This window comes from Paenibacillus selenitireducens (assembly GCF_002021565.1).
Taxonomy (GTDB): domain Bacteria; phylum Bacillota; class Bacilli; order Paenibacillales; family Paenibacillaceae; genus Paenibacillus_K; species Paenibacillus_K selenitireducens.
The window spans coordinates 115,343-173,013 of sequence record NZ_MSZX01000010.1 but is presented as its reverse complement, the minus strand read 5'-3'; the positions used below and the strand labels follow the sequence as shown (position 1 = coordinate 173,013).

Here is a 57,671-nt window from a genome sequence, read left to right as displayed (position 1 = left end):
ACGATGCTCGCGATTGTAATCGCTGAATGGGTAGGACTACCAGCTCCGCTGTCAGCGGGGCTTTTGGCTATTTTGGGCGTGGACGTCACCAGGAAACGAAGTATACGGGTCGTGAGCGAACGCTTCTGTGCCTCCATTGTTGCGTTGGTGCTCGGTTGCGTTATTTTTGAAATTCTAGGGTTCAAAATCTTTGCGCTTGCCGTGTACATTCTGATTGCGTTCCCACTATTATCGCGCTTTCATATGAAGGATGGAATTATTCCAAGTACGGTCGCGGTCTTCCACATTTTTGGGGGCGCATCCCTAGCATTTCATGCGATTACGAATGAACTGTTCTCTGTGGGTATCGGATTAGGATCGGCTACGCTTGTGAATCTTCTGTATATGCCGAATCTGGAGAAAGAACTGAATGGGATGCGTGAAAAAGTAGATCAGTTGTTCTCGGATATTTTCAAGGAAATTGAGAAGAGCTTGCGGGATATCAATTATGTGTGGAGTGGGAAAGAGCTGTTGGAAGCTCAGCAGGCCGTGAACGAGGGCATTAAGATCGCGAGAAGAGGGCTTGATAATCAACTGCTGAAGACGGATGAAGGTTGGTACATCTATTTCTATATGCGGGAACAGCAGCTTAACTCGATCGAACGCATGTTGGATTTACTCAGTCATGTATATCAGAATTTACCGCAAGGAGAGCAGGCTGCGGATCTGTTCCACATCTTAAGCGAAGATGTTAAAGTGAGTTATTTTACAGGGCATTCCGAAGAAAAGTTACATCAATTCATTGAAGCGGCGAAGGAAATGCAGCTGCCTGTAACGCGTATCGAATTCGAAGTCCGCTCCGCAATACTTCAGTTATGCAGGGAGTTGGAGCAGTTTTTGGCTGTCGCGAGAAAAGATAAACAACGTCTAGCGAAATAGCAGCCGACAATGCTTAATCTAAAAAATAGCAGCCATCCGTGCTGTAATCCAGAAATAAGACCAAGAACCGTTGGGATCTCCAGCGGTTCTTTATTTTTACATAAGAGGCTTTTTGTTATCTTCAATGTCTTCAATCGGATATTCGTTGGGATGCTGGAGTTTGGATTTAACGATGATGTACGATTGTGCCAGTGACTTGTCCTATGTGATCCATTTCGAAGCTTGTTAATCTCATGTTGCGAAGGATTCGCTCTCCCGCTTTTACACGAATTTTACAAGAGAGGCTTTGCTGATATCCCATCCTTCTGGCTGATAACCAATAGACGATATCGGGTTTGATGAAAAAGAGGAGAAATTGTCCGTCCCCATTGGTAGAGGTAGTTGCATATATCCGGTGTGGAGCTCGACACATATGAAGGGTAACGCTGCAGTTGGCAAGCGGAAGATTAGTGCCACTGTCGAATACTCTTCCGTACACGACTCCAAATGAGTTGAGATGATCCGTATGCAGTTGAAAACTTACTCGCGTTGTAAAAGAGGACTCAACAGCGATACATTTCAATTTTGACGCTTCGTACCCCTCTGCGGATGCCCCAATATAGTAACGTCCTGGTTGGACTAGCGATTCAAAGATGAAACGGCCTTTTCGGTTGGTTTTCACCTGAAATAATTTGGCATGCTGATCGGAGTAAATGGATACAAGCGCATTTTTGATATAATTGCCGCACGCATGGGATACGGTGCCCTGGATGCGCGTGCATGGTGGCTGTGGTGCTTCATTTAGTGTTAAGTCAATGTTCACTTCTTCCGATAGATGAAGGTAGAAAGGATTGCTGCTGGCCAGCGTATACTTGTCTCGAATCGGCATGAGGAATCAGACCTTAACTATTCGTTTGAACGGTTGCTTTGACGCGATAGTTCCCGGTTGGAACTTCGCCGAATAAATAAACGCCTAGGGCATTGGTTCGTGTCATGTTAATGATTTTTTCCGTTTGTCCCGTAATTGCGTACAAAGCGACGATTGCATTAGCGATGGGCTGACCCGTGCTATGACTTTTCACGATTCCGCTTACCGTTCCAGAATTGAATTCCGGGTCTGGAGCAATGGTTAAGTTTGTGCCAAAAAATCCAGGCGGAGTCAGGGTTCCAACCCAGTTTTCTACGGGCAAATATCCGAATTTACCTGCGACGATAATGAAGGTCGCACCATCGAGGTCAGTAAATAAATATTGACCTTGCGAGTTCGTCGATACTGTACCTAATGAAACTCGATCTGAACCCGTTTGTTCGAATAATTCTACGGTCGCTCCTTCAATGGGTTTGCCCGTTATATCGCTGATAATCCCGTAAATGGTTAGTTTCTCGACATTCGTATCCGTCTGCATGGTGATATTGACCGTGGATTCCTGATTGGGTATGACGCCTACAGGAATATTGTTCGGTATAAGATATCCTTGTTTTGAAGACGTAATATTGTAATTGCCAGAAGGAATCTGATCTATTAGATATACGCCTTGTGCATTAGTGACCGTATGTTCGAACGGAATATTGTTGGCTGTAAACAATTTGACAACAGCATTTTCGAGGGGACCTCCATTTGTGTCTCGAACCGTACCCGTCACAGATCCGTATTGAGGTGAATCATAGAGCTCTAAACCTTGGTCTGCTTCTTGGCGGCCATTCATATTAAACGAATCACTTGGCTGCAAAATAAATTGATCTCGAATTGCCATTTGTAATCATCCCTTTCTTTTCTGTTTTTTTACGATCACTATTATGTTTATGAGAATTTGGCAGAAAGCGTGTCCCATACCGGTCTAGCGCTTGAATAAATAGGTAGTAGAGAACGATGTGTGTAAAGATAACCCAATAGGAGTTATAATTGTCATTTCCATTTGATGGAATATTCATATAATTATTACTTATCGAAGGTAAAGGGGGTTCTCTTGCTATGAGTGATAAGAATAAGGATCGATCCGTGTTATTGATTGCACTGCAATTGTTTCTTGGAGTTGGAGCGATATTTGGAGGCGGCGCGTTAACACTAGATCCAAGTGGCGATTTGCTGGGGATGCCGTTGTCGATGTTAGAAGGCTCTATTTTTTCTAGCTTTCTTGTTCCTGGGATCATCCTGCTCGTCGTTCTTGGCGTGATTCCGGTCATCATCGCCATAGGATTAACATGCAAGTGGACATGTGCCATTGCTGAGAAGTTAAACGTATTCAGGGATAAACATTGGTCTTGGACATTCTCGCTTTATTCGGGTTTCTGTTTGATTATTTGGATTACGGTGCAAATTTATATCATACATGGGGTATCCGTAGTACATATCATTTATATGGGTCTGGGTCTCCTTATTCAGGCAACCTCTTTATTGCCAAGTGTTCAGAAGAAATATGAACGAACCCCTTAACAAGTCTATATAATCTTTTTAAGAGATGTTGGGTTATTTTCAAAAGTTTTATAAAAGAAAGAATATGGTGCTAAGCATGGAATCTAATTTGCTATGAATACGTTTGACGGTAAGAAAAAAATATGATGTAAAACGAGCAAGAATCACGGTTTGGATTTCACCTATATAATGAAGTAAAAAAAGATCCTGCAATTTTTGAAGGATCTTTTTTTATCGTTTCATGTTCGATTGAGGAGCATATTTTGCTCATATTTCATATTCTTGTGTATTGGCTCATAGTATGAATTAAGCGTAAAAAACCGCTGGAAATCAAAGAAAATAAGAATCATTTAAATTTATGCATGTCCATACTATCAACATTCGCCCACGTCCTGCATACACTTTAAATGAATGATTGTATGGAGGAGGTAAAAAGGATGGCATTAGCAGATAAACACCAATGCAGAGAGATCATTACGAAAGCAGTCTGCGGCAAGGGTCGTAAGTTCTCTACCGTAACACATACCGTGACTCCGCCTCATAATCCAACCAGCATCCTGGGGGCATGGGTTATCAACCATCAGTACGAAGCGGTTCGTGCAGGCGACGGCATTGAAGTTATTGGTACTTACGATATCAACATTTGGTATTCATACGACAAAAACTCGCAAACGGATGTAGCCAAAGAAACCGTATCTTATGTAGAACACGTTCCATTGTCGTATCTGGATCCGAAACATAGAGCTTCGACACAAGAGGTCTCGGCGGAGGCAACGCAGGAACCGAATTGTGTGGAAGCGAGCGTTTCTTCGAACAAATCCAGTGTTTCGATTCGTGTGGAACGCGAGTTTGCCGTTGAAATGACCGCCGAGACCAAAGTCTGCGTCAAAATTTGCCCGAACGGATGCGGGGACGATGATGACAAAGATTATGATTTCTCTGGAGACGACGGAGATTATGATGATTTGGATCCAGATTTACTGGATGATGAGTTGTAATGCTTCGTTAGTCTACTATATGCAGCAAGATCTACAGCGACGAGGGCATGAGCCCTCCTTTTTTTTGAAAATTTATTTAAGGTCATGGGCACTGTTCTTTAGAATGGTAAGCCATGGGGTTGAAGCGAGGTGGAGGCGATGGATTCATTCGTATGGACAGACGGCTGCGGGATTGTATTGGAATATACGGACAAATCACGGCCTCTCCCGTTGATTCACGCACTTCAGGAGCAATGTGGGAAGCGAGGAATGTTTCTTCGCAGACAAGGAACAGAACCATCGCTATCCCACATCGATAAAGATGGAACAGGAGTCCTGTGGGTACGTTGGGGTCATGCCCCAGAATCGTCTGAAAGAGGGAGTCGGCAACCAAGCCCCTCACATCAGCAAATCTACGTCGTTAACGCGTACGCAGACCTGTTTCTTCGTTTAGGGGAATCTGGTGTAAACAAAGTATTGCACCGTAACGGCATACATACGTCACCTCTTCAAAAGTCAGGAACCAGGCGTTATAAAATTCATGTATTTCACTTGCGCGCGGTTGCAGTGTTTCAATTCAAGCCGATTTTACCTGGGGGTCTGATAGCTGATCAATTTGTAGGATTGGATTCAACAGATGCAGTACTCCGCAGATTAAGCAGATTAGCTGTTCGTGCTTGTTATAGTGTCGGCTTGGATGTCGGGGAAGTGCATATTCAGGCGTATGACGATGAACGTGCCGTTGTAGAGAGTGTTCATGGCCATCCTCAACTCAGCGCACTTAACATGGCCGATTGGTATGCGCAAGCCATCCTAGAAGATGTGAAGAAGTGGAAAGCTGAAATAAACCGAACAACTCCGGCGATGCTTGGCATGGATCCGGAGTTTATTCTTTATGACCCGGCTCGGGAAAAAGTGGTATCGGCTTCGAAATTTTTGCCAAGAGATGGTATTGTCGGCTGCGATGCCGTTTGGATTCGCGGGGAACGGTCTGAATTAGATGCCCACTCTGTCACGACGGCGATCCAGCCGATTTATCCCTTGGTTGAACTTCGACCTGATCCGAGAACCGAGCCGCGGGAATTAATGATTCAATTGATGCGAGCCATGCATATCGCTGCACGTAGAATACCGGACCCTACCTTGAAATGGCTTGCCGGTGGAATGCCGTACCCGGGTCTTGCCATCGGAGGCCATATTCATTTCAGCGGCATGTGGTTAAATGCTGAGTTCTTGCGTGTTCTTGACAACTATTTGGCCTTGCCGCTTGCCATTATTGAAGCCAGAAGTTCTGTCAAACGAAGACCAAAGTACGGTATACTCGGTGATTTCCGCGTTCAACCGCATACGGGATTTGAGTATCGAACACTGCCGAGCTGGCTTGTATCCCCCACGATAACGAAAGGTGTCATAGCGCTAGCCCAATTGTTAGCGATGAACTATCGTCAATTATCTGGGCGATTTACGCTGGATGAACAGATTCAACAAGCTTTTTATCAGGGGGATATCGAGCAACTTTCTGAAGCCTTTATGGAGCTGGATGAAAATATGACTCGGCTTCCTACTTATGAGGACTTGGCGAATTACATCGAACCTTTATTGCATCGGATTCGACACCAAACCGCTTGGGATGAGCAAGTGGATATTCGAAGTGTGTGGAAAATCCCGCCCTTTTCATGACCTGTTTCAGCATTTCTGGTATAATGGTACGGTAATGAAAGAGGTGGAGGTTCGGACATGGCCAAGTATACGCCAATGATTGAGCAATATTTATCGATCAAAGCAGAAGCGCAGGATGCGTTTTTATTTTTTCGTTTAGGAGATTTTTATGAAATGTTCTTCGAGGATGCAATATTAGCTTCGAAGGAATTGGAGATTACACTTACCGGGCGTGAAGGCGGTGCTGAAGAGCGTATTCCCATGTGCGGGATACCTTATCATTCCGCTGAAAATTATATTCATAGATTAATTGAAAAAGGTTACAAGGTAGCCATATGTGAGCAAGTGGAAGATCCTTCAGTGGCAAAGGGGATTGTTCGTCGCGAAATCATTCGGGTCATTACACCTGGAACAGCCATGGACAGCAAGACTTTAGGCGAGCCGCTGAATAACTACATGGTATGTCTCACGATCCTTAACGGGATGTTGGGATTTGCCGCTAGTGATATATCCACGGGAGAGTTATACGTAACTTCTTTTCCGTATTCCCAAGAGCGTCTGTTAGACGAAATGAATATCTATGCTCCTTCTGAAGTCATCGGGGATGCAGAATTAATGGATATCGTGCAACAGGAGTACATGCAGTGGGGCAAACCCGTACTACGGACGCCTTGGACGAAGATCGATGATGCCCTTGTTGTACGTCAATTTGGTGACGCGGCTTGGTCACGGCTTGAGGATGTGAGACGTCGTGCCGTATCGCGTATCGTTGCTTATTTTAGTGAAACGCAGAAACGCTCACTAGGTCAACTCACGCAGATTCGAAGCTATGAACCGGAACATTATTTGATTCTTGATCCTTTCACGCGCCGTAATTTGGAACTCGTGGAGACCGTCCGCGAGCGTGCGAAGAAAGGTACGCTGTTATGGCTGTTAGATGAGACAGAGACATCTATGGGGGCACGATTATTGCGCCGTTGGATTGACAAGCCGCTCATGCAGCGTACGGCCATTGAGTCGCGGTTAGAAGCTGTGGACAAGCTGTTTCATCAATTTATCGTCCGGGAAGAAATCCGTACGCAATTGAAAGAGATTTACGATTTGGAGCGTCTCGTTAGCCGTGTTGCCTTCGGCAATGCGAATGGGCGGGACATGATCGCGCTTCGGACATCCTTGCAGCAGATCCCTGCACTGCAAACCTTGTGTGTGGAATCGCCCTCGGTAACGCTGCGAGACTTAGCTTCGGATTTGGATGCTTGTTCAGATGTTCTAGCTTGGATTGATCAAGCTGTCATGGATGAACCGCCCATCTCCCTACGGGATGGAGGACTCATTAAATCAGGTTATGACGCCCACCTGGATCAATTGCGTGAAGCGAATGTGAACGGAAAGCGTTGGATCGCTGATCTGGAACGCCGGGAGCGGGAGTCTACGGGGATTAAAACGCTGAAAATCGGATTTAATAAAGTGTTTGGTTATTATATTGAAGTTACGAAATCTCACATCGGCTCCCTGCCCGAAGGCCGTTATGAACGGAAGCAGACGCTTGCGAATGCCGAACGTTACATTACACCGGAACTCAAGGAAAAGGAATCCCTTATCTTAGAAGCAGAAGAAAAGATGGTAGATTTAGAATACAGTCTCTTCGTGCAGCTGCGGGACCGTATTGCGGAGCAGATCACTAGGTTGCAGAAGCTGGCTGAGAAAGTCGCGGAAATAGACGTATATCAATCGTTAGCAACCGTAAGTGCGAAGCATCGATTCGTGAAGCCCGTCTTAACGGACGGAGATGATCTCGTTGTAAAATCAGGTCGCCATCCTGTGGTCGAAGCCGTGATGAATGGCGGTTCGTTCATCGCAAATGATACGAAGCTCCGGCGGGACGAAGAACAGATTCTATTGATTACTGGACCTAACATGGCAGGTAAAAGTACCTATATGCGTCAAGTTGCGCTGATCTGCATCATGGCGCAAATCGGATGTTTCGTCCCTGCAGAGCAAGCTGAAATTCCAATGATTGACCGCATATTTACGCGAATCGGCGCGGCTGATGATTTGATCGGCGGCCAAAGTACATTCATGGTCGAAATGATGGACATTCAAGTGATGACGGAAAAAGCGACGCCTCGGAGTCTTGTCATTATTGATGAACTGGGAAGAGGAACGTCAACCAGTGAAGGCATGTCTATCGCCCAAGCGGTTATTGAATTTGTTCACGATCGAATCGGTTGCAAGGCCCTTGTATCCACTCATTTTCATGAGCTGGCGCATTTAGAGGAAAGCTTACAAGGTCTGCGGAACTACTGCATGGCAGTACAAGAGAATGGAAATGACGTGACCTTCTTGCGTAAGCTCATTCCTGGTGCTGCAAGCACAAGTTACGGCATCTATTGTGCACGATTAGCTGGGCTGCCGGACCTAATTATTGATCGGGCGTATACGCTGCTTCAAGGTTTTGAGTATACTGAGAGCAATCACCAGATGGTCGTTCGTGAGGCTGCGGTGGGACAAGCGACAGAAGATGTTACTGGAGATGTTGGGCAGACGGCTTCCGTTCCAGACGCAACAACTCAGAAGGCGGTCGAAGAGCCGAAGGGTGTCGTTCAACTATCGATTTTTGATGAGGAAGAGGTGCCGCTTTCCAAGCCTATCAAAAAGCAGGATGCAAAGGCTGAACGTGTCATTGCGAATTTGCAAGCAGCGGATATCATGAATATGACTCCATTACAGGCGATTCAGTTGCTTAATGAGCTGAAGCAGCAGCTCAAAGGTTAATAACCAATGGATCCAAACGTTATAATGGCTTTCGCGATGGAGAAAAGGGGGAAAGAGCATGTCGAAAATTCATATCCTAGACGAGCATATTGCCAACCAAATTGCTGCCGGTGAAGTGGTTGAGAGGCCAGCATCCGTTATTAAAGAGCTTGTCGAGAATGCAATCGACGCTGGCAGCACCCGAATCGATGTCGCAGTGGAAGAAGGCGGTCTACAATTGATTCGTGTCACGGATAATGGGGCAGGGATTGATGGAGACGATTGTGAGACGGCTTTCTACCGGCATGCTACGAGTAAAATTGCGAATGGACGAGATTTGTTCCAAATTCGTAGTCTCGGGTTTCGCGGCGAGGCCTTGCCAAGTATCGCGGCGGTATCCAAGGTGGAATGTATCTCATCTGCTGAGGATACGGGGTTGGGTCGGCGTATCGTCATCGAAGGCGGAAGCTTGAAGACGAACGCAGACACGAATACCTCTCGCGGTACGGATTTCACCGTAAGGGAATTATTCTACAATACCCCGGCAAGACTCAAATATATGAAGACCATTCAGACGGAGCTGGGGCATATTTCGGATACGATGCATCGAATGGCACTTGCACATCCGCAAATTGCTTTTACACTTCGACATAATGGTAATACGTTATTGCAGACCCTTGGCAATGGTGACCTGCTGCAGGTGATAGCTGCCATTTACGGCACATCGATTGCTAAATCCATGATCCCGATTGAAGGGGAGCAATTGGATTACAGCGTCAAAGGATATGTATGTAAACCTGAGCAGACACGATCGAACCGAAATGCCATCTCTACGGTCGTGAATGGGCGGTTTATTCGCAACTATGCATTGAATCAAGCCGTTCAGCAGGCATACCATACATTGCTGCCGATTAACCGGTTCCCGCTCGTGGTGCTGCATCTGGAAATGCATCCTTCGCTTGTCGATGTGAACGTGCATCCTGCGAAGCTGGAGGTGCGCTTTAGTAAGGAATTAGAGCTGTGTCAATTTGTTCAGCATACCATTGCAGAGGTTCTGCAAGATCAAGTACTTATCCCTGCCGCGGCAAAGCCGAAGAGCGGAGAGAAAAATGGGTACATTCAAGAACAATTACAATTCAATCGCGCAGCCGCTTCGGCTCCTGTGGATGGCAGTCCCGTGCCGGATCAGATTTCTGGGCGCAGCCCAGAGCGGTATACGTGGAATCCGCCAACGTTGCATGAAGGCAGAACGTCAGCATTTACACCGTTAGAACAGCAAAAATCCAATGAGGTGTATGCGGATCGCCGGGCTGGTGCTGGCTTCGAGGCTTCAACGGTTCGTGAGCGAGAACGGGTGGATTATGCAGCAGGCTCCAGACCGAATGGGAATCAACAGGTACCCTATCGACCGACGGCTCCGATGTCCCCAGATACGATCCAACATATCTATCAGGCACCTGAGGAGCGAGTCGATTTGCCTGCATTTCCCGAGCTTTCAATGATTGGTCAAATGCATGGGACCTACCTCATCGCGCAGAATGATACGGGACTATACCTTATTGATCAACATGCTGCGCATGAACGTATCAATTATGAATTTTATTATGAGAAATTCGGGAATCCTGCGGATGCCTCGCAAGAACTGCTGCTCCCGATAACATTAGAATTTACGCCGACAGAGACGGAAGTCATGAAAACGAAGCTCCCTCTGTTTGAACAAGCAGGTGTCATTTTGGAACATTTTGGAGGGCAATCCTTCATTATTCGCGCCTATCCGCATTGGTTCCCGGAAGGGGATGAGACGGCGCTCGTTCAAGAGATGGCCGAATGGATCCTTCAAGAAAAGTCTGTAGATATCGCGAAATTAAGAGAAAAATCAGCGATTATGTGCTCTTGCAAGGCATCTATCAAAGCAAATCAAAAGCTAACGACGCTGGAGGCGGAAGTCTTGATTGAGCGCCTAGCTGCTTGCAAACAGCCGTATACCTGCCCTCATGGGCGGCCGATTGTTGTTAGTTTTTCAACCTATGAATTGGAAAAAATGTTCAAACGAGTCATGTAAATTTGAGATATGACCGTTGTTAGACTTATAATAAGGGTGAGGTTATGATCATTACCACAGCGGACTCGTCTTCTGAGCAGTCCGTAGAGCGGGCCAAGAAACTAGCGGAAGAGCTGCAATGCCGCTACGTTGTGAGGGAGAGAAGATCGGTTGCCAAATTGTTTCGCATTTATAAGGATCCTGATTTGATTATCGTAACCGATCAAGAAATTCGCTATGTCCATCCGGAAAAAGAAGCCATGCACTTTCACCCGAGTATGTCGTTCGTACGTGTGAAAAGGTTACTACGCGGAGATTCTGATCCCATGTTGGAAGTCGCTAGGGTACAAGCAGGGGATACCGTACTGGATTGCACAGCTGGATTAGCGTCAGATTCCATTGTGTTCTCCCAAGGGGTAGGGGCCACAGGACAAGTTATTGCACTTGAAAGTGAAGTCTGTCTGTACGCACTCGTCAAAGAAGGGTTACAGACGTATCAGACGGATGTGCCCGCGATGAATGAAGACATGCGAAGAATTCAAATGAAGAATGTAAATCATGCAACGTATTTAAAGACGCTGCCGGATCGAAGCGTAGATATTGTTTTTTTCGATCCGATGTTTCGTGAGCCATTAATGGAATCCAGTTCACTTAGCCCATTGCGGGGGCTCGCTAATCATCATGCGCTTGATTTCAACAGCATTGAGGAAGCGAAGCGAGTCGCACGCAAAACCGTTGTGCTCAAAGAACAGCGGGACAGTTCGGAGTTTGAGCGGTTAGGTTTCTCTTGTGTTCACCGCAACCCCTCGAAAATTGCTTACGGAGTGATACACATTGACAACAACGAATCATAAACCGCGCATGCTCGTATTGATTGGTCCTACAGCAGTAGGAAAAACGGCTTTAAGCCTGGAACTTGCGGAACTATTCAACTGTGAGATTATTTCTGGCGACTCGATGCAAGTCTATCGTCACATGGATATTGGGACAGCGAAGCTGCCGCTGCATGAGCAGAAAGGCATTGTCCATCATATGATTGATATTCATGACCCTGATGAAGCGTTCTCCGTGGCCGAATTTCAAGACAGATGCAAAGCATTGGCCATGGAAATAGAGGGGCGAGGGAAGCTTCCTTTTATTGTCGGAGGCACCGGGCTTTACGTGGAATCGGTATGCTATGGATTTGAGTTTTCTGAGACTGGCGCAGATGAAGTATTTCGGCAAGAACAGGTCTTGTTCGCAGAGAAACACGGCGCCATTGCGCTCCATGACAAGTTAAAAGCAGTGGATCCGGTAACCGCGGACCGATTGCATCCAAATGATCAACGTCGGATTATCCGAGCGTTAGAGGTCTATCATTTGACGGGAGCTCCGCTATCCGAACAGCTTGCAGGCCAGACCAAAACCTCACCGTATGATCTCTGCATCATTGGTCTTACGATGGAACGTGCCCTACTCTATCAACGTATAGAGCAGCGCATAGACGAAATGCTGGAAGAGGGTCTTGTTCTGGAAGTAGACAGGCTGCTGAAGAAGGGCTTTACGAGAGAGCTCGTATCGATGCAAGGACTCGGTTATAAAGAGATTGCCGCTTATTTGGAAGGCGAATGTTCGCTGGATGAAGCAGTCACTTTACTGAAGCGCGATACGCGAAGATTTGCCAAAAGACAGTTGTCATGGTTCCGTCATATGAAAGAGATCCACTGGGTTGATGTGACGCAGCCCGAAAATTTTGTGAAGAATAAGCAGGCAATTCGTGATATAATAGCAGGAAAGTTTCACATCGATCTTGAATATATTTCAAAACAATCTAATTGATATGTGGGGGTACGGCTAATGAATAAGTCCATTAATATCCAGGATACGTTCTTGAACCAATTACGGAAAGACAATATTCCGGTTACGGTATATTTAACAAATGGCTTTCAAATTCGTGGTGTGATCAAAGCATTTGATAACTTCACGATTGTTATTGACAGTGAAGGCCGTCAGCAAATGGTGTATAAACATGCCATTTCTACGTTTACGCCGCAGCGTAACGTTTCCTTAGTACAAGATAATCAGAATGACTAAATAAAGGTTTTTGAAACCTTTTGTTGATGAGATTCGTTTAATGGAATAGCCTATGATGGATGAGCAACCCGTTATATGGGTTGTTCTTTTCATTCCTAGGCAAGTTATAGGAACTAGAGCTTATAGAGAGAATATTACCGAAAGGGAGTCGGTAGAGGTGCCAAATCAACAAGGAAGTAATAGAAATCAAGCGCCGCGTTCGCAACGTCGAACCAAACCGAAGAGCAAGGGCAAGAAGAAGTTTACAATGAAAAAAGGGCTGCTGCTCTTGTTCTTTACGATTGCCATTGCGGCGTTTTGTGCGATTGCAGGTTATTTATGGATAATCTTGAATGGCGAGCGCATTTTGAAGGAGAATGGTGACAAATACGAAGTCATGGATGAAGCCTCCATTGTCTACGATATCAATAAAAATGAGTACGCCAAATTATACGTTGAGAATCGTGAACCTGTAACGATTGATGAAATACCGGAAAAAGTCCGCGAAGCCTTTATTGCGACGGAAGACCGCCGTTTTAATGAGCATCAGGGTGTCGACTTATGGTCTATTGGTCGTGCTGCGGTGAAGGACGTCATTGCACGCAGTAAGGTTGAGGGTGGTAGTACGATCACGCAGCAGCTGGCGAAGAACTTGTTCTTGTCCCATGATAAGACATTCTTCCGGAAAGCAACGGAAGTATCCATCGCATTAGCGCTCGAGAACCATAAGACCAAAGATGAAATACTTGAGATGTACTTGAACCGGATATATTTTGGTAAAGGTGCATATGGGATTAAAGCGGCAAGCAAGCGTTATTTTGGCAAGAGTGATTTGAATGACTTGGAATTGTGGGAAATTGCATCATTAGCTGCGATGCCTAAAGGACCATCCACGTATAACCCGTTATCCAATCCAGATAGATCGAAGGAACGCCGCGGTGTTGTATTAAAGCTGATGGCTGACCAAGGATATATTACACAAGCGGAGATGAATAAAGCAGCAACTGTGGACTATAATCCGGATGCAGCGACAGAAACGAAGCGAGTGCAGTCTGCGTTTGTTGATTATGCGATTGATGAAGCCGTAGAGAAGACAGGCATTTCAGAAGAAGAGCTGAATCGTGGTGGATATAAAATTTATACTACGCTAAATCCAGATGCACAGAAAGCTATCGATGCAGAATTTGCGGATGACAGCAACTTCGAACAAAGTAAAGATGAGCAGCAAATGCAAGGATCCATGGTTATTATGGATCAGCATACAGGCGGGCTTGTTGCGATGGCAGGTGGTCGTGATTATATCCGTAAAGGATTAAATCGCGCGACGGTACTGCGTCAGCCGGGATCAACCTTTAAACCGATTGCAAGTTATGGTCCGGCGTTAGAGTCTGGCAAATTCTTGCCATGGTCTACAGTTCGGGATGATAAGCAATGCTTCGGCAACTATTGTCCATCTGATTTAGGAAGTAACAAATATATCGGGGCCGTAAGTTTTACAGATGCCTTGAAGCGATCGATTAACCTGCCTTCGGTGTGGTTATTGAATGAAATTGGTGTGAAGACAGGGTATGATTTTGCAATGGGTCTTGGTATTCCTATGACCAAGGATGACCGCAACTTAGCGATTGCCTTGGGTGGATTGACATACGGAGCTTCCCCAATTCAAATGGCTACAGCTTACAGTGCCTTTGCGAATGGTGGAACCTACGATCCAGCTCATGCCGTGATGGAAGTTGTAGACCGGTCCGATAAAACTGTCTACAAGTTTAATGAAAATGCGGGTAAGAAGGCCATGAGCGAAAAAACTGCGTATTACATGACAGATGTTTTGCAGGAAGTCGTGAATAACGGGACAGGGAAAAGTGCTAAAATTAGCGGTAGACCAACAGCCGGGAAGACAGGTACGACACAACATGGTATTCCTAATTTTAAAAGCAGTGCTAACCGTGATGTGTGGTTCGTGGGTTATACACCAGAATGGACGGCATCCGTCTGGATGGGGTATGACAAGACAGATAAGGATCATGTTGTTAAAAAAGGCAGCGGTCAAGCCGCGTCACTCTTTAAGAAGGTCATGACCAAAGCGTTAGAGAACCAGAAGAAGGGTTCATTTGATAAACCATCGAATGTGCAAGAAGAAGTGAAACCGCCGAATAAAGTGAATGGATTGATGGCGAGTTACTCTGCAGATACGCAAACGGTGAGCCTGAATTGGTCCGCTGTAACGACGGATCAAGCCGCTACTTATCGTGTATATCGCAAAGAATCTACGGAATCTAAATATACGATGATGGGCGAAGTTCCAGCGAATGCATACGAAGACATGCAAATTGTTCCGAATGCAGAATATGAGTATTATGTAACAGCCTATATCGCTGAATCGAATACGGAGACGGGACCTTCTGCGACGGTGAAGATCAAGATTGAGAGCGATCTTCCTCCAATTGATCCATCGCTCCCAGATCCTAATAATCCGGATCCGAACAATCCTAATCCGACGGATCCGAATAACCCGGGTACGACAGATCCGACGAATCCTGACCCAACAATTCCCGTCGATCCTAATAATCCAGATGGGAACGGGAATACCAATCCTGACCAAGGAAATGGGAATGGGAACGATGGCTCTGTGCCAGCGGACACGGGTACCATGAACCCGGATAATCCTAACGATGGTACAACCGTAGATCCGAATGCGGTGAATCCAAACAATAACGGCAACGGTCATGGAAATGGCAAGGGAAAAGACAAGAAAGAAAGATAAAAAAACTAGGGACCCTTAGGGGTTCCTAGTGCCATGATACGAAAGAATATGGAGTGTGCAGCAAATGAAGAGAAAATCACACCGGTTGCTTGTTCTCGTGCTTGTGTTAACGACAGTTATTGCGCTTGGAGCATGCGGTTCGAAGAATCAAAGTTCTTCGGAGTCTTCTAACACTAATGGAGGCTCTGCAGAATCAACGGGAACATCGACGGAACAGCCAAGCAAAACATGGAAGGAAGCCCCTGCCATGACGATTGATCAGAACAAAAAGTACACGGCGAAAGTGTCGACTTCAAAGGGCGATTTTACAATTGAATTGTTCGCGAAAGATGCGCCGATTACAGTCAATAACTTTGTATTTCTATCCAAGCAAGGTTATTATGATGGGATTATTTTCCACCGAATTCTCGAAAGCTTTATGATTCAAACCGGGGATCCGTTAGGAAATGGAACAGGCGGTCCTGGCTATACCATTCAAGATGAATTGAACGGACCTCACAAGTATGAAGAAGGAATTGTTGCCATGGCGAAAACAAAAGCACCGAATTCAGCAGGCAGTCAGTTCTTTATTGGGACAGGCCCGGATATCGATAACTTGAACAGTATGCCGGATTATCCGATCTTCGGCAAAGTGATTGACGGCATGGATACGGTCAAGCTTATTGCTGCTACCCCAACAGAAATGGATGATTCAGGTAGAGAGCAGAGCAAACCGAGTGAGAAAGTTACGATTAATTCGATTGCAATCACAGAAGAATAATCCATGATAAATAATTCAAAAATACGTACCGTAGGGTACGTATTTTTTTTGTTTATGACGAACTGTAGATCGTATCCGATTCTGTTACGGTGCCTTTTATAAAAATCTACTCATGGAGGGAAAAGTCATGAATGATTTTGCTATATAGAGGTACATGGATGACTGGTGTATGGTTACCAATTGTGGTAAGATTTTTGGTAGAACGTATGGAGAGGGTCATTCCCATGAAACGTAAATTTTCGGATCGTGCCAACTGGCGGAGAATTATTAGTAAAAATTTTGTCTCGAAGTATCAGGAGAAACCGGACTTTACCGGCTTTGTGACCTTATATACGATTCAACGACTTCGGGATCCACTCTGGAAAGAGTACGGCGGAACGAAGCTGTGCCTTGCAGATACGGGGTATTCGTGGCTGCAGTATTTTCCGCAAGGAGAACATTTTATTGTAACAGCCATGTTTGATGATAAGCACCGGATTGTGCAATGGTACATCGATATATGTAAGTCACAAGGAGTAACCGAGCAAGGGGTCCCTTGGTTTGATGATTTATTCCTGGATATCGTCGTGCTGCCTTCGGGAGCGGTTTATTTGATGGATGAAGATGAGCTGGATGATGCCCTGCTTGATGGGGACATTACGCAAGAAGATTATGAGCTCGCGACGGATACAGCTCGTCATTTACTTCGGATGATTACGGCGCATTTATTCCCTTATTTTGTGATGTCAGAACGGGATTTGCGCGATGAATTTGGCATTGTTCAAGATCCTGCACCAGGTAACGGACCTGCTTTGGATCAGCCATGAACAGGCGTCGACAGTTAATACAGTCTTCGAAGTGGGGGAGCATAATTCTTAGAGTTGTGCTCCTTCTGTTTATCTGCGGCCTTGTGTGGCTTTGTTATACCCAGTGGGTCATTCACTCGATTCGGAATTCGTCAGATTTGCGGCATTCGGATGTGGGGATCGTACTTGGCGCCGTACTATGGGATAACAGGCCGAGCCCTGCGCTAAAGGAACGGTTAGATCATGCCTTACAGTTATATCAAGACGGTAAATTTGATCAATTCATTGTATCGGGTGGCCTAGATCATCCGAAGCTGAGGCTAACGGAAGCCGAAGGGATGGCGAATTATTTAATAGAAAAGGGAGTGCCCAAAGATCGTATTCTCTTGGAGAATCACGCAACAAGTACCTATGAGAATCTATTGTACAGTCAAGAAATGATGTCGGAGAAAGGATACTCCTCTGCGGTGATTATCACCCATAATTATCATGGTGCCAGGTCATTAGAAATAGCCAAATTCATAGGCTACAAGGATCCGGTCATCTCTACGACAGATTCGAAAGTACTTCGTATGGCATGGCATCAAATGCGCGAATCGCTAGCTTATACGAAATGGAAGCTCGATCAAATCTTAATTATGCTTGGCATTCATGGCTGACCAAAACTGCTAATATCGGGGACAGAGATAGAATACATTGATTAAAGGGTCAGCACCTAGACTAAAATGAGGTGATGGGGCATGAATGGGCGAGTAATGGCTTCAACAGGACAACGGAGCGAGAGCAGGCCATCGAGACAAATCAGTGTTATTCTAAGAAATCAAGAACCGACTGCAACCACACAGCCAGCTCAAGAGATGGAAAGCACCGGTCATGCAGCGGCCAAGGCAGTTGCTCATAACAGTCATTTTGCAGAGATGCAAAAAGATTTAGACCAGTTAATCGGGCTCGATAATATCAAAGAATTAGTCTATGAGATTTATGCATTATTGCAAGTCTCTCAAATGCGTACCGAGGCAGGTCTTCTAAGTGGCACGCATGTCTATCATATGGTCTTTAAAGGGAATCCTGGGACGGGGAAAACAACTGTAGCACGCATCGTGGCCAAATTGTTTCAGCAGATGGGAGTCATCAGCAAGGGACATCTTATTGAAGTGGAACGTGCAGATTTGGTCGGAGAGTATATCGGTCACACCGCGCAGAAGACCCGCGACTTGGTGAAGAAAGCCGTAGGCGGCGTGCTGTTTATTGATGAAGCTTATAGCTTAGCTCGTGGAGGGGAGAAGGACTTCGGAAAGGAAGCCATCGATACGCTTGTCAAAGCGATGGAAGACATGAAAAATCAATTTGTCCTGATCCTCGCAGGGTATTCAGGAGAGATGGATTTCTTCATGCAGACCAATCCGGGGTTGCCTTCCAGATTTCCGATTCAAATTGAATTTCCGGATTATACGATTGATCAATTGATTCAAATTGCCGAACTGATGGTGAAGGAGCGGGATTACACGTTGATGCCGCAGACGATCATGAATCTTCGTCAGCATTTGATTCAAGAGAAGAACGATACGTTTCATTCGTTCAGTAACGCAAGGTATGTTCGGAATATGATTGAGAAGTCGATTCGGAATCAGGCTGTGAGGTTGTTGAATCAGTATCAGCATACGTCTCCAAGCCGATCGGAGCTGATGACGTTAAAGACAGAAGACTTAAAGGTGGAGAAGCCGCCTCGCTAAAGGAGTTTTGTCCAATTCATGAAGCAAACAACTTATGACACAGCATCTACGGTACAGGATCGAGCGGTACTCGTCAGCCTTATTACACAAGTGATGAAACGAAGCGATACGAATCATGATCTTTCCCTTCAGGAGTTAGCGAAGCTCGCAGAGACGGCGCAAGTTGAAGTGGTATCGACTGTGACACAGAATCGTGTATCCAGGGATGCCAAATGGTTCATTGGCAAAGGGAAAGTAGAGGAACTGAAAGCAGTGATTGATGAGCTTGATGCCAATACTGCCATTTTTGATCAGGAGCTGTCTGGTGCTCAAGTTCGAAACCTCGAGCAAGTCCTGAATGTCAAAATTATTGATCGTACGCAGTTGATTTTAGATATCTTCGCCCAACGTGCAAAGACACGTGAAGGGATCATCCAAGTTGAACTTGCCCAGCTGAGTTATATTTTGCCGCGACTCTCCGGACATGGCAAGAACCTATCTCGGTTGGGTGGAGGCATTGGTACGCGAGGACCTGGTGAATCGAAGCTGGAAACGGATCGTCGGCATATTCGTGGACGAATCAGTGAGCTAAAACGGCAGCTGGAAGAGGTTGTTCGGCATCGTTCCTTATATCGTGAGCGGCGGAGGAAGACAGGGATCTATCAGGTTGCGTTGGTTGGATACACGAATGCAGGGAAGTCCACGTTGTTGAACCAGCTAACAGAGGCAGATGTATTGATTGAAGACCAGTTATTCGCAACTTTGGATCCTACCTCGCGGACGCTGGCGCTTCCTAGCGGGAAAGAAATTGTGATCACGGATACCGTCGGCTTTATTCAGAATCTCCCGCATGATCTTGTTGCAGCCTTTCGAGCAACATTAGAGGAAGTATGTGAAGCCGATTTAATTCTTCATGTCGTAGACAGTTCTTCGGAGATGCGGGATGATCAAATGCGCGTCGTGGATGAAATACTACAGGAGCTCGGTGCGGCTGCGAAGCCGCAGGTGCTGCTGTATAATAAAATTGACGCCTGTACGCCAAGCCAGCGGGAGATGCTGCCTAGCGGACCGCAAGTTCTAAAAATCAGTGCTTACAATCTAGCCGATCAAGAACGGATACGTGAATTAATTCAACAGCATGTGGTGGGAGATACACGAACATTTTGTGTTCCGGCGGATCGCGGGGAGATCATATCCCTGCTGTATCGCACAGGAGATGTATTAGAACAGGTTGTTGAGGATGAAGACCTCTGGATTCAAGTGCGTCTGAATCGAGCGGATTATGAGAAGCAAGGATATTTGCTGGATCCATATATGCAGTTATAAAATGAAAAGACAGTTAGCAACAGGGAGAGACGTAGAACAATGAAGCAATTTTCAGAACGTTTGATGGCATTACAAGAGCAAGTGGAAGAACAGATTCGTGGGCGTCTACAAGAAATGGATAAGATTGTGGACCGGAATCAATGGAAGGTTATACAAGCTTTTCAAGAACATCAAGTGAGTGATTTTCATTTCTCGGGTTCCACGGGATATGGGTATAATGATCGTGGACGTGAAGTATTGGATGAAGTCTATGCTTCGGTATTTGGTGCGGAAGCGGCGCTCGTACGCCCTCATTTTGTATCGGGAACACATACGATTGGCACCGCATTGTTCGGGGTATTGCGTCCTGGGGACAAGCTTCTGTACATGACGGGGAAACCGTATGATACATTGCACAAGGTCATTGGAAAACCAGGGGATGGGACAGGCTCCCTTCAAGATTTTGGGATCGAATATGCTGAAGTTGATTTATTGGCGGATGGTGGCGTTGACTGGGTAAATGTAGAACAGAACATCACCTCGAACACCAAAGTCATCGGTATTCAACGTTCACGCGGATATGCATGGCGAGCTTCTTTTACCGTGGCCGAAATCGGTGAGATGGTGCGTCGTGTTAAAGCGATTAAACCTGATGTCATCGTATTCGTGGATAACTGTTATGGGGAATTCACAGAACTTCACGAACCTACTGAATATGGCGTAGATTTGATGGCGGGGTCCTTGATCAAGAATCCTGGTGGAGGTCTGGCCGAGACCGGTGGATATATTGTAGGTAAAAGGGAATTTGTCGAGAAAGCAGCGTATCGTTTGACAGCACCAGGCATCGGTGGAGAAGTAGGTGCCATGTTAGGTACGACACGTGCGATCTACCAAGGTTTGTTCTTAGCGCCTACGTTAGTCGGACAAGCTGTAAAAGGCAGCATTTTTGCGGCGGCAATGTTCGAACATCTTGGATTTACGACGCATCCAAGGTGGAATGATCCGCGTACAGATCTTATCCAGGCGATCCAATTTACAGGCAGCGAGCATTTGATAAAATTCGTACAAGGCATCCAGAACGCCGCGGCTGTGGATGCGCATGTGGTGCCAGAACCGTGGGATATGCCAGGTTACGAACATCCTGTTATTATGGCGGCAGGTACGTTTATTCAGGGGGGAAGCTTGGAATTATCTGCGGATGCCCCGATCCGTGAGCCTTATATTGCGTATATGCAAGGTGGCTTAACGTACTCGCATGTCAAATTCGGAGTCTTAACCGCATTGGATAAGATGATACATCACCACCTTTTGTAAAGATACCTAACATCTTATTGACATGTTTTTGCGATAACGCTACAATAATAACATATTCATGAGAGAAAGGGATGCATAGAATGGGCGATGATATCCGCAGAAACATGGCTCTATTCCCGATAGGCATCGTAATGAAGCTGACGGACTTAACAGCCAGGCAAATTCGTTACTACGAACAGCATGAACTGATTGTTCCAGCGCGAACATCAGGTAATCAGCGTTTGTTCTCATTCAATGATGTCGAACGTTTGCTAGAAATTAAATCACTGATTGAGAAAGGCGTGAATATCGCCGGGATCAAGCAGGTGATGGTTCCGATGTCAAAGGAATCTGAAGAGGCAACGGTTCTAACTCCGGATACAGAAGTCAAACGTAAAGAATTGTCAGATTCTCAGTTGCATCGCATGTTGAAGCAGCAATTGTTGAATGGTAAGAGACCGGGTCAAGTATCCTTGATTCAAGGTGAATTGTCCCGATTTTATAAAAAATAAAAATATGTGATCTTAGATCCAGAAGGAGAGGGAAACCGTGAGTTTTAGCAAAGAAGACATTATTCGCATTTCCAAAGAACAGAACGTAAGATTTATTCGTCTGCAATTTACCGATTTATTGGGTACAATTAAGAACGTAGAAATACCATTTTCTCAATTGGAGAAGGCGCTTGACAACAAGATGATGTTCGACGGCTCCTCGATCGAAGGTTATGTTCGTATCGAAGAATCAGACATGTATTTATACCCTGATTTAGACACATGGCTCATTTACCCTTGGGTAACGGAAGATCGCATTGCTCGTCTGATCTGTGATGTATACATGCCAGACGGTACACCGTTTGCCGGTGATCCTCGCGGTATCTTGAAACGTGCATTGAAAGAAGCTGAAGACATGGGCTTCACGACAATGAACGTTGGTCCAGAACCAGAGTTTTTCTTATTCAAAACCGATGAGAAAGGCAACCCAACACTTGAATTGAACGACCAAGGCGGATATTTCGACTTGGCACCGACAGATCTTGGGGAGAACTGCCGTCGTGAAATCGTATTGACGCTTGAAGAAATGGGCTTTGAGATCGAAGCATCTCACCATGAAGTAGCGCCAGGACAACACGAAATCGACTTTAAATATGCAGCTGCGATCAAAGCAGCAGACCAAATTCAAACCTTCAAACTCGTTGTTAAAACGATTGCGAGACAACATGGGTTACATGCAACATTTATGCCGAAGCCATTATTCGGTGTGAACGGTTCAGGTATGCACTGTCACCAATCCCTATTCAACGGTAAAGTGAACTCGTTCTATGATGAGAGCGATCGTCTGGGTCTGAGCGAAACAGCTCGCCAATACATGGCTGGTATCTTGAAGCATGCTCGTGGATTTGCAGCCATTACGAATCCTACCGTGAACTCGTACAAACGTCTAGTTCCAGGATACGAAGCTCCTTGCTACGTAGCGTGGTCTGCAAGTAACCGGAGTCCAATGATTCGTATCCCGGCTTCCCGCGGGTTGAGTACGCGTATTGAAGCTCGTAATCCGGATCCAGCAGCGAACCCTTACCTTTCCTTAGCGGTTATGCTCAAAGCAGGTCTTGACGGCATTAAGAACAAAATGGTTCTTCCGGCTCCTACGGACCGTAACATCTACGTGATGAGCGAAGAAGAGCGTATTGCTGAAGGTATTCCAAGCTTGCCATCCGATCTACGCGAAGCGTTGACAGAGCTTGTGAACGACGAAGTGATCTGTGATGCACTTGGCGAACACGCTTTGACTCACTTCTATGAGTTGAAAGAAATCGAGTGGGATATGTATAGAACGCAAGTTCACCAATGGGAACGCGATCAGTACATCACTCTATACTAAAATGAGGAATCCCTTGGCGCTGTAGGCGTCGGGGGGTTTTTTCTACGGTATATCCCTTGTAAAGCAAGTTTATTTTGATTTTGCCAGTTCATGTGAAATCGTAAGTCATTAACAAGCGATTGGCTGATTCTTATAGTTCGTTTCGAATTAATGTCTTTGTATCTCCGAAAATCTCTTCATTTTCTTTTGCTTGAAAATCCAATGTTTTAGTAATCTCGAGTGTCTGGTTTTTTATATCAATGTCCGACCATTGAAGAGCTGCAGCCTCTCCTTTACGTAATCCAATTTCAATAAGTACCTTAAAAAAATCCAGTAAATATATCCATATTTATGTGCTGCTTGCAGGAAGTAGGTATTTCGTCTGACTCAAGGTATGTAATGGTCTCATTCTTTTTGGTACCTTTAATAGTGACGCCATCGCACTGATTCTTTTCAAGTTTGTTTATTGTTACTGCTTTTTCCATAGCATTGTGCATTGTAGAGTGAACTAGCTCAACGCTTCTTTTGCTGTAGCCTCTGTCCGTAATATCATTCAGAAACTTTTGATACATTATTGGTTTGATATTCCGGAGCGTGATGTTTTTGAAAAAAGGTAATATGTGAGTTTTAATGTTGTTTTGATGCAATTGTAGTGTGTTTTTTCTGACAGTTCCTTTTTTATACTCATTTAGCCACGAATCTAAAAACTCAGTTAAAGTAATATCTGTTTGCTCATACCCTTCAAGCAGTTTCTTTTCAAGCTCAGCAGCCGCTAACTGCGCTTCTTTTTTTGTATCGAATCCTCTTTGTGCCTTTTCTCTGAATTTTTGCGTGAATGGGTCTTTATAACGCAAGCGATATTCCCATCCAGTGTTCAGTTTTTTAAAACTAGCCATATCTACTACCTCCTCGTAAAAGAACGTAAGTTCGCTTATTTGTGTATGGTAAACCGCCTCGCAGCAGTGAAAGCGCAAGTTGTTCATTATAGAAAATGTGCATTTCCTGTGGAATTCCACAGCGTTGTAAAAAATGATAAATTGTCTCATCTGGTTCTAAATCTGCTGAATGAGTAAGGAGCTTGAGAGCGAAGTTATTGGCTTGTCTTTCATATTTGCCTGCATTAAAGAAAGATTGCTCATCTAACCCAAACCTACTTATTCCAGGGTGTAATCGATCATGTCCAATTTCATGAGAAAACCACACGCTGCCAGTGATATTCCATACCTTCTTGTAAAATAATAAATCGTCTTCTAAGTTTCTTGTAATATAACCCTTGTGTTCCCTCTCCTAAATCAGCATATCTAACAATGATGTTAAGACCTGATGCAATTGTAAACGGGTCATTCGTTCTGAATTTACGTACAAGCTTATGGATGGTCTTGTCCAATAATTGTCACCTACTCATTGTCCGCCTCCCAGAAGATGTTGACGCAAAGCAATGGCAAAAAGCTAAACTTACTGCCGATACCGGGTTATCAATCAATGTATCCAATGGGAATGCCAATAACCTTACCCAAAACGGTTTTTATGTCGGTGAGAACATCGCTAATTCGCCTGTACATGGGTGCCGGTCAGTGGTGGTACATTGAGGTTCAAACGATGGCTGCGGGTGTGTGGGTAAAGCAAATTGCCATTAATTTGTTCACAAACACCTTCCAAATGAGGACAGGTTTAGATTCGGGCGGTGGTGCAATATCTTGAGGCCCGTGGACAGCAGACCTTTTTACATCTGTCAGTGATGGTAAAAACGCTATTGCAGGCGCGATTGCTGGCAAAGGTGTGGCTGCAAGCGGAAGCGACGCATTCGCGGTATTAGCAAGTAAGATATGGCAGATTAGCACGGGGTTAAAACGCGTATCCGGGAATGGCGCTCCATCCGTCGTGGAAATAGCCAATTTAGACTTTGAGCCTTTAGTACTCATGATTAGTTGTAACGGTAGCTTTTCTTACTATGATGGCGGCCAAGGGAACGGCAACAAATCAGCCCAAATAAGTGGGCGAATGTATTTTATAAAAGGGGAAAACACTGGTAGTCTCTCTGCAACAGTCAACACGGGACGCGACGGAACAACCAAAATAGATGTGGACCCTACAATATCTTGGTATCCGAACGGGTTTAAAATAAGTGTACGCACATGGCCATCATACACTGATGTATACGCATCAATAGCCAATTGGTATGCAATCGGAATATAACATTATTATTTTAGGGGCGGCGATAGAATGAATGAGCTCGGAAGAAAAATATACTATCAACTATCCACAGGGAACGTAGTCTTTACCCGTGGGGAAATGACTGGAAATGTGATCGAATCGACAAAAGAACAAGATTTTACTTCCTATTCCATCCTGGCAGATTATAATCCCAACACCATCGGTGTTGTGCAACTTGAGTACGGCCAATATGCCGAAGAATTTGCTACATGTAACGGTTATCGCGTCAATCCAGAGACGTTGGAACTTGAATTTAGCTATCCAAATCCGACTGAACCGGAGAAGCCTCCTGTATATCAAAAACCATTATCAGAAGAAGTTGAAGAAACTAAGGCTCGTATCACTGATCTAGAGTTAACCATCGCTGAAATGATGGTAATGTAAATAAACTAAAGGGAGATGTTATACATGAAAGATTTCCAGATTCGAGTTATTGCAAGAGCATGCATTACACGTTGTGATCAAGGTGAGAGCGATATCCAAGCAGTCGTTGGCAGCTACAATTTACCAAAAGGTGACAGTGATCAAGTACTAGCGTATGTGTACTCTACACGACCGGACATCGAACCAAAGCAAGTCGAAGCTTAAGCGCCGCCGATATGGTAGGCGCTATTTTTATGCCCTCGGGAGTCCGGGGGCTATTTTATTGAGGAGGAATTTGTATGGAAAAAGCATGGTCTTACATTGTCGGTGCATTAGCAGTACCGGCATTCAACTTCTTCTATGGTGGGGATCAGATGGCGGGTGGGCTTATGATGGCGCTTATATTCTTTGTCGTAATGGATTGGATCACAGGGATACGGGCATCGAAGAAAGATAACTCGTATGCAAGTAAATACGGTATTGACGGGGTGTTCCGCACGTTCTTTATTCTGTTGCTGCCTGCTGGTGGTCACTTGCTTGATAGAGCATTCCAGATTCCCGACATCATGTTTGGTGCCCTTGCTATAGGGGTCTTATATCATATTTTGCAATCAATGACGGCCAATGCTGTTCGTGCCGGGTGGGCCAATTGGTTTCCCGAGTGGCTGCTGGTTAAAATCACCAATTGGGTCAAGAGCGAGCTTGAAAAGAAGGTAGAACGCGCCGAATCCCGGAAGGGTGGGACAACGAATGAAGGCAAGTGATTTCATCGCTAAGATAGTTCCACACGCTGTAAGAACAATGCACCAAACTGGTGTACCTGCATCCCTTACGATTGCACAGGCCATTTTGGAGAGCTCGTGGGGTGATTCAGGCTTAACTAGAAAGGGGAATGCGCTTTTTGGTATTAAGGGTTCCGGTCCTGCCGGCAGCGGGCTATACAAAACAAAGGAATTCGTTAATGGTAAATGGATCGAGATCATGGCGCCATTTCGACATTACCACGATTGGGGCGAGAGTGTAGACGATCACGCAAAATTAAACATCACCGGCACTAGAGACAAGCCTAAACGCTATCATGGAGTGCTTGTGCTAACTATAAAACCGCGTGTAATGAAATTTGGCGCGGTGGTTACGCAACAGATCCTGGATACCCTGTGAAGTTGATTAAGTTAATTGAAGAACATGAACTATTTATATATGACAGAGAGGATGAAGATAAATTGAAATTATCTAACTATCAAAGAACTCAATTGGTTGATGTATTAAGTGGCTTATTAAAGCAAGGAGTCATTACAGATAAATCGTGGGTCGAGAAAGCGCAGAATGACATGTTGACCGTTTCAGAACTTACATGGCTTAATACGATTTTATTAGCACGTAAATAATATACATTCTCTAGTTGCTCTGTTGTACCAAATCACAGATTTGGTACATACGTTAATTGTAGATACCACCTAGAATATTTGCTGAAATTATTAAACTCAATGCTGCAAAAATCATTATTGTTCGAACCGCTGAGCTGAGCTTTTGTTTTGAAATGAATTGGTTATAAATCACTGATAAAATCATAAGATCACCAATCAAAACTAAAATCATAAGCCATATATTATCCACGTATCTAATGATTTTTTGTTGTATAAAATTTAAAGTGAGTAATCCAATTGCAAGAAAAACAATACTTCTTAATACTTCATAAGTGTAGATTAATATTTTCTTCATCGTAGTTGCTCCTTTAATAGTATATAGTATTAAAAACCAAAAAGAGGTGAGCATGACAGCCTCTTTTTGGTTAACGTAAATAATATTTTAGTATCAGTCGTAGGTTACTCCAATTGTTTGAGAACCGGAAGCATCTTCAACGTACCCTTTAGGACTGATATACCAATAAGCAACGCTAGCAAGGAAATTCTTCTCATCCACTAACTTATGATAATTTGCATTGCTGGATTCACCAGATAAGGTGAAATCAGCAACTATACCAACTCCGTCGCTACCAACTAAACCAAATGCTTGGAAACCGACACTGTTTTTAATTTTTTTATGGTATGTTTGGTTTGTATCACTCGTGTTCATATTTACTTGAACAGAATTATTTATAACGCCAATATCAACTTTAGTGTATCCTTCTGTTTGAACTTTAGAATATGTGCCCAATCCACTTCCTTTAAAATGTTTGCCTGTTCCCCAAGGAAGTGTATAGGTTGAAGCACCATTAGGAGCTTTAAATGCATATTCTTTTACGAATTTAGCATCTTCTTGAGATAACAAATCATTAACACTATATTTCTGAGAAATTTGTACGAATTTAGCTTGAATTTGATCTTCTGTCAAAGACGGTGCATTTTCTTGTGCAAAAGCACCAACTGATAGTGATAGTATCATAATAATACTCAAAATTGAAGAGAAGAAGATTTTTTTCATGGCGATTCGCCTCCTAATTTTTGTGTGGTCGCTAAATCTTCATATGAGATAATGATCAACTATGTGTTCCGAATCCACCCCTTCGTATTTTTTTGAAGATTAACAACCAAATAACATAAAACTTAAATTAACATTATCTCTATGTTTTACAATAAACTATAAAAATATGGAAGTAACCGAAAAGATAGTTGCGGTTTTCCGACTAAATTTTGCGGTAGCGAAAAGCGTGATTATAAAAAAGTTGCGGTTTACCGCAATAAAATGTAGTAAAATGTTAAAAAAGTTACTATATGCAAGAGTCTATTGGGGATCTTTAATTTTGCGTACACCGCAATAAATTGAATTTAAATCACGAATATTTAAATCAATGAAGGGAAAACAAAAGCCCCGGATCACTCCGAGGCTCTTTTATTTAGATCATCAATTCACAGCATTCACAACATCAGAGCTTACTTGGCTTAATACAAATGTTATTGCACGTAACGATATCATCTCACAAGAAATTATCAAATCAAGAAGTGAACTACGTAAACCTTCAATAAACAGAACAGAAGCCTATCCCAGGACGGGATAGGCAAAAAAATAAATACGTGTCAGGGATTTTATTGCTCAGCTATAAGTTTTAAATCAAAACCATAAATTGCAGAAGGACTATATTGGGTCGCATCATGTCCAATAACATTGAAGTATACCTTTTCGCCTGGGCGTAAGACTATTTCTGCAGTATCTGTTCCTCCAACTCCGGTATCCCTTGCTAGAATAAGCGAAGTTTGTTCTCCTGAAGCATCATAAGTCAGGTAGAAGAAATCGTAATTCAGAGTTGAAGGAGAACCCAGTGTAGCTCTAATCCCAATTGTTTTCCCAGTGTCGTTATAATAATATGTCCATTCTGAATCGAACGGGTTTTCAATGGTAGATCCTAAGCCATAACCTAAAGGGAAATATTCTGCAGTGGCCTGGGTATCACCCCAACCAGATAGAGCAAATGCTGAGGTACCGCCCATCGTAAGAAGTGCTACAGTTGCAACAGTAACGAGCAATTTCTTCATTTTCATTTTCCTCATCCTCCTAATAGTTTGGTTGTCCAACTTCAGAAGAGATAATGAGTAAATAATTACTCGCCTCCATATATTCGTTTATGAAGTTTACAACCGACAATGTAATTCGTTAATTAACATTATCTCTAAGCTTTATATTAAACTACTAATATTTGTAATTCACCGAAAATCGTATTACGGTTAACCGACAATTTTTTGCGTTACCGAAAAAGATATGTTCTCGATACTTGCGGTAACCGCAAGATAAAAGTAAATATAAGTAAAAAATAATAAATTGATTTAATGTGTTGTAAGAGTTTTACATTATTGCGGTTGCCGCAAAATAACGATTCACTCATAAATTGAGTTATGAACTTCTTATTATAAAGTGGTGAAGTTTGTATGAAAACGATTTGTTTTACTCATAATTATGCGAAAATCCCCGGATTACTCCGAGACTCTTTTCATTTCTATAACCCTTGATACATGCTTTATATCCGATAATGGTATCCACTGTACTTCATTCGTAGATCTGATTGTAACCAATCCACTTGGTCCGATCTTCTCCGGTATTCCTCTTACTGGCTTATCCCCAATCACGGATAAACTTACACTTTGTTTCCTTGCGATCGCCATCTCAATTTCCTTTCTCATTAGATCCCACCTATATCAAACATTATTTGTATTAGGTATTCTTTAATTAGAGTATTTTTCCTTCAACTATTTAAAATTCATGATATCATGGTAAAAACAATCATCGGAGGGAAATATGACTAAACGTTTAGAATTGATCGTATCATCAATCGTAGCAGCGATATTACTTTTTGGAGGGTTAGCATACGCTCAGTCAATCTCGAGCACAAAAATAAATGGATCTCAAATTGATTGGGCTTTTACCCAAGATAACCAGCAGCCTGAAAAGCTTTTGATCGATGTGATTAACTCGTCGAAAAAGACTCTTGATATCGCGATTTATAGTCTTACATATCCGGATATAGTAGCAGCGATCAAGGATGCAAAGAAACGTGGGGTAGCCGTCCGCATTGTTACCGATAAGATTCAATCAAGCGGGCAGGCGCAGAGTGAGGCCCTTAAATTACTCGGTAGTGCTGGAATTCCGATTAAAATTAATACTCATGCCGGGCTTATGCATCTTAAGATGGTAGTCGCTGATAAAAAGATAGCAACAACCGGTTCGTTCAACTATTCAAAGGCAGCAAGCACCACAAACGATGAAGTGTTGATGGTGTTGCGTGATGAAACAATTGCTAAATCATTCTCAAGCGAATTTGATAAGATATGGGCTGATACGAAAAAGTATGAGACGCTAGAGAAGAAGATCGCACAACCGGAGGGAAAAGTTAGCTCTGATAAAACACCCTCGAATGTAGCTGCTTGTTCGAAGCCTACCATTAAAGGTAACAAGAATTCAAAGATATATCATGTACCAGGTGGGAAGTCATATGACTCGTTAACTAATGTGGAGTTGTTTTGCTCGGAGAAAGATGCTGTTGCCGCTGGATATAAGAAAGCAAAAAACTGAACATGTATGAGCTTGGGGCAAAGATCTCAGGCTCTTTTTTGTTTTCCTAAATCAAGGTGAACTTTACCTGATCCATCATTGAAAATAGTCCCGGATCACTCTGAGGCTTTTTCTTATTTACTTGTGTACTCACTTACTTTAATCGTAAGGACTTTATCGAATATGATGTAGTCTACGGCTATTTAATGATCCTTTGTTGCTAATGCCCAAATAAGGTATTTTGTATTAGCTATAATCTTGTTGTACTATTTCCTTGTTTTTAAATACCCCTGATATAAGCACTTCGAACTAGATCTTTAAGACCTTTTTTATGGTGTTTTTTTATGGGGATAAAAAGGAGATAGGCGAATGAGATGTACAGGTAGTTACAAGGAAGTTATTGCGGAAATTATGGAGTATTACGAAAGAAAGGAGGGAGTAAGTAAGCTTTGGAGGCATAACATTTCATACGTGGATACTTTAAAAGCGGAATTTCACACGTATACATGGAAGCCAGAGGCGTTGGCGATAATTATTTCATCGGATTTATCAAAACAAGCGGTAGGGTATATCTATGGATCTGATTATACGGATGAAAGAGTATTAATTGATGCACTAGCCAGCATAAAGACTTTATATCCAGATCTGAGTGATGAGCTGTTGAGATTACGCTTATACGATTTTGGATTACATTATTTTCACTCGGCTGACGAGATTGCAGTAATTAAGACGATTAATCGTTTAAGCAGTATCAACACACTAGGCATCGATTTTACAGATAAGTATTGGATTGATTTTATGCTTGAGCAGTATTTTAAATATCGTAGATAAAATTAAAGCCCCAGATATATTCAATTTGGAAACAAATTATTTGTTAAAAACAAGGAAAATACGCATATATAATGAAGGAAAAAAATCAAATGATACTATTGAACATAAATAGAACGCAAGTTCACCAATGGGAACGCGATCAATACATCACTCTATATTAATCAATGAAGCCCTTGGCGCTGTAAGCGTCGAGGGTTTTTTATATGGGGAGGCCCGTTTTGACGGAGAATTTATTCATCGATGTGGCAAGCGACGCGGATAAACTCAGTTTCGTCAGCAAATTGTCCTAAAGCATAAAAATAAACCCCGGATCACTCCGAGGTTCCTGTTCTTTCTATTATCACATTATCGACATTAGGCACGAACTGTACTATATCGGCATGATTAGCAACCGCAACCTAAACCACCGAATCCACTCATACAACTGCAAGCGACTATTACTAACAAGATGAACAATACAAGGATAGTACCTGTGCTTGTAAAAAGACCTCCACCAAACTCGCCCATTTCAACACCTCCTAATTATTGAGTACACGTTATGTTATGAAGGCTGATTTCACTTTGTATGGACGATTGTTATTGGTTATTACACTATATTGGAATCAAAACAATCAATACATCACTTTATATTAATGAATGGAGCCCTTGGCGCTGTAAGCGTCAGGATTTTTTTATTTTCTGAGCGCATGAATCGAATGGTTAAAGTTTGAAGATATCAAGTTGCTCCAAGCATGTCCGAGCTTTTTCTTGCTTTGAAGTGATATTAGACAATGTAATATCCAATATATAGGTGTATAATGGAGACATATGTTGTTAATCTTATTTAGAAAAGTCTTTGTCTGACTGATGACCTAAATAACATGAATTAATGAATGAGGTGTAATGATGTTAAATAGCATTAAGAAAAAGCTTTTAAAGAAAGGGTTTTCGATAGAATTAGATCAACTTCCAAAGAGTAAGGAAGAATTTTTACAAGCCATTGAATGTTATTGCATTAAAGAAGAGGTACCATACGAATTTATTGAACGCGATAGACCTGCAATCATTTCTATAGATCGTGTCGTGTATAAATGTCAAGTTGAAAACAAGGGACTGCCCGGGTTTGTGCTTCATTTCAAAGAGATTTAGTATTATGAGGTGTATGAAGGAATGAATGTTTGAAGCTCTTGCGCTGTAAGCGTCGAGGGCTTTTTTATTTTGATGATTTGCTGAAACAAAGAACAAATACCTTCTTTTATAGATATGGGTGACATGAATTATATAATAATATTAGTAACTGAAAAGTTATTTATCATATTTTTACAGATTTTGTACAGATGTCTATAGAATAATATAGTGAGAATAACCTATGGAGGGCAGGGTTATGAAATTTAAGTACCGTGTATATGCAAACAATGGATTTATTAGTAAACCTATGGACTACGTAGATGCAATGAACTATTCCTTATTGTTAACCAATCTGGGAAATATCAATGTCTATGTACGTTTATACGATCACAACAATTCAGATCATGAACAGAGAGAGAGAGTGCTATCAGATCTGCTGGGTATTCTAATTGAAGTAACGCAGCGCCCGAATGCTCTAGAAGGATTTGAACGTTCTGTTCGAAGGAATAGAGAAAGCACTCGGGTCTCAAGCAGCATCTAAAATCATTTAAAGTGACTTATTTCTTACTTTATATTCAAGAAACAAACCCTTGGCACAGTTGGCATCAAGGGTTGTTTTTGTTGTAGCCTTATAGATTGTGAAGATCGTGTACTCTTAAGTCTAGATTTTGTTGGTTGTGCTGTTCATGTATCCGTAGGAATTCGGCTGAAGATGAGCAGCGTAATTCTGATTATTTGGGGACATGTAAGAGTTATTATTCATATAGGAAGTTCCGGCATTATCAATTTGGTTGCAGGATTGCAAGACGGATTGAAGCTGTTGGAGCGCCGTCTGATGTCCATGCAATGCGGATTGAAGGACTTGTACTGCTTGACGTTCACGTTGCGCGAGTTGTTCTAATTGTTGAGCATTCTGTTGTTCTTGTTGAAGCAAACGTTGATAATTATTGCTTGCTTGTTCCGTTTGTTGAATGAGTTGCTGAATCGAATGTCTAATTTGTTGTGTAGATTGATGCATGTGAATCCCTCCAGTAATATGTTTAATACCCGAAGGTTAAGATGTCTAATTGTGTATTTTAATATGCGGAAGAAGCAAAGTGAAATGATGGGAATCTGTTCATCCAAAAGAGTGGACAAAAAAAGAGTACCTTCTTCAGAAGATACTCTCTCTCTATCATGATCATTCATTACGAAAAGACGTATATGTAATGATGTTTAATGAAAGTTACGGAATAGGCCGATGACTTTGCCGAGAATGGTAACATGATTCAATCGAATCGGTTCCATCGTGGCGTTCTCCGGTTGAAGTCGAATATGGTCTTTTTCTTTGTAGAATGTTTTGACTGTTGCTTCATCATCTTCAGTCATGGCCACGACGATATCTCCATTATTCGCCGTTTGCTGTTGACGCACGATAACAAAGTCTCCGCTGTGAATTCCTGCCTCGATCATACTATCACCAACAACAGATAGCATGAATACGCTCTGGTCATGTACGAAATGTTCAGGCAATGGGAAGTAATCTTCGATGTTTTCCGTCGCTGTGATGGGTGCCCCAGCCGTAACTTTACCTACAATAGGAACTTTCGCGATCGTCTGTGTATATAGATGTGCTTGTTCAGATTCTTCTTGACTTAATAATTCGATCGCCCGTGGTTTCGTGGGGTCGCGGCGAATTAAGCCTTTCTTCTCGAGTCGATCCAAATGTCCGTGTACTGTGGAGCTGGAAGCTAGACCTACAGCTTCTCCGATTTCACGAACCGAAGGCGGATAGCCTTTGGACCTCACTTCATTTCTTATAAACTCTAAAATAGCTTGTTGTCGATTGGATATTTTAGACATGAGATTTCAACTCCAATAGCATTCTTTTACAGAAATTATAACATAGAACTACCGTTCGTACAAACATTAGTTCTAAAACGATGCGAACAAACAGAACAAATGTTCTAAAAATGTATTGACACAAACAACTGTTCGTGTTAAATTGTGATTATAACAAAAACAGAACAAATGTTTGGGGTGCTGATTATGCTAAAATATAGCTCTTATCAAAGTATTCATATGAATCGTCCAACCGACGTCAATAGAGTTTCATTGTTGCGCAGTAAGCTTTTTCAAGTATTAGCCGTAATAACGATCGCACTGAGTTTAACGAGCTTTGGATTAATGAGTGCATTTGCTGCGAGTTCGAATGGAAGCGAACAGAATGCGAACATCCCGCTGCAGATCGTAGTAGCTTCAGGAGATACCTTGTGGACTATCGCTAAGGAGCATAAACCTAAACAAATGGATACGCGTGATTATATAGAAATGATTAAGAAATGGAACGATAAACGGAATAGTTCAATCCAAGCTGGGGAAGTGTTACAAATTCCAATTTTAGCTGATTAATATAGGGGCTCTCATGAAGTGTGCAGGCACTTGCTGGGAGCCCTTTTGGTATGCTTGACAACCTCTTTTGTAAATGTCAAAGTAAGAAGGACAGAATAAGGGGGGATTGGGATGGATTTCGAGAAAATAGTAGAGCGAATCAATGAATTAGCTCGTAAAAATAAAACAGTTGGCTTGACTTCCGAAGAGATGGCTGAACGTGATGCACTACGCCGTCAATATATTGATGGATTCAAGCGTTCTTTGAAGCAACAACTGGATAACATTGAAATTGTAGATGAAGATGACGGGCATGAGAACCCACCAATTAAACACTAGTAGTTATACTTAGGAGGATGAACAACGATGGGCCGCTCTTGGGAACGTATGGTGCAGAAGAACACAAAGAAAGCGAATCAAATTCGAAAAAAGCAAGGCCAACAGGCAATTGGTAGTGTATCACAAGCCAAATCCGATATCGATCGATTTTTTGGACGTAATTTAATCCTGCCGATTACACTCATAGCTTTTGCTGTGTTATATGCCATTCTATACTCTGGCGTTGAGCAAAAAACTTCAGTAACGATGTTCTGGGTGACAGTTGGTTTGTACATATTGTTAGGGATTGTTCTTTTCATTCGAAGACCTTATTTGAATGTCGGCAAGGCGTTCTTAGGAACGCGCCGCTTCAATAGAGATATCCGTGTGGACGCTGCTCAAGTGAAGCAGATCACGGTTCAAAAAGGTTACGTGGTGATCGAGACCAAAGCGAAAGGTTCAAATTGGGTTTTCTCACGGCTAACGAATCGGTATGATACGGTAGCGATGGGCGAACGTTTGCAAGAATTCGCGCGCACCCATAACGTTCCTTTTCTTGAAAAATAATATTTAGATATTAACAGGTCCTATTGGGGGAGAAGAGAGATGACGATTAAAGCGGTTTTGTTCGATTTGGATGATACTTTACTATGGGATGATCGAAGTGTGAAGGAGTCATTTGAGGCGACGTGTATGGAAGCAACAAAGGATTACCCGCAATTGGATCCATCGAAACTAGAAGAAGAAGTGAAACGTGAAGCTAGAGCGCTTTATGAGTCATACCCCACATTTCCTTTCACAAAAATGATTGGAATTAATCCATTTGAAGGATTGTGGGCGAATTTTACGCATGGCGAGCAGCAGGAATTCCGTCAATTACAAGATTTAGCTCCAGGTTATCGGACAGAAGCGTGGACTCGTGGTCTTCGCGCGCTAGGTGTCGAGAATGCGGCATTAGGCGAACGTCTTGGGGAATTTTTCGCTGCAGAACGTCGAGCCCGCCCACATACATATGATGAAACATTTGAGATTTTGGATGCCCTGAAAGGGAAAGTTAAGCTGCTGCTCTTAACGAATGGCTCACCTGATTTACAGCAAGAGAAACTGGATGGTGTGCCTGATTTAATCCCATACTTCGATCATATCATTATTTCGGGTGCTTTTGGAGAGGGTAAGCCGGCGGCTTCTATCTTCAATCATGCGATGTCCAAGCTCGGCATAGAGCCTCAAGAAGGATTAATGGTTGGCGATAAGCTGACTACAGATATTAAAGGATCATTAGGTGTTGGCATGCATGCCGTTTGGGTGAACCGACACGGTGCAACGCGTACGGATGAAATCGTACCTCATTATGAAATTAAACATCTCTCAGAAATTCTCTCCATCATCGATCAACATGCATAAATGAGAATTGAACCCTTGTTCCGACGTCGGAATGGGGGTTTTTCATTTGACTATGACTTTTGATGCAAATTCGTCACAAAGTATTGGTAAAAATAGCCCGTTGGAGTCATTTTTCTCGTGTACAATAACTTTATAATGAAAATCGACGGAGTTGGCGATACATAGAGGAGAGGGTTAAATGAAGAAGGCGTTAATTATTATGCTTGGGATGGTGCTTCTCCTGACGGCATGCGGCGGTGCAAAAAAGACGAGCTCGATGAAAGTAGAGGAGTTTAACTTTACAGATCAAGCAGGTCAGCCGTTTGGATTCGCGGATTTGAAAGGGAAGACTTGGCTGGCTAATTTTATGTTTACAAGTTGTACAACCGTATGTCAGCCTATGACGTTTAACTTGTCCGACCTGCAGAAGAAGTTGAAGGAGAAGAATTTGGATGTAACCATCGTATCCTTCAGTGCAGATCCGGATCGGGATAAGCCCGAGGTTCTTACAACGTTTGCGGACAAGTTCAATGTGGATTACACCAACTGGCACTTTTTGACGAATTACAAGTTTGAAGAGATTCAGAGCCTCGCGAAAACATCATTCAAAACGTTGGTGGAGAAGGATCCAAGCTCTGATCAAATGATTCATGGCACCTCGATTTATCTTGTAAGCAGCGAAGGTTATATAATGAAGCGTTATGATGGGGTATCTGAATTACCTGTGGATGAGATCGTGAAGGATATCAAATCCATTTCATAATGCGTTAGGTTCAATTCAGAAAGGAAGAAAACGATGTTGATTCGGAAAACAGCAGCTCTTGCAGCCACTGCACTACTCTCAATCGCTCTGTTAGTTGGCTGCAGCAGTGAAACGATGGACCACGATATGATGAATATGGACATGAGCTCGGATGCGTCTTTGACACCGATTAAGGTGGAAATTCTGCTCCCAGATCCCATGCATACGAAGCAGAAGCAAGTTCTTCAAGCCAAGGTTACCCAAGGGGATCAAGTCGTTGACGATGCGAAGGAAGTATTATTTGAAGTATGGCGCTCAGATCAACAGGAACATGACAAGATTAAGGGCGTTCTCGCAGCAGACGGCATTTATGAAGCAGAGATGGAATTCGGTTCGGCTGGTGAATACCAGGTTATAGCCCATGTGAGTGCACGAGATCTACATACGATGCCATCCGCTAAATTTACGATTTCGGAATAAATAAGAAAGCCCGCGTCGATCGAATTTCGAACGAGCGGGCTTTCTTATTTATGTTGATATATGATTTGAATCTGAGATATTAGGCCTTTTGAAAAGAAGGATCCTCATAAGAGGTAGCAATCCAGCCATCTTTCTCGATGAAGAGTCGAACGGCAACAATCTGACGATTATCCATCAGCGTGAAGAAGTGAGGTGTGTTTTCTGGAACAGAAATAACATCGCCTGCTTCAAGTTCTACATTAAAGTAACCGATGTCGCCTGCACCTTTGATAATGAAGATTCCCTTGCCTGCAGTAATGGCACGGATCTCGTCTTCCGTATGCGTATGAACATCCTCAAATTTTTTCAAGAGATCTTCTAAGTTCGGCGTTGCATCCGATAGGGTTATCATGTCCCAGATTTGATATCCGCGGCGAGCTGCCAAGTCACGAATCTCAGGATCATAGATGGCAAGGACTTGCGCTTTCTGTTCATCGGTAAGAACAAAATTCTCACGCAGCTCCTCGGGTAACTTATTCGGATCCCAATGTTCGTACACGACTTCTTGATTGGTTAAAAATGCACGTACATCCTCTTCAGCAGAAATGCGCTCCCCAGTATTACGAATGTATATTTCAGCCAAAATAAACCCTTCTTTCCTATAAAATAACTAGATATTAATTGTATTATAGTGGATTTTACGCATGCTGTCGACTTATAATACATTGAGTCTTTTCTAATGATTGGTATTCTGGTAAACTAAATCTTAACGTTTTTGCAGTAGGAAGGGGATTATCATGTCAAAATTGAGCATACAAGAACAAATAAAACGAAAAATCCTTATCCTTGACGGCGCAATGGGAACCATGATTCAACGTGAGGACTTAACGGCGGATGATTTCGGCGGGGAAGAGCTGGATGGATGTAACGAGATGCTCGTACTAACGCGTCCAGACGTCATTCAAAAGATTCATGAAGCGTATCTTGAGGCTGGCTCGGATATTATTGAGACAAATACATTTGGCGCAACCAGCGTTGTGCTTGCAGAATATAATCTTGAAGATCGTACGCGTGAGATTAACCTGGCTGCAGCGAAGTTAGCGGTAGATGCCGTAAATAAATACTCGACACCAGAATGGCCGCGGTATGCAGCTGGCGCATTGGGACCAACAACCAAGACACTTTCCGTAACTGGCGGCGTTACGTTTGACGAATTAGTCGATTCATATTATGAGCAGACGATTGCCTTAATTGAAGCGGGTGTAGATGCGATTTTGTTGGAGACATCACAAGATACCTTGAATGTCAAAGCGGGCAGCATTGGTATACGCCGTGCATTCGAGTCAGCCGATAAGACGCTTCCGATTATGATTTCAGGAACGATTGAACCGATGGGGACCACACTTGCGGGTCAGAATATTGAATCCTTCTATATTTCCTTGGAACACCTTAAGCCGATCTCGGTCGGATTGAACTGCGCTACGGGACCCGAATTCATGCGGGACCATATTCGGTCCTTATCGGATATTGCAGATACCGCAATTAGTTGTTATCCAAATGCCGGGTTACCGGATGAGAATGGTCATTATCATGAATCACCGGATTCATTGGCGAAGAAAATGGCTGGATTTGCGGAGCAGGGTTGGCTGAATATTGCCGGAGGTTGTTGTGGTACGACGCCGGATCATATCCGCGCTATGGCAGAATTGTTAAGCCAGTATCAGCCTCGGGGTGCTGTGGGTACGCATCCACCAGCAGTGTCGGGGATCGAGACGGTCTATATTGAATCTGAGAATCGCCCCTACATGGTCGGTGAACGGACGAATGTATTAGGTTCCCGGAAATTTAAACGATTAATTGCAGAAGGCAAGTATGAGGAAGCATCTGAAATTGCAAGAGCACAAGTGAAGAGCGGTGCGCATGTCATTGATGTGTGTGTGCAAGATCCTGACCGTGAAGAAGCAGAAGATATGATTAAGTTTCTTGAGCTTGTTGTCAAGAAGGTTAAGGTACCGCTTGTTATTGATACGACAGATGTCAAAGTTATTGATCTTGCTTTGAAATATTCCCAAGGGAAAGCGATTATTAACTCCATTAACTTAGAAGATGGGGAAGAAAAATTCGAGCATGTCGTTCCCATTATTCATAAATACGGTGCAGCTGCCGTTGTAGGTACGATAGATGAACGTGGACAAGCCATTACCCGGGAAGATAAGTTAGAAGTAGCTAAGCGTTCCCGTGAGCTTCTCGTGCATAAATATGGGATGCAGCCGGAAGATATTATTTTCGATCCATTGGTATTCCCTGTTGGGACCGGGGATGAACAGTACATTGGCTCAGCCAAAGAAACAATTGAAGGGATACGTCTCATTAAAGAGGCGATGCCTGAGTGTCAGACCATCCTAGGGATTAGTAACATCTCGTTCGGTTTACCGGAGGCAGGTCGTGAAGTACTGAACTCGGTATTTTTATATGAATGTACAAAAGCTGGGCTAGATTATGCGATTGTAAATACGGAGAAGCTTGAACGTTATGCGTCCATTCCGGAGCATGAGCGACGGTTATCCGAAGAATTATTATATAATACGAATGATGCGACCCTCGCTGCCTTTGTTGCCGCTTTCCGCGATAAAAAGGTTGTTAAGAAAGAAAAAGCATCAAACCTGACGCTTGAAGAGCGACTCGCATCGTATGTTGTTGAAGGGACTAAAGAGGGATTAATTCCCGATTTAGATGAAGCTTTGAAGAAGTATACAGCACTTGAAGTCATTAACGGTCCATTGATGGCAGGGATGTCTGAGGTAGGACGGTTATTCAATAATAATGAACTCATTGTCGCAGAGGTGCTTCAAAGCGCAGAGGTCATGAAAGCATCGGTTGCTCATCTCGAGCAGTTCATGGAGAAGAATGAGACAGCGGTAAAAGGGAAAATCATGCTTGCCACCGTAAAAGGTGATGTTCATGATATCGGTAAGAACCTCGTTGAGATCATTTTATCGAATAATGGTTATGACATCGTCAACTTGGGGATTAAAGTACCACCTGAGCAGATCATTGATGCTTATCGCCGTGAAAAACCGGATGCAATCGGCCTTTCCGGCCTGCTCGTGAAATCAGCTCAACAGATGGTGCTTACAGCGCAAGATTTAAGAAATGCACAGATCGATGTTCCCATCATGGTTGGTGGTGCAGCGTTAACGCGTAAATTTACGAAAACACGTATTTTACCTGAATATAATGGACTTGTCTTATATGCTAAGGATGCGATGGATGGCCTAGATCTTGCGAATAAGCTGATGAATCCGGAACAACGTCAAATCATGGTGCAAGAGACGGAGGCCATGAAGGAGAACGCCGGTGTTGAAGAAGAGAAGAAACCTCTTCCACAACTATCGCGTGCGGTTCGATCCAATATTGACCCGAATGCGCCTGTCTTTACGCCGCCGGATTTGGATCGTCACATTTTAAGAGATTATCCGTTAGGACATATTATTCCATATATTAATATGCAGATGCTTCTTGGACATCATTTGGGACTGCGGGGATCTGTGGAACAGTTATTAGCTGAGAACAATGACAAAGCGGTAGAGCTCAAGGCGACCGTGGATCAAATTTTGCAGCAAGCGATTCAAGATGGGATCATTAAGGCACAAGGGATGTATCGATTCTTCCCAGCGCAATCATCTGGTAATGATATTATTATTTATGATCCAATGGATACGACCAAAGTTCTTCACACATTTACGTTCCCTCGCCAACAAGTTGAACCTTACTTGTGCCTGGCGGATTATTTAAAATCGGTCGAGAGCGGCGTCATGGATTACGTAGGATTCTTGGTTGTTACCGCGGGGAATGGTGTACGGGAGCTGTCCCAGACCTATAAAGAAGCAGGGGATTACCTACGCTCGCATGCTCTTCAATCCGTTGCTCTGGAAGTTGCTGAGGGATTAGCCGAACGTGTTCACCACATGATGCGCGATATTTGGGGATTCCCAGACTCAGCTGAGATGACGATGAAGCAGCGCCATGGAGCAAGATATCAAGGGATTCGCGTATCGTTTGGTTATCCTGCCTGTCCAGACCTTGAGGATCAGGGTCCGTTGTTTGCACTGTTGAAACCGGAAGATATCGGCGTAGAATTAACGGAGGGTTTTATGATGGAACCGGAAGCTTCGGTATCTGCCATGGTATTTGCCCATCCGCAAGCGCAATATTTTAACGTCGACAAAGCATAAGAAAACCTCTACCCTCGGCCTTTCAAAGATGAGCGACCGCGTTTAGATGTAGGTTTTATCACCAAATAGAATTTTTTATCTTCGATACGTCGAAACTATGATTAATTCTATTGTGGCAATAAAGAGTAAATGCGATGAAGAGCCTCCGCGAGCCGGGGGCTCTTGTTGCAAATGGGAGGTGTGTTATGGAGCTCTATTTTCTGGGAACGGGTGCTGGGATGCCAACGACGGAACGCAATGTCACTTCGATCGCGCTGCGCATGTTCGATGAACGAGGAACCTTCTGGTTGTTCGATGCCGGAGAGGCAACGCAGCATCAAATTTTACGCTCACCCTTAAAACCAAGCAAACTGGAAAAAATTTTTATTACACATTTGCACGGGGACCATATTTTTGGATTACCTGGACTGCTATCCAGTCGATCACATCAAGGCGGAACCGAGCCCTTAGACATTTACGGACCGCAAGGCGTTCGCACATTTATAGAGACTGCGTTGCAATTAAGTCAATCTCATATTAATTATGAACTCCGTTTCCATGAACTTCACGAAGGAGTCATATATGAGGATGAGCAATGTACGGTCGAATCGGGCTTGTTGGATCATCGCATTGAATCGTATGGATTCCGAATGATTGAAAAACCGAGACCTGGCAAGTTGAAGGTGGACGAGTTGATGAAGTTAGGTGTTCAACCAGGTCCTATGTTTGGCAAGATCAAGCAAGGAATTGATCTCCGATTAGACGATGGCCGTGTCATTCGTGCTTCGGACATGATTAGCGAACCTCAACCTGGCGTGATTGTCACGATTTTGGGGGATACGAGACCTTGTCAGGGATCCTTGCGTCTTGCGAAGGATGCAGATGTGCTTGTGCATGAAGCCACTTTTATGGAAGGGCTGGAGGATTTAGCGGAAACTTATTATCACAGTACTACTAAACAAGCTGCCGAGACAGCACGTGATGCAGGTGTGGGGCTGCTTGTCTTGACCCATTTCAGTGCTCGGTATTCTGAAGAGAACCCGCTCGTTGAAGAGGCTAAAGTCATTTTTGATAACACGGTAGCTGCGAAGCAGCATCAACTGGTCCCCATCCGAAAATATTAAGCATATGAAATCAAAAACAACAAGGGAGGCAGTAAGGTGCCAAATTATGATGATCATGGGCGTAATAAATATAACACCCCAGAAACCAGAAGATCATTTCTAAATGTGATCGCACTGCTACTCATACTTTTTAGTGTCGTGGGCTATGTGATCTATATGTTTCGGCAATAAAACGATGAAGGCATGATCCAAGCATGACCATAAAACTTTCCCGGGAAAGCGCAGGATTTGACAAGGTTAGCTGGGAAATGACTGGATTTTGACTTGATTTGTCTTCAAATGGCTGTTTGCGTTGCAGGCTCGATGGTAATTCGTTATGATGATGTCATATCTACTCCATTGAACTACAGCGGAAGAAAGGAATTGCCATGACTAACATGAAACCTAAAGCATTACTTATTGATCTGGATGGAACCTTATACCACGGTAAACGTCGCATTGAGGGCGCTGATCAGTGGATTCAAGAACTTCAGGCATTACATATTCCTTATTTATTCGTTACGAACAACTCCTCGCGAACACCTGAAGATGTTGCAGCGCATTTGCTTGATATGGGAATCCCAGCGGTAAAAGAAGACGTATATACGTCCGCGATCGCGGCTGCACAATATGTGAAGGAGCATTATCCAATCGGGGTCAGCGTGGCTGTGATCGGTGAATATGGACTGGAAGAAGCATTAAAAGAAGTCGGGGTGGAAATCACAGAGGAAAATCCGGAAATTGTGGTTCAAGGGATTGACCGTGCTTTTGATTATGGTAAACTAGCTAAGGCTGTGAACTGGATTCGCAATGGGGCTTCCTATATTTTGACGAACCCGGATCTGTTATTACCGTCCGACACGGGCATTATGCCTGGGGCGGGGACCTTATCTGCCGCCATCCAAGCCGCCACGCAGACCGAACCGTTGGTCATGGGAAAACCATCCAACATCATTATGCGTTATGCACTAAGTCGGATCAACTGCGAACCTCAAGATGCCATTGTGGTTGGGGATAATCCGTTAACGGATTTGAGAGCGGGACAAGCGGCGGGATGCGATACGATCCTGGTGCTGACTGGCTTAGCAACTTCAGACAATATGGATGTTCTACTGGAACAAGCAGGAGTGAAACCTTATTGCGTGTGTAAAGATCTGTATGAGGCTGCAGCTGTGACCACTGGCAGATGTTCGCAATAGAATAACAAAGATACATAAATGATGTCATCATCACGTGGCGACATGGAGGGAAAATACGTGTTGGAATTACCTGAAATAGAAACGTACAAGAAGCTGCTATCTGAGCAGATTATTAATAAGTTAATTACGGAAGTACGTGTAGCAGAAGAGAAGCTTGTGAATTTAGATCCTGCTGAATTCGTGAATGAATTAACAGGTCAAGAAGTTTTATTTATCGAACGTCGAGGAAAATTTTTATTGTTTCATTTAGATAACGGGAGACGTTTGCTGCTTCACTTAGGGCTGACAGGTTCGATGCATTATGGTCCACAAGAAGATGAAGAACATCAGACGGGACATTTAGCTATTGCCTTTGGAACGAATGTACTCAGCTTCAATGGTCTTCGTCAAGGCTATCTTCACATGCTCTCCGTCAAAGATGCAGATTCGATCTTGAGTGATCTTGGACCCGAGTTATTGGACCGTAGAATGACTTTAGCTAAATTTAAAGAGCTGTTTAACAAAAAACGCGGCATGTTAAAATCTGCGCTTGTTCAACAGAATTTCGTAGCCGGTCTTGGAAATGTGTATGCTGATGAGATTGCTTTTGATGCTGCGTTATTACCTTCCGTGAAGCTTCAGGAGTTATCCGAGGAGACCATCGAGCGCTTATATCGAAGCGTACAACATGTCCTAACTGAAGCGATTGAACAAGGCGGTGTAGGGGAGCAGCACTTTTCTGCTGATGATACGTTAACAGGTGGTTATAGACAACAAATCCGCGTCTATGATCGTGAAGGACAGAGTTGTCCGCGCTGTGGAGCGAAGATTCAAAAGACTGAAGTAGGCTCGCGTAAAACCTACTTCTGTGGGGAATGTCAAGGCGAGCATTAATGGGTGTGAGGTGTGAGATTATGGTTCATGTGTTTTTGGATGACTTCCGTCGATGTCCGGTTGGATTTGTGTATGCAAGATCGGCGGAGGAATGCTTGCTATTGCTCGAGCATGAGGAAGTCGATATTCTGTCGCTGGACCATGATTTGGGAATCCATCAGACGAACGGGACACAGTTGGTCAAGCAAATGGTACTCCGTGGGTTATATCCGCGTGAGATCTATTTGCACACGTCTAGTTTCTCCGGTAGAAAAGCGATGTACGAGCTCCTGTATCAGAATAAACCGGAACATGTGATATTACATGATGGACCGATGCCCCAATCGGTTATTCAACGAATTCGTGAGGCGTCTGATGCGGGAAGTCAGTGAACAAGAGGTGCTGTCTCTCATCGAACAGATTGAATTGGGCAAACCCTTCGGCGTCCTGATGTATACCCCATTATGTGGAACCTGTAAGGCTGCGATGCGCATGCTCCATGTTGTAGAGGCGATGCTTCCTGAGGCAGAACTCCTGCAATTAAATATGAACTTCTCACCTCGTATGGTTGCACGATATCAGGTTCGTAGCATTCCGGGGCTGTTATTATTTTATGGAAATCGGAGAGTAGAGCCGTTACAAGTTTACGAGATGCGTTCGGTTGAGCACTTATTTAACATCATAAAGGATGTGATTCGATGATTTCGATGCAGCATATTAAATTAAGACGTGAAGAGCGCCAAATTCTTGACGATGTCAGTCTAGACATGCGGGAAGGACAACATTGGGTTATTCTAGGGCGAAATGGTTCGGGGAAAACGACGCTGCTCGAAATGATGACGGGCTATATGTTCCCAAGTTCGGGTGTAATCGATGTCATGGGGAATCGGTACGGGGAATGCGATATTCGCGAAGTTCGGACGAAGATTGGGTATATAAGTCAGTCCTTAATGGAAAAGCTGACCCTAAGGGACCCTGTATGGGAAGTTGTGGCGACGGGTGCCTATGGTTTTTTGCGTTTCTATCAAGAGATTCCTACAGACGTTCAAGAGAAGGCTAGGGGAATCATCCAAGATATGAATTTGGGTCATATGGCAGATCAACCATTGGGTACGTTATCGCAAGGTGAACGGAAGAAAATCATGCTTGCAAGAGCCCTCATGGCAGATCCTCAATTACTCATTTTGGACGAGCCTTGCGCGGGGTTGGATTTATATGAGCGAGAGAAATTTCTGGATCAAATTGAATATTTGAAAAATAGAAATATTTCGCTTGTGTATGTGACACACCACTTAGAGGAGATCGTTCCCTTATTTACACATGTGGCACTTATTCATGAAGGAAAGTTAATCGCCGCAGGAGAGAAACAGGATGTTCTGACACCTGAAATATTAAAACAAGCATACGAAGTGCCGCTCACCCTTGAATGGGTAGATGGCAGGCCTTGGATTCGGGTGCGAGCTGGAGGTTTATAGAAGTTGAATAATGAACATGAACAACAAGAGCACGCAGCAGGATCGTCGAAATGGATTTGTACGGCGAACCATAGCTTTATCGCATATGCGCAAGAAGAACTACGTCGCCGGTTCGGGCAGGTTAAGGCTACAGTATTGATTCCTGATGAAGTCATCGTCGTTACGCTTCCGGCAGATGTCATCGAAGTTCAACGGCAGCTGCAAACAGACCCTCTGATTTTTTTGCGTCATATTCAACCGGTTGCGTTGGAAGTCGATTATGCTTCTTTAGAATCCTCACAAGCAATAAGCGCATTGCAGGGGTATCTAGGTACAAAATCCGAATTAAAGCCAGGGCAGACGGTTGCAGTACAGATTCGTAAGGGAAACGTGGAAGCAACAAATCTAGATCTTCAAGAACTTAAAGCATCGCTTGATCATACCTTAACTGAAGCCGGTGTGGAAGTCGTTACACGTGGATCGGATTGGATTATTTCCGTGTTTATGGATAAAGAACTCTTGTACGTAGGGTTATCTACACCCTCCGAGAATTTAAGTGACTGGTCTGGGGGCGCTTTGCGTTTTCAAAGAGAAGAAGGTCAAATTTCTCGGGCGAAGTTTAAGTTATTAGAGGCAGAGCGTGCATTTGGTCTGGATTTAGCAGATTTCAAGGAAGGGTTGGACATTGGAGCGGCACCCGGAGGATGGACATCATTGCTGCTTGAACGTGGATTAAAAGTAACGGCTATTGATCCAGCAGCCATGCATCCGTCACTCGCTGATCATCGCAGATTGACGATATTGAAGAAAAACGCTTCGGAAGTAAAACTGGGTGATTCTCAATTCGATCTGTTGGTCTGTGATATGAGTTGGAGCCCGATGCAAATGGTACGATTGGTCGCGGATTTACTCTATGCCCTTCGTTCTGGGGGTACAGCGATTGTCACGGTAAAGTTGATGCATAAGAAACCACTGCAAACCATTCGTGATATCACGGAGAAATTTAGTGAACACCTGGAAGTCCGTCGTCTAAAACAGTTAGTTCATAACCGTGATGAAATAACGCTGTATATGGTTAAGTATTAATACACTTCAATAAATTTGGATGAATTACATTTTTCGTGTGGACAATATTGGAAGTTGTGATATATAATGTGTCCTAAGCAATGAAATAAGAATTGGATAGGGAAAGCATCCCGAATACATCCAGTCGACTGCAATGTCGCTGGAATGGTTCGAGAAGCTTTCCCTTTTTGTCGTTCAAGAGGAGTTATCGCTATGAAATGGATATCTAAGCTTCAAGTAAATCAGGTACTAGGAGGTCGATATCGGGTAAGTCAACGCATTGGCGAAGGAGGGATGAGTTATGTCTATGTGGTAGAGGATTTGAAGTTAAAGGGGAAACGTTGGGCCGTAAAGGAAACTCGATTACTTTTTCCCGGAGATGTGGCTGGCATCACAGCAGAGGCAGATATGTTAATTCAGCTGAACCATCCCTATTTGCCTCAAATCGTGGATTTTATGGGTCCGGATGAAGACGGATATATGTACTTGTTCATGGATTATATCGCTGGAGAGACGTTAGCCGCCTATTTTCAACGTATGGAACGGACTTTGCCATTTGAACATGTACTCCGTTATGCACTTCAATTATGTGAAGTATTGCAATACCTTCATGAACGAAAACCGCCCATTGTATATCGGGATTTAAAGCCATCGAATGTGATGATGGATGTTCACGGTCAGATTCGATTGATTGATTTTGGCATTGCAAGACAATTCAAGCCGAATCAAGAGGACGATACTCTTTGCTTGGGAACCGTAGGATTCGCGGCACCAGAACAGTATGCAGGCAGACAGACGGATGCTCGCAGCGATTTATATGGGTTGGGTGCGCTGCTGTTGTATCTAATTACGTCAGGAAGAGCGACGAAGTGGGAAAGAGATGTAGAGGATTGCATACCTGCGGATGTACCAGCAGCTTTTCGAACCGTCCTTGAGCAATTATTGCAGGTGGATTCCGGTTTACGGCCAGCGAGTGCACTGGATGTCCATAAGCGGTTTATGGCACTGGGGAATCAATCCAACATCATCACCGAGTCATCGAGTGGTACACGTTGGCGGGGAACAGGAACCATAGCACTCACTGGCGTCGATACTGGAACGGGGACAACCCATTCCGCAATATTGCTGGCATATTATCTGGCTAGTGAGAAACAACGGATAGCGATTATCGAGGGCATACCCTCACAAGCATTTCGACGTATTCATGAAGTATATGAAGGTGGATCGGTAGAGGATTCGGATGCCATGTTTACGATTCGAGGTGTAGATTATTATCCGTTCTCCCACACAAGGAATTTCGTTTCATTGCTTCATCATGGATATGACACGTTAATTCTGGATCTAGGGGTTTCAGATGGGGGCGTGCATGAAGAGTTTCTGAGAGCGAATCTATCTATCATCGTCGCTTCTGGGGCAGAATGGCGTCAGCCAGATCTGATTCGGTTTGCAGCTTCGATGTCGGAGTACAGAGAATCATCTCGATGGGTTTATTTTATACCGCTAGCAGCAAGCCAGACGATAAAGGATGTCATGAAAGCAACAAATCAATCGAATGTTCATGGGATACCTTATCATTCGGACCCGTTCCAGACCATGGAGGCTACCAGCGCGGTATTATCACATATTGTCCCATTAGATTTCGTTTCCCCACAACATAAGAAAGGTTTTGGAAAGTTCTTATTTTCAAGAAGGAGCAGAAGGAATGTCAAAAATTAGACAGAGGACTAAAAACTTGTGGGTTGCCGGACTTATAGGAGCTTCAATCATGGGTACGCTCTTTGTCAGTTATATGATCTATTGGCAATTTCATATTCAACAGGTAAAAAAGGATATTAACGAGCAATATGAACAACGGATTTCGAAGCTGCAAGAAGCTCAGAAGCAGCAGCAAGCTCAATTCAAGAAAGCGTGGGTTATGAAATCAGGAATTATGGCAGGCAGCAAAATTATGGCGAAGGATATTGTGCAGCGGGATGTTACGATCGAGGCGGCTGCAGCCAATTTAGTTACGAACAAAGAGGAGCTTATTGGTAAAATAGCCAAAATTGATTTGGCGCAGAACACGCCGATCATGAAGTCTATGTTGTATACAGACCAAGTTACTCCGACAGATTTACGCCATGAACAATTCGCGCAAATTATCTTGCCCCTTCATCTCAGCAATCAAGATGTGATGGATGTTCGGATCCAATTTCCTACGGGTCAAGATTACATCGTGTTGTCTAAGAAGAAAGTGCAGCTTATGGGCTCGAATATTGTAAGCGTCCAGTTAAATGAACAAGAAATTCTGATGATGTCGAGTGCGATGGTGGACGCGATGATTCATCATGGATCTATTTACGCCTTAACGTATGTCGACCCTGAGATGCAGTCCGCTTCGATTATCAATTATCCTTCCAATGCTGAAGTATTGGATCTGATCGAGACGGATCTGAACATCCTTGAGAAGGCGAAGACAGCACTAGCCAAAGTAGCTCGGCAGAAACTTGAAAAAGCCCTAGAGCAACAATTAAGCATGAGCGGGGGCCAATCACCAAGACAACCGATTCAAGATCATACGAATGACACGCAGTTGAATGCAAGCCATCCATCCACGCAACCTATAGAAAATTCATTGTCTCCATCGAAGAACGATTTGGTTGAACCTGTGACCCCGGATCAGACGCAGGTATTTGAACAGCAATCAGGTCTAGATCAGGATCCCATAGAAGGTCCGGTGCTCCCATGAGAAAAATCATCGTGATCGGCAGCTGTGAACAAAGTGATTTCATGTTATCGGTCTGTAAAGTGCTAGCACATACAGGGGATCGTACGCTCTTGATTGATGGAACGCGAGCGCGCAATACATCGCATTATGTATCATCATTGACGGATGTTGGACCGGTGGTGGAGTTAGATGGATTTGATTTGGGCAATCAATTCGCAACCTATCAAGAAGCGTTAACATGGTTAGATCGTCATGTTGACAAATATGGATATGTCATGATGCAGTCTGACGATATTGGGTTTCTTACAGGATGTAAACTTTCGGAGTTTGATTCACATGTCATCGTAACGAATGTTGAGAAAGGCAGCTTCCATCGCAATCTGTATATTGTATCCCAGCTCATCGAAACGTCCAAGCCAACGATCGAATTTATCCATTTGTATATCCCTTTCGTTATTTCAAGTATTCAAGAAAGGTACGTTGAGGAGATGTATGGAGCATTCGCGTTACGATGGTCGGAGAATATCTATAGAATACATTTTGACGAGAAGTTGTTCGAAAGATTTATCGATAATCAATATGCAGAAAGCATTCAACTCCAAGGGCTGCCAAGAGCGTATATACACAAGTTACTCGAGCTTACGGTACAATTGACAACCCTTGATCTACGAAGCGTGAAGCAAGCATTCAAACAAGCCAAAAGGAGAAGATGAAATGGGAAAGCAAGTTGTCTTTTGGGGACCCGTCCATGGACAAACAGGTACAACATCAAATTTAATGGCAACGGCATGTATGATCGGACTGGAAAGCACCATTCGGTCGCTCATTGGTCATACACACGGCTCTTATTCAATACTAGAACCGGCACTTTTAAAAGATACCTTGGAATCTTTGGGTACGACATTTCAAATATCAGGATTAGATGCCTTAGAGCGGTTAGCACGTAATCAGCGATTAACGTCTTTGAATGTATCTGATTATACAGTTCCGTTGCTATATCAACGTCTGGATTTATTGACGGGGTCTAATCATCCCGCGGATTCGATTGATCATCAAGGGGAGTGGATTGATATTTTTGACCAAGCCAAGCGAGGCTATGATCTTGTGATGATTGATGTGAATAGTGGTCTAGGGCAATTGAATACCGTTCATATGCTACAACAATCAGATATGGTAGTCATTAATTTAAATCAGAATGCAGTCCTATTAGATCGATTACAAGAATATCAGGAGCTTACTGACTTATTAAAAGAAAAGAATTGCGTTTTTGTCCTAGGTCAATATAATGCCCATTCAAAGTATACGGCACGTAATATCGCTCGAAGATATAAGTTCGTTCAAGAGTTATATACGATCCCGCATTGCGTCGATTTTATGGATGCATGTAATGATCATAGCGTCATGGAATTTTTATTAAGACACCGTAATGTTTCCAGCCGTCATCCGAACGCCCCTTTCATAAGGGATGTCCGCAAATTAGCTGATGCGATTCTGAAGCATACAGGAATCCACTCCAGGCTCTTTTGTGAGAAAGGAGCTTAGAGCATGGCGCTTCATCCCCTACTGAATATTGGGGTTATTGTCATCATCATCGGGATGGTTATCACGTTATTGTATTTTAAAATCTCAAAACAAAGGTCCAAGAATGTCGTGTCGAAGGGTTCTCCAGCGGTATGGCATGATCAATATTATTCGATCGAGCAGATGACGACTTATGTGAAAGAATTTCTGCATGAACATGTGAATGAGAATTTATATGCACGAGGTCTATCCGGTGAGGAATTACGTCGTAGGAACAATAAACGACTTGAGTTGAAGCGAGCTTTAAAAGGCTGTGTTTACGGGGACATTCAAGACAAACAATTTGTTAAGGACTTAATTTATGATTTGTTGCAACAAACGTATGGTCTTACAGAGGAACATATGAATCAGATTATCCCGTTTGAAGATGTTGATCGTTGTACGGATCAGGATTTATTTGAAATCATCCTATTTATTAATAAGCAGCATCATGGATTGAATACATTATCCCATCTGATACAGACCTATCATTTGGATTGTCCGATGTATTCATCAGAAAATGGTGATGTTGAGAGCTATCGAATTACAGCGGAAGATATTCGCAGAATTTATCAGAAGGAAGCACGTACCTTATCCTTTGAGCAGAAGTTACATATTATCGTCCAGCGTATTTATCAGTCCTATAAAGGGTTTAGTGTGATTGATGAAATCCGAGACATGCGAATCGATGGTGTATCGGGCGGTGTATCGGGACATCCGGCATGGACATCCATGATGGATCTAGCCGGTCAGATGACAGGAGAGCCTATACAGGAGAGGAATACGATACCCAAATCGTATGATAGCATTTGGATCTTTTATCGCGGGAAGTCGATTCATTTGTCTTTTTTAAGTTTCGGTTCGGAACAAGAGCTAAAGCGTGTGTGTCAGAACATTTATAAATATAATAACCCGGGCCAATTATCCGAGACGGTAGGTTATAAAGTAAATGAAATGAAGGACGGTTCGCGTGTCGTTGTTGTTCGTCCGCATTTTGCAGAATCTTGGGCGTTTTTTGTTCGTAAGTTCGATATTCCACGCGCAACGCTCGAATCGTTGATTCAAGATCCGAATGCTGAGATGGTTATTGGATTGCTGAAGTACTTAATGAAAGGGGCGAGAATAACGGCAATTACAGGTCAACAAGGGAGCGGGAAGACCACACTGTTAATGGCTTTAGTCAAACATATCTATGGCACATTAACTTTGCGGGTGCAAGAAATGGCCTTTGAGCTTCATCTTCGCAAAATTTATCCGTACCGGAATATTCTGAGCTTTCGAGAAACAGATCACATCCGTGGTCAAGACGGACTTGACGTACAGAAAAAAACCGATGGCGCCGTCAATATTATTGGCGAAGCTGCAACAGATCCTGTGGCTTCGTGGGTTATTCAGTCTGCACAGGTAGCAAGCTTATTCACCTTGTTCACGCATCATGCCAAGACATTTAAGGATCTCGTATTTTCATTGCGTAACTCGTTGTTGAAAACGGGCGTGTTCTCGAACGAGCATATCGCTGAGCAGCAGGTTGTCAATGTGATTGGATTCGATGTTCATCTTCGTATGGATCGGAACGGTCATCGATATATTGAACGCATTACCGAATGTATTCCACTTGAAGGTGCTCCCACGTTTGAAGCTAGAAATATTATCGAATATCGTGATGGTGCTTATTGGGCTGGAAGCCGACTGTCCGAACGCAGTGTTCGTGACATGATCGAACATATGACGGTTCAGGATACATCCAACTTCTACGCATTTATGGATCAACATTGGAGGGGTGATCTTGGCGACTAAGTCCATACTTTATGCCATATTGGGCATTTCGGTTATTCTTGCTTTCTTGCTGTTCGCAGGCTACCGCATGCTGGAACGTAGACAAGCAGCACCTTCAAGTCCGCAGTGGGGTACCAGACAAGCCTGGGAACGCGTTCGTGTGAAGAAATGGCGAGAGCAATTGAATTTTATGTATCAGCGCTTGTATGTGTTTCTCTCACGCATTCCTCTGGTTCGTAAATACGTTCGCAAAGTGAGAAGAAGGATTGCGAGTATTCATGCCTATGACGAACTAACGATGCGGAAAGAAACAGTTCATATCGTCGTGTTAACGCTTGTTATTCTTTTGATTACGTTTGTTTTACTCCTGGTGATGAAGCAGAGTCTTACCTCATTTATCATGGTTTTGTTAAGCGTTCTGATCATGAATAATACGATGATCGATATGCTTGTACATCGTGTGGAGAATCGATTGTTAAGACAGTTCGTACATTTGCTAGGAGATGTTCGTCATTATTATCATGCCCATGGCATGGTGGAGGAAGCGATTATGGATGCTTCCGAGCATACGACACATGAAGCGGGTCAACATGGCAGGCGAATCTATGATATCTTGACTTCGGCAGAAGCTGAGGTGGAATTAGAGCAATATTATGAAGTTGCGCTAAATCGATTTTTGAAAGGTTTCGCAGGGATCTCTTATCTTATTTTGGAATATGGCGATAAAGTGCTTCAATCCGGTTCGTTGTACTTAAATGCGTTGACAAAGCTCACCCAAGAAGTGCAGATGGAATTATTGCGCAGAGAGAAACTGAGTTACTTATTACGCAGCCTGACCCTGATTGCTGTTGCACCGGTACTATTCGCAGAACCGTTTGAAAGGTGGGCCCGCAATCATTTCATCGCCATGGGACAGTTCTATGATTCGAAACTTGGTGTTCTCATGAAAGCATTGGTCTACATCACGATTCTTGTATCGTATGTCTTATTGCGTAAGATCCAAGAGAATGATGAGGGTAAGTATGCGCGAGTGAAGCGTAAAACGACTTGGGAAAAAGCGATATACAATCTGAGATTTGTCAGACCTGTCGTGGATGCATGCATGCCACAGTATTTTTCGAAATCCTATGCTCGAATCCGGCTTCTGTTAAAGGATGGGAACTCGCCGCTGCCTATGGAATGGTTCACATTACATCGGCTAGTGTATGCGTTCGGTACAGGTCTAGCAACGTTACTCTTTTGTTCCTATCTTCATGATGTGGGGACCCATCAGATCTTGCAGGTGACGTCTGCGTCAGGCATGCTGCTTGGGCAGACGAGTGCGATTGAACAGCAGAAGATGAAGGAACGCAACCAAGTGGAGCAGGAAATCATTCAACGATCGTTAGATGAGACAGGGGATGTTCGGGAATATGTGGCGCAATCCTTGTCCAGATCATCATTGAAATATCGTACAGAATCCGAATGGAAAGAACATATCAACGTCATGATGAACAAAATCATGCTCCGTCAACAAGAATACCTGAAGTGGTGGGAAGTATTGCTGAGCATTTTAGTCGGATGGTTAGGCTATTATCTCCCGATGTTCATCTTATGGTTCCAGAAACGGTTACGTGCAATGGATATGAAAAACGAAGTGGATCAGTTCCTTACGATGATCGGAATTCTATCCCAAATGGAGCGAATATCGGTCGAGAATATGGTTGAGTGGCTGGAACGGTTCGCGTCATTATTCAAAGAACCTCTCCAGGTATGCTTGCTTCATTATGAAGCGGGTGCTGAACAAGCCCTTGAGGAATTAAAGGATCAAGTCACCTATGTACCATTCGTTCGAGTGATTGAGAAGTTGTTACTGGCGGTGGATAAAATTCCAGTCCGCGATGCTTTTGATGATCTGGATGCTGAACAAGCCTATTACCGAGAACAACGGAAACAAGAAGCAGAGCGGGTTCTGGATTCGAAGTCTAGCTGGGGTCAGATGATAGGGTTTATGCCCTTGTATGCATTGATATTTTTGTACCTTGTATTTCCGCTTGTCTATACAAGCATGAATCAAATGCAGAATTATTACGAACAAATTCAAAAAAATAATTAAAAGGATGGGTTAATCGTATGGGTAACGCACAAAAAGCTTTGGTTATGGCAGCAGGAATCTTTCTTGCTATTGCATTAATTACAATTGCGGTTGTTTTGTTTATATCGGCACAGGAAGCAACGAAGACGGCGCAGAACAACTTTTCCAATATTCAGACAGAACTCTCCCAGACTGCTTATACAGTATATGATAATACAGTTGTGAGCGGCTCCCAAGTCGTAAATGCATTACGCAAATTTGCAGATAAAGAACAATTCGGTATTCAAATCGTAACGGGGAAAAACCGCGCAGGATCCTGGTATGGCAAAACAATTAATACGAATGGGGCTGTAGATAACCCTGACTTTGGTTCTGTTGTTGAAGGTACCGATGCGACGGGTAATCTGACAGAAGCATCAGATGAGTCCAAAAAAGATTATGTGAATCCGAGCGGGAAATTTAAAGCAAAAATCGTTACAGATCGCAGCAATGTAATCCGTGGAATTATTTTTGAACAAAACTAAAGTGGGTTGCTGGAGATGTTAGGCAACCATCTACGCAACATGTTATGGGGGAGTGTTTCTGTCGTTTTATTTATCGTTTCGCTAACGATCTCATGGGACCTATCCAAGGATATCACAAAAGCGATTGATCATAACTATCAATATCTGTCTGCTTCCGATCGTGAAATAACTACGACAACGATGGAGTTAACGTCACCGAATGTATCTCGCGCGACCATTCTTCAATCCATTGCAGATATTCGCCAAGTGGGGGTGAAGTTGACTGTGGAGGGGATGTCATTTGATCCGTCGATGGATCTCGATTCATGGGATGTGCATGCTATTCATCTGAAGACAGCCTATCAACCTTCTTCTATTCGGGATCCGGAGGGGAATGTCATTGAAGTACAATATGAAGCGGTGGAAGATAGGGGAGATTCACAGCGTTGAATGCACTAGAGAAGGTATTCGCTATTTTTATGGCAGTTTGTTTATTATATCTATTTCCTTTGTCCCACATGTTTGAACAAGAAGATGAGATTTCATATCTGGTTGCATTTCAGTCTGTGACTGATTTTGTTGATCGTGTGCGCGATAAAGGATACATCACGCCTCGGATGTATAATGAATTCGAAGAGCGGCTAAGTGCTACAGGAAATAGCTACGATATTGACATGCAACATGCACGTAAACGTTATACGCCGGTATATCAGGATCCAGCGAATGCAAGTACTTTCCAGAACAGAATTGAGGTGCATGACGAGATATGGTACCAGTCTCAGATCATGCAAATCTTATTCCCGGACAATGCACTTCCAATGGATCAGTCTGAACGCAGATATGAACTTCATATTGGAGATATGTTTGAGGTGACGATCAAGAATAAGAATCCTACGCAAGCAGGTGTGTTTCACTCGTTTTTAACCCAACAAGAAGATTCTTCAACCCGTATCTTTATTCCCTATGGAGGGATGGTACGTAATGAAGATGACTAAGCTTGCGATTCTAGCAGCGCTCATTCTATTTCCATTCTTTGTGGTACATGAATTTAGAGTTGTGGATCAGAAGCACGTACTCACGACGAAGATGCGATATGATGCAGCGATTCATGCGGCTGTCGATGAT

63 protein-coding genes (2 of these 63 running past the window's edge) are annotated in these 57,671 nt (G+C 43.5%); 52 read left to right on the top strand and 11 right to left on the bottom strand.

Annotated features, from left to right (window positions below):
* Window positions 1-918 carry the 3' portion of an aromatic acid exporter family protein gene (locus BVG16_RS23435; RefSeq protein ID WP_078501622.1) on the top strand. 33 nt of this gene lie to the left of the window's left edge, so the window shows 918 of its 951 coding nt (coding positions 34-951); its start codon lies off the left edge, out of view; it ends in the stop codon at window positions 916-918.
* A gap of 166 nt (window positions 919-1,084) precedes the next feature.
* Here BVG16_RS23435 and BVG16_RS23430 read toward each other — a convergent pair whose 3' ends face one another.
* Both BVG16_RS23430 and BVG16_RS23425 read right to left on the bottom strand, forming a co-directional pair.
* Window positions 1,085-1,786, bottom strand: coding sequence for a carboxypeptidase-like regulatory domain-containing protein (locus tag BVG16_RS23430; RefSeq protein WP_078501621.1), 702 nt, complete (start codon window positions 1,784-1,786; stop codon window positions 1,085-1,087).
* A 13-nt stretch (window positions 1,787-1,799) separates the two neighbouring features.
* The gene (locus BVG16_RS23425; RefSeq protein WP_078501620.1) at window positions 1,800-2,651 is read right to left on the bottom strand and encodes a carboxypeptidase-like regulatory domain-containing protein; all 852 of its coding nucleotides are present in this window, start codon (window positions 2,649-2,651) and stop codon (window positions 1,800-1,802) included.
* A gap of 218 nt (window positions 2,652-2,869) precedes the next feature.
* Between BVG16_RS23425 and BVG16_RS23420 the strand changes: the two genes are divergently transcribed.
* The 17 genes from BVG16_RS23420 to glnA all read left to right on the top strand — a co-directional run bounded on the left by BVG16_RS23420 (window position 2,870) and on the right by glnA (window position 23,290).
* Complete coding sequence (locus BVG16_RS23420) at window positions 2,870-3,331, top strand: hypothetical protein (RefSeq protein ID WP_078501619.1); 462 nt, start codon at window positions 2,870-2,872, stop codon at window positions 3,329-3,331.
* Window positions 3,332-3,747: 416 nt separating this feature from the next.
* The gene (locus tag BVG16_RS23415) at window positions 3,748-4,308 is read left to right on the top strand and encodes an outer spore coat protein CotE (RefSeq protein WP_078501618.1); all 561 of its coding nucleotides are present in this window, start codon (window positions 3,748-3,750) and stop codon (window positions 4,306-4,308) included.
* A gap of 138 nt (window positions 4,309-4,446) precedes the next feature.
* A complete protein-coding gene (locus BVG16_RS23410) occupies window positions 4,447-5,967 on the top strand; it encodes a putative amidoligase domain-containing protein (protein WP_078501617.1) in 1,521 nt (506 codons plus the stop codon).
* Between the two features lie 57 nt (window positions 5,968-6,024).
* On the top strand, window positions 6,025-8,721 hold the full coding sequence (mutS, locus tag BVG16_RS23405) for a DNA mismatch repair protein MutS (protein ID WP_078501616.1): 2,697 nt from the start codon (window positions 6,025-6,027) through the stop codon (window positions 8,719-8,721).
* A 58-nt stretch (window positions 8,722-8,779) separates the two neighbouring features.
* Window positions 8,780-10,762, top strand: a complete 1,983-nt coding sequence (mutL, locus tag BVG16_RS23400; RefSeq protein ID WP_078501615.1) for a DNA mismatch repair endonuclease MutL — start codon at window positions 8,780-8,782, stop codon at window positions 10,760-10,762.
* A 44-nt stretch (window positions 10,763-10,806) separates the two neighbouring features.
* Window positions 10,807-11,595 carry a class I SAM-dependent methyltransferase gene (locus BVG16_RS23395; protein WP_078501614.1) on the top strand — a complete coding sequence of 263 codons (789 nt, stop codon included), beginning with the start codon at window positions 10,807-10,809 and terminating at the stop codon, window positions 11,593-11,595.
* A gap of 7 nt (window positions 11,596-11,602) precedes the next feature.
* Window positions 11,603-12,559, top strand: a complete 957-nt coding sequence (miaA, locus tag BVG16_RS23390; protein WP_078501713.1) for a tRNA (adenosine(37)-N6)-dimethylallyltransferase MiaA — start codon at window positions 11,603-11,605, stop codon at window positions 12,557-12,559.
* A gap of 18 nt (window positions 12,560-12,577) precedes the next feature.
* The gene (gene hfq / locus BVG16_RS23385; RefSeq protein ID WP_078501613.1) at window positions 12,578-12,814 is read left to right on the top strand and encodes an RNA chaperone Hfq; all 237 of its coding nucleotides are present in this window, start codon (window positions 12,578-12,580) and stop codon (window positions 12,812-12,814) included.
* 157 nt (window positions 12,815-12,971) lie between these two features.
* The gene (locus tag BVG16_RS23380) at window positions 12,972-15,557 is read left to right on the top strand and encodes a PBP1A family penicillin-binding protein (RefSeq protein WP_078501612.1); all 2,586 of its coding nucleotides are present in this window, start codon (window positions 12,972-12,974) and stop codon (window positions 15,555-15,557) included.
* Window positions 15,558-15,621: 64 nt separating this feature from the next.
* Window positions 15,622-16,317: a peptidylprolyl isomerase gene (locus tag BVG16_RS23375; RefSeq protein ID WP_078501611.1), complete on the top strand. Its 696-nt coding sequence runs from the start codon at window positions 15,622-15,624 to the stop codon at window positions 16,315-16,317.
* Window positions 16,318-16,541: 224 nt separating this feature from the next.
* Window positions 16,542-17,123, top strand: a complete 582-nt coding sequence (locus BVG16_RS23370) for a DUF402 domain-containing protein (protein ID WP_078501712.1) — start codon at window positions 16,542-16,544, stop codon at window positions 17,121-17,123.
* Window positions 17,120-17,761, top strand: coding sequence for a YdcF family protein (locus BVG16_RS23365; protein WP_078501610.1), 642 nt, complete (start codon window positions 17,120-17,122; stop codon window positions 17,759-17,761). The genes BVG16_RS23370 and BVG16_RS23365 overlap by 4 nt, the downstream gene beginning before the upstream one ends.
* A gap of 81 nt (window positions 17,762-17,842) precedes the next feature.
* Window positions 17,843-18,835 carry a stage V sporulation protein K gene (gene spoVK / locus BVG16_RS23360; protein WP_078501609.1) on the top strand — a complete coding sequence of 331 codons (993 nt, stop codon included), beginning with the start codon at window positions 17,843-17,845 and terminating at the stop codon, window positions 18,833-18,835.
* Between the two features lie 18 nt (window positions 18,836-18,853).
* Window positions 18,854-20,140 carry a GTPase HflX gene (hflX, locus tag BVG16_RS23355; protein WP_078501608.1) on the top strand — a complete coding sequence of 429 codons (1,287 nt, stop codon included), beginning with the start codon at window positions 18,854-18,856 and terminating at the stop codon, window positions 20,138-20,140.
* A 39-nt stretch (window positions 20,141-20,179) separates the two neighbouring features.
* Window positions 20,180-21,433, top strand: coding sequence for a methionine gamma-lyase family protein (locus BVG16_RS23350; protein ID WP_078501607.1), 1,254 nt, complete (start codon window positions 20,180-20,182; stop codon window positions 21,431-21,433).
* Window positions 21,434-21,513: 80 nt separating this feature from the next.
* On the top strand, window positions 21,514-21,924 hold the full coding sequence (locus BVG16_RS23345; RefSeq protein WP_078501606.1) for a MerR family transcriptional regulator: 411 nt from the start codon (window positions 21,514-21,516) through the stop codon (window positions 21,922-21,924).
* Between the two features lie 37 nt (window positions 21,925-21,961).
* A complete protein-coding gene (gene glnA / locus BVG16_RS23340) occupies window positions 21,962-23,290 on the top strand; it encodes a type I glutamate--ammonia ligase (RefSeq protein WP_078501605.1) in 1,329 nt (442 codons plus the stop codon).
* Window positions 23,291-23,589: 299 nt separating this feature from the next.
* Here the strand turns inward: glnA and BVG16_RS23335 are convergent, their stop codons facing one another.
* Window positions 23,590-24,165, bottom strand: coding sequence for a tyrosine-type recombinase/integrase (locus tag BVG16_RS23335; RefSeq protein ID WP_233147150.1), 576 nt, complete (start codon window positions 24,163-24,165; stop codon window positions 23,590-23,592).
* Window positions 24,158-24,472, bottom strand: coding sequence for an ImmA/IrrE family metallo-endopeptidase (locus tag BVG16_RS33885; RefSeq protein WP_332888806.1), 315 nt, complete (start codon window positions 24,470-24,472; stop codon window positions 24,158-24,160). The genes BVG16_RS23335 and BVG16_RS33885 overlap by 8 nt, the downstream gene beginning before the upstream one ends.
* A 576-nt stretch (window positions 24,473-25,048) precedes the next feature.
* Here BVG16_RS33885 and BVG16_RS33460 point away from each other — a divergent pair.
* The 6 genes from BVG16_RS33460 (at window position 25,049) to BVG16_RS33875 (ending at window position 27,234) form a co-directional block, all read left to right on the top strand.
* Window positions 25,049-25,465: a hypothetical protein gene (locus tag BVG16_RS33460; protein WP_078501603.1), complete on the top strand. Its 417-nt coding sequence runs from the start codon at window positions 25,049-25,051 to the stop codon at window positions 25,463-25,465.
* A gap of 27 nt (window positions 25,466-25,492) precedes the next feature.
* Entirely contained in the window at window positions 25,493-25,867 is a 375-nt protein-coding gene (locus BVG16_RS23315) for a hypothetical protein (RefSeq protein ID WP_078501602.1), read from the top strand.
* A 24-nt stretch (window positions 25,868-25,891) separates the two neighbouring features.
* Window positions 25,892-26,071, top strand: coding sequence for a hypothetical protein (locus BVG16_RS23310; protein WP_078501601.1), 180 nt, complete (start codon window positions 25,892-25,894; stop codon window positions 26,069-26,071).
* A 74-nt stretch (window positions 26,072-26,145) separates the two neighbouring features.
* A complete protein-coding gene (locus BVG16_RS23305; protein ID WP_078501600.1) occupies window positions 26,146-26,610 on the top strand; it encodes a phage holin family protein in 465 nt (154 codons plus the stop codon).
* Entirely contained in the window at window positions 26,597-27,007 is a 411-nt protein-coding gene (locus tag BVG16_RS33880) for a glycoside hydrolase family 73 protein (RefSeq protein WP_332888805.1), read from the top strand. Before BVG16_RS23305 ends, BVG16_RS33880 begins: the two co-directional genes overlap by 14 nt.
* 2 nt (window positions 27,008-27,009) lie before the next feature.
* The gene (locus BVG16_RS33875) at window positions 27,010-27,234 is read left to right on the top strand and encodes a hypothetical protein (protein WP_332888804.1); all 225 of its coding nucleotides are present in this window, start codon (window positions 27,010-27,012) and stop codon (window positions 27,232-27,234) included.
* A gap of 52 nt (window positions 27,235-27,286) precedes the next feature.
* On the opposite strand, the gene BVG16_RS23295 is transcribed toward BVG16_RS33875, so the two are convergent.
* From BVG16_RS23295 to BVG16_RS23280, 4 genes are all read right to left on the bottom strand, one after another.
* Window positions 27,287-27,568, bottom strand: coding sequence for a hypothetical protein (locus BVG16_RS23295; protein WP_144027469.1), 282 nt, complete (start codon window positions 27,566-27,568; stop codon window positions 27,287-27,289).
* Between the two features lie 93 nt (window positions 27,569-27,661).
* Window positions 27,662-28,270 (bottom strand): hypothetical protein, encoded by a 609-nt coding sequence (locus BVG16_RS23290; RefSeq protein WP_078501598.1) that lies wholly within the window; start codon window positions 28,268-28,270, stop codon window positions 27,662-27,664.
* 602 nt (window positions 28,271-28,872) lie between these two features.
* The gene (locus BVG16_RS23285; protein ID WP_078501597.1) at window positions 28,873-29,325 is read right to left on the bottom strand and encodes a hypothetical protein; all 453 of its coding nucleotides are present in this window, start codon (window positions 29,323-29,325) and stop codon (window positions 28,873-28,875) included.
* A gap of 429 nt (window positions 29,326-29,754) precedes the next feature.
* On the bottom strand, window positions 29,755-29,961 hold the full coding sequence (locus BVG16_RS23280; protein WP_078501596.1) for a hypothetical protein: 207 nt from the start codon (window positions 29,959-29,961) through the stop codon (window positions 29,755-29,757).
* Between the two features lie 115 nt (window positions 29,962-30,076).
* Here BVG16_RS23280 and BVG16_RS23275 point away from each other — a divergent pair, with 115 nt between their 5' ends.
* The 4 genes from BVG16_RS23275 to BVG16_RS23255 all read left to right on the top strand — a co-directional run bounded on the left by BVG16_RS23275 (window position 30,077) and on the right by BVG16_RS23255 (window position 33,308).
* Window positions 30,077-30,850 (top strand): phospholipase D-like domain-containing protein, encoded by a 774-nt coding sequence (locus tag BVG16_RS23275; RefSeq protein WP_078501595.1) that lies wholly within the window; start codon window positions 30,077-30,079, stop codon window positions 30,848-30,850.
* Between the two features lie 348 nt (window positions 30,851-31,198).
* Window positions 31,199-31,660 carry a hypothetical protein gene (locus BVG16_RS23270; protein ID WP_078501594.1) on the top strand — a complete coding sequence of 154 codons (462 nt, stop codon included), beginning with the start codon at window positions 31,199-31,201 and terminating at the stop codon, window positions 31,658-31,660.
* An 882-nt stretch (window positions 31,661-32,542) separates the two neighbouring features.
* Window positions 32,543-32,788, top strand: a complete 246-nt coding sequence (locus tag BVG16_RS23260; protein WP_144027468.1) for a DUF4318 domain-containing protein — start codon at window positions 32,543-32,545, stop codon at window positions 32,786-32,788.
* A gap of 235 nt (window positions 32,789-33,023) precedes the next feature.
* Window positions 33,024-33,308, top strand: a complete 285-nt coding sequence (locus tag BVG16_RS23255) for a hypothetical protein (protein ID WP_078501591.1) — start codon at window positions 33,024-33,026, stop codon at window positions 33,306-33,308.
* 120 nt (window positions 33,309-33,428) lie between these two features.
* On the opposite strand, the gene BVG16_RS23250 is transcribed toward BVG16_RS23255, so the two are convergent.
* Both BVG16_RS23250 and lexA read right to left on the bottom strand, forming a co-directional pair.
* Window positions 33,429-33,785, bottom strand: a complete 357-nt coding sequence (locus BVG16_RS23250) for a hypothetical protein (protein WP_078501590.1) — start codon at window positions 33,783-33,785, stop codon at window positions 33,429-33,431.
* 197 nt (window positions 33,786-33,982) lie between these two features.
* Window positions 33,983-34,609: a transcriptional repressor LexA gene (gene lexA, locus BVG16_RS23245; protein WP_078501589.1), complete on the bottom strand. Its 627-nt coding sequence runs from the start codon at window positions 34,607-34,609 to the stop codon at window positions 33,983-33,985.
* Window positions 34,610-34,795: 186 nt separating this feature from the next.
* Here lexA and BVG16_RS23240 point away from each other — a divergent pair, with 186 nt between their 5' ends.
* From BVG16_RS23240 to BVG16_RS23215, 6 genes are all read left to right on the top strand, one after another.
* Window positions 34,796-35,158: a LysM peptidoglycan-binding domain-containing protein gene (locus tag BVG16_RS23240; protein WP_158081766.1), complete on the top strand. Its 363-nt coding sequence runs from the start codon at window positions 34,796-34,798 to the stop codon at window positions 35,156-35,158.
* A gap of 111 nt (window positions 35,159-35,269) precedes the next feature.
* Window positions 35,270-35,476: a DUF896 domain-containing protein gene (locus BVG16_RS23235; RefSeq protein ID WP_078501587.1), complete on the top strand. Its 207-nt coding sequence runs from the start codon at window positions 35,270-35,272 to the stop codon at window positions 35,474-35,476.
* 27 nt (window positions 35,477-35,503) lie between these two features.
* The gene (locus BVG16_RS23230; protein ID WP_078501586.1) at window positions 35,504-36,022 is read left to right on the top strand and encodes a hypothetical protein; all 519 of its coding nucleotides are present in this window, start codon (window positions 35,504-35,506) and stop codon (window positions 36,020-36,022) included.
* Window positions 36,023-36,061: 39 nt separating this feature from the next.
* Window positions 36,062-36,859: an HAD family hydrolase gene (locus BVG16_RS23225; RefSeq protein WP_078501585.1), complete on the top strand. Its 798-nt coding sequence runs from the start codon at window positions 36,062-36,064 to the stop codon at window positions 36,857-36,859.
* Between the two features lie 178 nt (window positions 36,860-37,037).
* Window positions 37,038-37,601: an SCO family protein gene (locus BVG16_RS23220; RefSeq protein ID WP_078501584.1), complete on the top strand. Its 564-nt coding sequence runs from the start codon at window positions 37,038-37,040 to the stop codon at window positions 37,599-37,601.
* A 33-nt stretch (window positions 37,602-37,634) separates the two neighbouring features.
* A complete protein-coding gene (locus BVG16_RS23215) occupies window positions 37,635-38,060 on the top strand; it encodes a FixH family protein (RefSeq protein ID WP_078501583.1) in 426 nt (141 codons plus the stop codon).
* 79 nt (window positions 38,061-38,139) lie between these two features.
* On the opposite strand, the gene BVG16_RS23210 is transcribed toward BVG16_RS23215, so the two are convergent.
* Window positions 38,140-38,682, bottom strand: a complete 543-nt coding sequence (locus tag BVG16_RS23210) for a 1,2-dihydroxy-3-keto-5-methylthiopentene dioxygenase (RefSeq protein ID WP_078501582.1) — start codon at window positions 38,680-38,682, stop codon at window positions 38,140-38,142.
* A gap of 154 nt (window positions 38,683-38,836) precedes the next feature.
* Here BVG16_RS23210 and metH point away from each other — a divergent pair, with 154 nt between their 5' ends.
* The 18 genes from metH to BVG16_RS23120 form a co-directional block, all read left to right on the top strand.
* Window positions 38,837-42,274 (top strand): methionine synthase, encoded by a 3,438-nt coding sequence (metH, locus tag BVG16_RS23205; protein WP_078501581.1) that lies wholly within the window; start codon window positions 38,837-38,839, stop codon window positions 42,272-42,274.
* A 185-nt stretch (window positions 42,275-42,459) separates the two neighbouring features.
* A complete protein-coding gene (gene rnz / locus BVG16_RS23200) occupies window positions 42,460-43,377 on the top strand; it encodes a ribonuclease Z (protein WP_078501580.1) in 918 nt (305 codons plus the stop codon).
* 368 nt (window positions 43,378-43,745) lie between these two features.
* Window positions 43,746-44,555, top strand: a complete 810-nt coding sequence (locus BVG16_RS23195; protein ID WP_078501579.1) for a TIGR01457 family HAD-type hydrolase — start codon at window positions 43,746-43,748, stop codon at window positions 44,553-44,555.
* Window positions 44,556-44,612: 57 nt separating this feature from the next.
* A complete protein-coding gene (gene mutM / locus BVG16_RS23190) occupies window positions 44,613-45,428 on the top strand; it encodes a bifunctional DNA-formamidopyrimidine glycosylase/DNA-(apurinic or apyrimidinic site) lyase (RefSeq protein ID WP_078501578.1) in 816 nt (271 codons plus the stop codon).
* Between the two features lie 20 nt (window positions 45,429-45,448).
* Window positions 45,449-45,799: a cyclic-phosphate processing receiver domain-containing protein gene (locus tag BVG16_RS23185; protein ID WP_078501577.1), complete on the top strand. Its 351-nt coding sequence runs from the start codon at window positions 45,449-45,451 to the stop codon at window positions 45,797-45,799.
* Complete coding sequence (locus BVG16_RS23180) at window positions 45,783-46,109, top strand: thioredoxin family protein (RefSeq protein WP_158081765.1); 327 nt, start codon at window positions 45,783-45,785, stop codon at window positions 46,107-46,109. The genes BVG16_RS23185 and BVG16_RS23180 overlap by 17 nt, the downstream gene beginning before the upstream one ends.
* Window positions 46,106-46,882, top strand: coding sequence for an ABC transporter ATP-binding protein (locus BVG16_RS23175; protein ID WP_078501575.1), 777 nt, complete (start codon window positions 46,106-46,108; stop codon window positions 46,880-46,882). Before BVG16_RS23180 ends, BVG16_RS23175 begins: the two co-directional genes overlap by 4 nt.
* Before the next feature lie 3 nt (window positions 46,883-46,885).
* Complete coding sequence (locus BVG16_RS23170; RefSeq protein WP_078501574.1) at window positions 46,886-47,947, top strand: SAM-dependent methyltransferase; 1,062 nt, start codon at window positions 46,886-46,888, stop codon at window positions 47,945-47,947.
* Between the two features lie 192 nt (window positions 47,948-48,139).
* On the top strand, window positions 48,140-49,642 hold the full coding sequence (locus BVG16_RS23165) for a serine/threonine protein kinase (RefSeq protein WP_158081764.1): 1,503 nt from the start codon (window positions 48,140-48,142) through the stop codon (window positions 49,640-49,642).
* Window positions 49,643-49,691: 49 nt separating this feature from the next.
* Window positions 49,692-50,654, top strand: a complete 963-nt coding sequence (locus BVG16_RS23160) for an SAF domain-containing protein (RefSeq protein WP_078501572.1) — start codon at window positions 49,692-49,694, stop codon at window positions 50,652-50,654.
* Entirely contained in the window at window positions 50,651-51,346 is a 696-nt protein-coding gene (locus BVG16_RS23155) for a hypothetical protein (protein ID WP_078501571.1), read from the top strand. Before BVG16_RS23160 ends, BVG16_RS23155 begins: the two co-directional genes overlap by 4 nt.
* A 1-nt stretch (window position 51,347) precedes the next feature.
* Complete coding sequence (locus BVG16_RS23150; protein ID WP_078501570.1) at window positions 51,348-52,175, top strand: MinD/ParA family ATP-binding protein; 828 nt, start codon at window positions 51,348-51,350, stop codon at window positions 52,173-52,175.
* Between the two features lie 3 nt (window positions 52,176-52,178).
* Window positions 52,179-53,990 (top strand): Flp pilus assembly complex ATPase component TadA, encoded by a 1,812-nt coding sequence (locus tag BVG16_RS23145; protein ID WP_078501569.1) that lies wholly within the window; start codon window positions 52,179-52,181, stop codon window positions 53,988-53,990.
* Window positions 53,980-56,064: a hypothetical protein gene (locus BVG16_RS23140; protein ID WP_078501568.1), complete on the top strand. Its 2,085-nt coding sequence runs from the start codon at window positions 53,980-53,982 to the stop codon at window positions 56,062-56,064. The genes BVG16_RS23145 and BVG16_RS23140 overlap by 11 nt, the downstream gene beginning before the upstream one ends.
* 17 nt (window positions 56,065-56,081) lie before the next feature.
* Complete coding sequence (locus tag BVG16_RS23135) at window positions 56,082-56,567, top strand: ABC transporter permease (protein WP_078501567.1); 486 nt, start codon at window positions 56,082-56,084, stop codon at window positions 56,565-56,567.
* Window positions 56,568-56,582: 15 nt separating this feature from the next.
* Window positions 56,583-56,996 carry a hypothetical protein gene (locus BVG16_RS23130; protein ID WP_078501566.1) on the top strand — a complete coding sequence of 138 codons (414 nt, stop codon included), beginning with the start codon at window positions 56,583-56,585 and terminating at the stop codon, window positions 56,994-56,996.
* Window positions 56,993-57,541 (top strand): hypothetical protein, encoded by a 549-nt coding sequence (locus BVG16_RS23125; protein WP_078501565.1) that lies wholly within the window; start codon window positions 56,993-56,995, stop codon window positions 57,539-57,541. The genes BVG16_RS23130 and BVG16_RS23125 overlap by 4 nt, the downstream gene beginning before the upstream one ends.
* On the top strand, window positions 57,528-57,671 hold the 5' portion of the coding sequence (locus BVG16_RS23120; RefSeq protein ID WP_078501564.1) for a hypothetical protein. It continues 834 nt past the right edge of the window; only the first 144 of its 978 coding nucleotides appear in the window; the start codon lies at window positions 57,528-57,530; the stop codon falls past the right edge of the window. The genes BVG16_RS23125 and BVG16_RS23120 overlap by 14 nt, the downstream gene beginning before the upstream one ends.

Bases quoted from the DNA above. Each gene is read 5' to 3' on its own strand.
- BVG16_RS23430 (WP_078501621.1), bottom strand. From the start codon at position 1,786: ATGCCGATTCGAGACAAGTATACGCTGGCCAGCAGCAATCCTTTCTAC.
- BVG16_RS23425 (WP_078501620.1), bottom strand. From the start codon at position 2,651: ATGGCAATTCGAGATCAATTTATTTTGCAGCCAAGTGATTCGTTTAAT.
- BVG16_RS23420 (WP_078501619.1), top strand. From the start codon at position 2,870: ATGAGTGATAAGAATAAGGATCGATCCGTGTTATTGATTGCACTGCAA.
- BVG16_RS23415 (WP_078501618.1), top strand. From the start codon at position 3,748: ATGGCATTAGCAGATAAACACCAATGCAGAGAGATCATTACGAAAGCA.
- BVG16_RS23410 (WP_078501617.1), top strand. From the start codon at position 4,447: ATGGATTCATTCGTATGGACAGACGGCTGCGGGATTGTATTGGAATAT.
- mutS (WP_078501616.1), top strand. From the start codon at position 6,025: ATGGCCAAGTATACGCCAATGATTGAGCAATATTTATCGATCAAAGCA.
- mutL (WP_078501615.1), top strand. From the start codon at position 8,780: ATGTCGAAAATTCATATCCTAGACGAGCATATTGCCAACCAAATTGCT.
- BVG16_RS23395 (WP_078501614.1), top strand. From the start codon at position 10,807: ATGATCATTACCACAGCGGACTCGTCTTCTGAGCAGTCCGTAGAGCGG.
- miaA (WP_078501713.1), top strand. From the start codon at position 11,603: ATGCTCGTATTGATTGGTCCTACAGCAGTAGGAAAAACGGCTTTAAGC.
- hfq (WP_078501613.1), top strand. From the start codon at position 12,578: ATGAATAAGTCCATTAATATCCAGGATACGTTCTTGAACCAATTACGG.
- BVG16_RS23375 (WP_078501611.1), top strand. From the start codon at position 15,622: ATGAAGAGAAAATCACACCGGTTGCTTGTTCTCGTGCTTGTGTTAACG.
- BVG16_RS23370 (WP_078501712.1), top strand. From the start codon at position 16,542: ATGAAACGTAAATTTTCGGATCGTGCCAACTGGCGGAGAATTATTAGT.
- BVG16_RS23365 (WP_078501610.1), top strand. From the start codon at position 17,120: ATGAACAGGCGTCGACAGTTAATACAGTCTTCGAAGTGGGGGAGCATA.
- spoVK (WP_078501609.1), top strand. From the start codon at position 17,843: ATGAATGGGCGAGTAATGGCTTCAACAGGACAACGGAGCGAGAGCAGG.
- hflX (WP_078501608.1), top strand. From the start codon at position 18,854: ATGAAGCAAACAACTTATGACACAGCATCTACGGTACAGGATCGAGCG.
- BVG16_RS23350 (WP_078501607.1), top strand. From the start codon at position 20,180: ATGAAGCAATTTTCAGAACGTTTGATGGCATTACAAGAGCAAGTGGAA.
- BVG16_RS23345 (WP_078501606.1), top strand. From the start codon at position 21,514: ATGGGCGATGATATCCGCAGAAACATGGCTCTATTCCCGATAGGCATC.
- BVG16_RS23335 (WP_233147150.1), bottom strand. From the start codon at position 24,165: ATGGCTAGTTTTAAAAAACTGAACACTGGATGGGAATATCGCTTGCGT.
- BVG16_RS23315 (WP_078501602.1), top strand. From the start codon at position 25,493: ATGAATGAGCTCGGAAGAAAAATATACTATCAACTATCCACAGGGAAC.
- BVG16_RS23310 (WP_078501601.1), top strand. From the start codon at position 25,892: ATGAAAGATTTCCAGATTCGAGTTATTGCAAGAGCATGCATTACACGT.
- BVG16_RS23305 (WP_078501600.1), top strand. From the start codon at position 26,146: ATGGAAAAAGCATGGTCTTACATTGTCGGTGCATTAGCAGTACCGGCA.
- BVG16_RS33880 (WP_332888805.1), top strand. From the start codon at position 26,597: ATGAAGGCAAGTGATTTCATCGCTAAGATAGTTCCACACGCTGTAAGA.
- BVG16_RS23295 (WP_144027469.1), bottom strand. From the start codon at position 27,568: ATGAAGAAAATATTAATCTACACTTATGAAGTATTAAGAAGTATTGTT.
- BVG16_RS23290 (WP_078501598.1), bottom strand. From the start codon at position 28,270: ATGAAAAAAATCTTCTTCTCTTCAATTTTGAGTATTATTATGATACTA.
- BVG16_RS23285 (WP_078501597.1), bottom strand. From the start codon at position 29,325: ATGAAAATGAAGAAATTGCTCGTTACTGTTGCAACTGTAGCACTTCTT.
- BVG16_RS23280 (WP_078501596.1), bottom strand. From the start codon at position 29,961: ATGAGAAAGGAAATTGAGATGGCGATCGCAAGGAAACAAAGTGTAAGT.
- BVG16_RS23275 (WP_078501595.1), top strand. From the start codon at position 30,077: ATGACTAAACGTTTAGAATTGATCGTATCATCAATCGTAGCAGCGATA.
- BVG16_RS23270 (WP_078501594.1), top strand. From the start codon at position 31,199: ATGAGATGTACAGGTAGTTACAAGGAAGTTATTGCGGAAATTATGGAG.
- BVG16_RS23260 (WP_144027468.1), top strand. From the start codon at position 32,543: ATGATGTTAAATAGCATTAAGAAAAAGCTTTTAAAGAAAGGGTTTTCG.
- BVG16_RS23255 (WP_078501591.1), top strand. From the start codon at position 33,024: ATGAAATTTAAGTACCGTGTATATGCAAACAATGGATTTATTAGTAAA.
- BVG16_RS23250 (WP_078501590.1), bottom strand. From the start codon at position 33,785: ATGCATCAATCTACACAACAAATTAGACATTCGATTCAGCAACTCATT.
- lexA (WP_078501589.1), bottom strand. From the start codon at position 34,609: ATGTCTAAAATATCCAATCGACAACAAGCTATTTTAGAGTTTATAAGA.
- BVG16_RS23240 (WP_158081766.1), top strand. From the start codon at position 34,796: ATGCTAAAATATAGCTCTTATCAAAGTATTCATATGAATCGTCCAACC.
- BVG16_RS23235 (WP_078501587.1), top strand. From the start codon at position 35,270: ATGGATTTCGAGAAAATAGTAGAGCGAATCAATGAATTAGCTCGTAAA.
- BVG16_RS23230 (WP_078501586.1), top strand. From the start codon at position 35,504: ATGGGCCGCTCTTGGGAACGTATGGTGCAGAAGAACACAAAGAAAGCG.
- BVG16_RS23225 (WP_078501585.1), top strand. From the start codon at position 36,062: ATGACGATTAAAGCGGTTTTGTTCGATTTGGATGATACTTTACTATGG.
- BVG16_RS23220 (WP_078501584.1), top strand. From the start codon at position 37,038: ATGAAGAAGGCGTTAATTATTATGCTTGGGATGGTGCTTCTCCTGACG.
- BVG16_RS23215 (WP_078501583.1), top strand. From the start codon at position 37,635: ATGTTGATTCGGAAAACAGCAGCTCTTGCAGCCACTGCACTACTCTCA.
- metH (WP_078501581.1), top strand. From the start codon at position 38,837: ATGTCAAAATTGAGCATACAAGAACAAATAAAACGAAAAATCCTTATC.
- rnz (WP_078501580.1), top strand. From the start codon at position 42,460: ATGGAGCTCTATTTTCTGGGAACGGGTGCTGGGATGCCAACGACGGAA.
- BVG16_RS23195 (WP_078501579.1), top strand. From the start codon at position 43,746: ATGACTAACATGAAACCTAAAGCATTACTTATTGATCTGGATGGAACC.
- BVG16_RS23185 (WP_078501577.1), top strand. From the start codon at position 45,449: ATGGTTCATGTGTTTTTGGATGACTTCCGTCGATGTCCGGTTGGATTT.
- BVG16_RS23180 (WP_158081765.1), top strand. From the start codon at position 45,783: ATGCGGGAAGTCAGTGAACAAGAGGTGCTGTCTCTCATCGAACAGATT.
- BVG16_RS23175 (WP_078501575.1), top strand. From the start codon at position 46,106: ATGATTTCGATGCAGCATATTAAATTAAGACGTGAAGAGCGCCAAATT.
- BVG16_RS23165 (WP_158081764.1), top strand. From the start codon at position 48,140: ATGAAATGGATATCTAAGCTTCAAGTAAATCAGGTACTAGGAGGTCGA.
- BVG16_RS23160 (WP_078501572.1), top strand. From the start codon at position 49,692: ATGGGTACGCTCTTTGTCAGTTATATGATCTATTGGCAATTTCATATT.
- BVG16_RS23155 (WP_078501571.1), top strand. From the start codon at position 50,651: ATGAGAAAAATCATCGTGATCGGCAGCTGTGAACAAAGTGATTTCATG.
- BVG16_RS23150 (WP_078501570.1), top strand. From the start codon at position 51,348: ATGGGAAAGCAAGTTGTCTTTTGGGGACCCGTCCATGGACAAACAGGT.
- BVG16_RS23145 (WP_078501569.1), top strand. From the start codon at position 52,179: ATGGCGCTTCATCCCCTACTGAATATTGGGGTTATTGTCATCATCATC.
- BVG16_RS23135 (WP_078501567.1), top strand. From the start codon at position 56,082: ATGGGTAACGCACAAAAAGCTTTGGTTATGGCAGCAGGAATCTTTCTT.
- BVG16_RS23130 (WP_078501566.1), top strand. From the start codon at position 56,583: ATGTTAGGCAACCATCTACGCAACATGTTATGGGGGAGTGTTTCTGTC.